A 55475-nucleotide genomic window follows, 5' to 3' on the forward strand; every position below is an offset into this window, starting at 1 on the left:
AGTAGCTTATATTAAAGAATCTTACGACGAACTTGTTCATAAAGTGTCGTGGCCTACGTATTCAGAACTAACTAACAGTGCGGTAGTTGTTTTATATGCTTCCCTGCTTATCGCATTGGTAGTGTTCGCGATGGACTTCTGTTTCCAGAATTTTATGGAAAAAATAATTTATCCACATTAAAGAGAGAGGAATTACGATGTCTGAGATTGAAAAGAAATGGTACGTTTTGCGTGCTATTAGCGGAAAAGAAGCTAAGGTGAAAGAGTATCTTGAAGCTGATATTAAAAACAGCGACCTTGGTGAATATGTGTCTCAGGTATTGATTCCTACCGAAAAGGTATATCAGGTTCGCAATGGTAAAAAAATTGTGAAAGAAAGAAGTTATCTTCCTGGTTACGTTTTGGTGGAGGCTGCTTTGGTTGGTGAGGTTTCTCACCATCTGAGAAATACTCCTAATGTGATAGGTTTCTTGGGAGGTTCGGATAAACCGGTTCCCCTCAGACAGTCGGAAGTGAATCGTATACTTGGTACAGTGGATGAACTGCAAGAAACGGGTGAAGACTTAAATGTTCCGTATATTGTAGGCGAAACTGTAAAGGTTACTTTTGGTCCTTTTAGCGGATTCAGTGGTATCATTGAAGAAGTCAATAGTGAAAAGAAGAAACTGAAGGTCATGGTAAAGATATTCGGGCGCAAGACACCGCTTGAATTAGGCTTTATGCAAGTGGAAAAGGAATAACGCAGAATTGTTACGCTGTAGTTGTCCTTCGTTTAATGTTATATATAAATTAATAAAAAAATGGCTAAAGAAGTTGCTGGACTAATCAAATTACAGATTAAAGGAGGCGCGGCAAACCCATCACCTCCCGTTGGACCTGCATTAGGTTCTAAGGGAATCAATATCATGGAGTTTTGCAAGCAATTCAACGCCAGAACCCAAGACAAAGCAGGTAAGATTTTACCTGTTATCATTACTTACTACGCAGATAAGTCTTTCGATTTTGTAATCAAGACTCCTCCCGTTGCCATTCAGTTGCTTGAAGTGGCTAAGGTAAAGAGTGGTTCTGCTGAGCCTAACCGTAAGAAAGTTGCCGAGATTACTTGGGAACAGGTCCGTACGATTGCTCAGGACAAAATGGTTGACTTGAACTGTTTTACTGTGGAAGCTGCCATGAGAATGGTTGCAGGTACAGCTAGAAGTATGGGTATCGCTGTAAAAGGGGAGTTCCCGGTTAATAATTAATAAACTTCAATTGTAATGGGTAAACTGACAAAAAATCAAAAGTTAGCTGCAGGAAAAATTGAAGCAGGGAAAGCATACTCACTGAAAGAAGCTGCATCTTTGGTAAAGGAAATCACTTTTACTAAGTTTGATGCTTCATTAGATATTGATGTACGTTTAGGTGTTGATCCACGTAAAGCAAACCAAATGGTGAGAGGTGTCGTTTCACTTCCTCACGGTACTGGAAAGCAAGTACGTGTGTTGGTGCTTTGTACACCGGATGCTGAAGCTGCTGCAAAAGAAGCTGGTGCTGACTATGTTGGTCTTGACGAATATATTGAAAAGATCAAAGGTGGATGGACTGATATTGATGTGATTATCACTATGCCATCTATCATGGGTAAAATTGGTGCACTCGGTCGTGTGCTCGGTCCTCGCGGATTGATGCCAAATCCGAAGAGTGGTACCGTAACTATGGATGTTGCTAAAGCTGTAAGAGAAGTAAAACAAGGCAAGATCGACTTCAAAGTTGATAAGAGCGGTATTGTTCATACTTCAATTGGTAAAGTTTCATTCACTGTAGAGCAGATTCGCGACAATGCAAAAGAATTCATCTCTACATTGAATAAGTTGAAACCGACTGCAGCCAAGGGTACATATATTAAGAGTATTTATCTTTCTAGTACAATGAGTGCGGGTATCAAAATTGACCCGAAATCAGTAGAGGAAATCTAATAAAACAGAGTAACAATGAGAAAGGAAGATAAAAATACGATTATTGAGCAGATTGCTGCTACAGTACAGGAATATGGTCACTTCTATTTGGTAGATACAACAGCTATGAACGCTGCTGCAACAAGTGAATTGAGAAGAGCTTGTTTCAAGGCTGACATCAAATTGATGGTAGTTAAGAATACACTGCTTCACAAAGCACTTGAAAGCATTGAAGGTGATTTTTCTCCTCTTTATGATTCTTTGAAAGGTACAACAGCTGTAATGTTTTGCAACGTTGCAAACGCACCTGCTAAACTGATTAAGGATAAATCTAAAGACGGTATTCCGGGACTGAAAGCTGCATACGCAGAAGAAAGCTTCTATGTTGGTGCTGACCAGTTGGATGCTCTCGTAGCTATTAAGAGTAAAAATGAAGTTATTGCCGATATCGTTGCTCTGTTGCAATCACCGGCTAAGAATGTTATTTCTGCTCTTCAATCAGGTGGCAACACCCTTCACGGAGTTCTCAAAACTCTTGGTGAAAGATAATTATAACACATTTTATTTAGTAAATTAAACATTAAAATCATACAAAAAATGGCAGATTTGAAAGCTTTTGCAGAACAATTAGTTAACTTGACAGTAAAAGAAGTTAATGAACTTGCAACTATCCTTAAAGAAGAATATGGTATTGAACCTGCTGCTGCAGCTGTAGCTGTTGCTGCTGGTCCTGCAGCTGGTGCTGCTGCCGCAGAAGAAAAATCTTCTTTCGACGTAGTATTGAAGAGCGCTGGTGCAGCTAAACTTCAGGTTGTTAAGGCCGTTAAAGAAGCTTGTGGTCTTGGCTTGAAAGAAGCTAAGGACATGGTAGACGGTGCTCCTAGTGTAGTAAAAGAAGGTTTGGCTAAAGACGAAGCAGAATCATTGAAGAAAACATTGGAAGAAGCTGGAGCTGAAGTTGAACTTAAATAACATTAGCCTGGTTATCAGGTAATTCGGTTAAGAATCCTTCACAAGAGGATTCTTAACCTTTTTGTGTATATATTTAAAATTAAGTTCTCCAAATTCATTGACAGATGTCTTCAAATACTGTAAATCAAAGAGTTAATTTTGCTTCGACTAAGAATCCGCTTGAATATCCGGATTTCCTGGAAGTACAATTGAAGTCATTCCAAGACTTTCTACAACTAGATACCCCACCTGAGAAGCGTAAAAAAGAGGGATTGTATAAAGTATTTGCCGAAAACTTCCCAATTGCCGACACAAGAAACAATTTTGTTCTTGAGTTTCTGGACTATTATATTGATCCGCCGCGCTATACCATTGATGATTGTATAGAGCGTGGGCTCACATATAGTGTTCCATTGAAAGCGAAACTCAAGCTTTACTGTACAGACCCCGATCATGAGGATTTCGATACAGTGATTCAAGATGTGTTCCTTGGTCCTATACCTTACATGACTGACAAGGCAACTTTTGTCATCAATGGTGCTGAGCGTGTCGTTGTGTCGCAGCTTCACCGTTCTCCAGGCGTATTCTTCGGTCAGAGTGTACATGCCAATGGTACAAAATTGTATTCGGCCCGTATCATCCCGTTTAAGGGGTCATGGATTGAGTTTGCTACCGACATCAACAACGTGATGTATGCTTATATTGATCGTAAGAAGAAATTGCCTGTTACTACGCTGTTAAGAGCTATCGGCTTTGAGAATGACAAGGACATTCTTGAGATCTTCAACTTGGCTGAAGATGTGAAGGTTAATAAGACTAATCTCAAGAAGGTAGTAGGTCGTAAATTGGCTGCGCGTGTCTTGAAAACCTGGATTGAAGATTTCGTTGATGAAGATACTGGTGAAGTTGTTTCTATCGAACGCAATGAAGTTATTATCGATCGTGAAACAGTAATAGAACCAGAGCATGTAGATGAAATAATTGACTCGGGCGTTCAGAACATCCTTATTCACAAGGAAGAGCCGAACCAGTCCGACTACTCTATTATATACAATACCCTTCAGAAAGACCCGAGTAACTCGGAAAAGGAAGCTGTGCTTTATATCTACCGTCAGTTGCGTAATGCAGATCCTGCTGATGATGCCAGTGCCCGTGAGGTTATCAATAATCTGTTCTTCTCTGAAAAACGGTATGACCTTGGTGATGTAGGTCGTTACAGAATCAACAAGAAGTTGAACCTGACGACAGACATGGACGTACGTGTCCTCACTAAAGAAGATATTATCGAGATCATTAAATATCTGATTGAGCTGATTAACTCAAAGGCAGATGTGGATGATATCGACCACTTGAGCAACCGTCGCGTACGTACTGTAGGCGAACAATTGTCCAATCAGTTCGCTGTTGGTCTGGCACGTATGTCACGCACGATCCGCGAGCGAATGAACGTTCGTGACAACGAGGTGTTTACTCCGATTGATCTGATCAATGCGAAGACTATTTCTTCTGTGATCAATTCATTCTTCGGAACTAACGCATTGTCGCAGTTCATGGACCAGACAAACCCGTTGGCTGAAATCACTCACAAACGTCGTATGTCTGCTCTTGGTCCTGGTGGTTTGTCTCGTGAACGTGCCGGATTTGAGGTTCGTGACGTTCACTATACACACTACGGACGCCTTTGCCCGATTGAGACACCAGAAGGCCCGAATATCGGTTTGATTTCGTCACTTTGTGTGTTTGCCAAGATCAATGACCTTGGTTTCATTGAGACTCCTTACCGTAAAGTAGATAATGGTAAAGTGGATCTTTCAGAGAACGGACTTGTTTACTTGACAGCTGAAGAAGAAGAAGCTAAGATCATCGCACAAGGTAATGCTCCGCTGAATGATGACGGAACATTTATCCGTAATAAGGTTAAGTCTCGTCAGGATGCCGATTATCCGGTTGTAGAACCTTCAGAAGTAGAGTTGATGGATGTTGCTCCTCAGCAGATTGCATCTATCGCTGCATCTTTGATTCCGTTCCTTGAACATGATGACGCTAACCGTGCGTTGATGGGATCGAACATGATGCGCCAGGCAGTCCCTTTGTTAAGAAGCGAAGCTCCAATTGTAGGTACAGGTATTGAACGCCAGCTGGTGCGTGATTCACGTACTCAGATTGCTGCCGAAGGTGATGGAGTGATTGATTTTGTAGATGCTACTACTATTCGTATTCTATACGATCGTACAGAAGATGAAGAATTTGTAAGTTTTGAGCCGGCATTAAAAGAATATAGAATACCGAAGTTCCGTAAAACGAACCAGAATATGACAATCGACCTTTGCCCAACTTGCAATAAAGGTGATCGTGTGACGAAAGGTCAGATTCTGACAGAAGGTTATTCTACCGAAAATGGAGAACTCGCTTTGGGTAAGAACCTGTTGGTTGCTTACATGCCTTGGAAAGGTTATAATTACGAGGATGCTATCGTGCTGAACGAACGTGTGGTTCGTGAAGACTTGCTGACTTCAGTGCACGTAGAAGAGTATTCACTCGAAGTTCGTGAAACCAAGCGAGGAATGGAAGAGTTGACTTCTGATATTCCTAACGTAAGTGAGGAAGCCACTAAGGATTTGGACGAGAATGGTATCGTACGTGTCGGTGCACGTATTCAGCCGGGGGATATATTGATCGGTAAGATCACACCGAAAGGTGAATCTGATCCTTCTCCGGAAGAAAAATTGCTTCGTGCCATCTTTGGTGATAAAGCCGGTGATGTGAAAGATGCTTCTTTGAAAGCATCTCCTTCTCTGAAGGGGGTAATTATTGATAAGAAATTGTTCTCACGTGTCATCAAGAACCGTAGCTCTAAGTTGGCTGATAAGGCATTGCTTCCGAAGATAGACGATGAATTTGAGTCTAAAGTAGCTGACTTGAAACGTATCTTGGTAAAGAAATTGATGGTATTGACAGAAGGAAAGGTATCTCAGGGCGTGAAAGATTACTTGGGAGCTGAAGTCATAGCTAAAGGCTCTAAGTTTAATGCTTCTGACTTCGATTCACTTGATTTCACAGCGATTCAGCTGAGCGACTGGACCAATGATGATCATGCGAATGGTATGATTCGTGACTTGATCCTGAACTTTATCAAGAAGTACAAAGAACTTGATGCTGAACTGAAGCGTAAAAAGTTCGCTATTACAATCGGTGATGAACTGCCTGCAGGTATCATTCAGATGGCGAAAGTATATATTGCTAAAAAACGTAAGATTGGTGTAGGTGATAAGATGGCCGGACGTCACGGTAATAAAGGTATTGTGTCACGTGTTGTTCGTCAAGAAGACATGCCGTTCCTTGAAGATGGAACTCCGGTAGACATTGTATTGAACCCGTTGGGTGTGCCTTCTCGTATGAATATCGGTCAGATTTTTGAGGCTGTTCTCGGACGTGCCGGAAAGAATTTGGGTGTGAAGTTCGCTACGCCGATTTTTGACGGTGCAACTTTGGATGACTTGAACGAGTGGACAGACAAAGCCGGTCTACCACGCTATTGCAAAACTTATCTTTGTGATGGTGGTACAGGCGAACGCTTTGACCAACCAGCAACCGTAGGTGTTACCTATATGTTGAAACTCGGTCACATGGTTGAAGACAAGATGCACGCACGTTCTATCGGACCATACTCATTGATTACTCAGCAACCTCTTGGTGGTAAAGCTCAGTTTGGTGGTCAGCGTTTCGGAGAGATGGAGGTTTGGGCACTCGAAGGTTTCGGTGCATCGCATATTCTCCAGGAGATTCTGACAATCAAGTCGGACGACGTTGTTGGACGTTCTAAGGCTTACGAGGCCATTGTAAAGGGCGAACCCATGCCACAGCCGGGTATTCCGGAATCTCTGAACGTGTTGTTGCACGAATTAAGAGGATTGGGCCTGAGCATCAATTTGGAATAATGAACTAATGTGCCAATATGCCAATGTATCGATCAAGGTACATTGGCTGTGGCATTTCATAATTAGCATATTTTCTTATTGGCACATTGGCATCAGCCAATCGGCACATTATTTAGTTAATTAGCATATTATATAATTATAAAAGTATGGCTTTTAGAAAAGAAAATAAGATCAAGAGCAATTTCTCGAAAATCTCTATCGGTTTGGCTTCTCCGGAAGAAATCCTTGAGAATTCGAGTGGTGAAGTATTAAAGCCTGAAACCATCAACTATCGTACATACAAACCTGAGCGTGACGGTTTGTTCTGCGAGCGTATCTTCGGCCCGATCAAAGACTACGAATGCCATTGCGGTAAATATAAACGCATCCGTTATAAAGGTATTGTCTGCGACCGTTGTGGTGTAGAAGTTACTGAAAAGAAAGTACGTCGCGAACGTATGGGACATATCCAGCTTGTCGTGCCTGTAGCTCACATCTGGTATTTCCGTTCGCTGCCTAATAAGATCGGTTATTTGTTGGGACTACCCACCAAGAAACTCGATTCTATCATTTACTACGAACGTTATGTTGTCATTCAGCCGGGTGTGAAAGCTGAAGACGGTATCGCCGAATTTGATCTGTTGTCAGAAGAAGAATACTTGGATATTCTTGATACTCTTCCTAAAGATAATCAGTATCTGGAAGATACAGACCCCAACAAGTTTATTGCTAAAATGGGAGCCGAAGCGATCTATGATCTGCTTGCCCGTCTCGATCTTGATGCATTATCCTATGAGTTGCGTCACCGTGCCGGAAATGATGCTTCGCAACAGCGTAAGAATGAGGCTTTGAAGCGTCTTCAGGTGGTAGAATCATTCCGTGCATCACGTGGACGTAATAAGCCGGAATGGATGATCGTACGTATTGTACCAGTAATTCCGCCCGAACTTCGTCCGTTGGTTCCGTTGGATGGGGGGCGTTTCGCTACATCCGATTTGAACGACCTTTATCGTCGTGTGATTATCCGTAACAATCGTTTGAAACGATTGATTGAAATTAAGGCTCCCGAAGTGATTCTCCGTAATGAGAAACGTATGCTTCAGGAATCTGTCGATTCACTGTTTGATAACTCACGTAAATCCAGTGCTGTTAAGACTGATGCCAACCGTCCGTTGAAATCTTTGTCCGACAGCCTGAAAGGTAAGCAAGGACGTTTCCGTCAAAACTTGCTGGGTAAGCGTGTTGACTATTCGGCCCGTTCGGTAATTGTTGTTGGTCCGGAGTTGAGAATGCACGAATGCGGTATCCCTAAATTGATGGCTGCTGAGTTATACAAGCCATTCATTATCCGTAAGTTGATTGAGCGTGGTATCGTAAAGACCGTGAAGTCTGCTAAGAAAATTGTGGATCGTAAGGAACCAGTGATCTGGGATATTCTTGAACATGTAATGAAGGGTCATCCGGTATTGTTGAACCGTGCTCCGACGCTTCACCGTCTCGGTATTCAGGCTTTCCAGCCTAAGATGATCGAAGGTAAAGCTATCCAATTGCACCCGTTGGCATGTACAGCGTTCAATGCCGACTTTGATGGTGACCAGATGGCTGTTCACTTGCCTTTGAGCAACGAGGCAGTACTTGAAGCACAAATGTTGATGCTGGCTTCTCACAATATTCTGAATCCTGCAAATGGTGCTCCTATTACCGTTCCTTCACAGGATATGGTGCTTGGTTTGTACTATATCACCAAACTCCGTAAAGGTGCAAAAGGTGAGGGACTCACATTCTATGGACCCGAAGAAGCGTTGATAGCTTACAATGAAGGCAAAGTAGATATTCACGCTCCGGTGAAGGTTATCGTAAAAGACCTTGACGAAAATGGAAATATCGTTGATGTAATGCGTGAGACTTCAGTAGGTCGTGTGATTGTGAACGAGATTGTTCCGCCTGAAGTCGGATACATCAATACTATTATTTCAAAGAAATCATTGCGTGACATTATTAGTGCTGTAATCAAAGCTTGTGGTGTTGCTCGGACTGCTGACTTCCTTGATGGAATTAAAAATTTAGGCTACAAGATGGCCTTTCAGGGTGGTCTGTCATTCAACTTGGGTGATATCATTATCCCGAAAGAGAAAGAGACACTCGTTCAGAGAGGTTATGAAGAGGTAGAGCAGGTGATCAGTAACTATAATATGGGTTTCATCACCAATAATGAACGTTACAACCAGGTAATTGATATCTGGACACATGTTAACTCTGAATTGTCTAACATTTTGATGAAAACTATTTCTTCAGATGATCAGGGTTTCAACTCTGTGTACATGATGCTTGATTCCGGTGCCCGTGGTTCTAAAGAGCAGATCCGTCAGCTCTCCGGTATGCGTGGTTTGATGGCAAAACCGCAGAAGGCTGGTGCTGAAGGTGGTCAGATCATCGAGAACCCTATCTTGTCTAACTTTAAAGAGGGACTTTCTGTGTTGGAGTACTTTATCTCTACTCACGGTGCCCGTAAAGGTTTGGCTGATACCGCTTTGAAGACTGCCGATGCGGGATACTTGACTCGTCGTCTGGTAGACGTTTCGCATGATGTGATTATTAATGAAGAAGACTGCGGTACGCTTCGCGGACTGGTTTGTACTGACCTCAAGAACAATGACGAAGTTATTGCTACTCTGTACGAACGTATCCTCGGTCGTGTATCCGTACACGATATTATTCATCCTCAGACCGGTGAATTACTGGTTGCTGGTGGTGAAGAAATTACAGAAGATATCGCCAAGAAGATTCAGGAATCTCCGATTGAAAGTGTCGAGATTCGTTCGGTATTGACTTGCGAATCGAAGAAGGGGGTTTGTGCGAAGTGCTACGGTCGTAATCTGGCTACGAACCATATGGTTCAGAAAGGTGAAGCTGTCGGTGTAATTGCTGCCCAGTCTATCGGTGAGCCCGGTACACAGTTGACGCTGCGTACATTCCATGCCGGTGGTACGGCTGCCAACATCGCAGCGAACGCAAGTATTGTAGCTAAAAATAATGCCCGTTTGGAATTTGAAGAGCTCCGTACGGTTGATATTGTGGACGAAACTGGTGAGGCTGCCAAAGTGGTAGTAGGTCGTTTGGCTGAGGTTCGTTTTATTGATGTCAATACAGGCATTGTACTTTCTACCCATAACGTTCCTTACGGTTCTACACTTTATGTAGCCGATGGTGAAGTGGTAGAAAAAGGTAAACTGATTGCGAAATGGGATCCATTCAACGCTGTTATCATAACCGAAGCTACTGGTAAGATTGAGTTTGAGGGTGTCATTGAAAATGTTACTTATAAGATTGAATCGGATGAAGCGACCGGACTTAGAGAAATTATTATTATTGAGTCTAAAGATAAGACTAAAGTTCCTTCGGCTCACATCCTGACCGAAGACGGTGATCTTATCCGTACATATAATTTACCTGTAGGTGGACACGTAGTGATCGAAAACGGCCAAAAGGTGAAAGCTGGTGAGGTAATCGTTAAGATTCCGCGTGCTGTGGGTAAGGCCGGTGATATTACCGGTGGTCTTCCCCGTGTTACTGAGTTGTTTGAAGCACGTAACCCGTCGAATCCCGCTGTCGTATCCGAAATTGATGGAGAGGTTACTATGGGTAAAGTGAAACGTGGTAATCGCGAAATCATCGTTACATCTAAGACTGGTGAAGTGAAGAAATACCTTGTTCCGCTGTCTAAGCAGATTCTGGTACAGGAGAATGACTACGTTCGTGCAGGTACTCCATTGTCCGATGGTGCTACGACTCCGGCTGATATTTTGGCTATTAAAGGTCCTACGGCTGTACAGGAATACATCGTGAATGAAGTTCAGGACGTATATCGTTTACAGGGTGTGAAGATCAATGATAAGCATTTTGAGATCATTGTTCGCCAGATGATGCGTAAAGTGACTATCGACGAACCGGGCGATACACGCTTCCTTGAACAGCAGGTAGTGGACAAACTCGAGTTTATGGAAGAGAATGACCGCATTTGGGGTAAGAAAGTGGTTGTAGATGCCGGAGATTCTGAAAACCTGAAAGCCGGTCAGATTGTCACAGCCCGCAAGTTGCGTGACGAAAACAGTATGCTGAAACGCCGTGACCTTAAACCGGTTGAAGTGCGTGATGCTGTTGCTGCAACTTCTACCCAGATTCTTCAGGGTATTACTCGTGCCGCATTGCAAACTTCAAGCTTCATGTCTGCCGCTTCTTTCCAGGAGACAACTAAGGTACTGAATGAGGCTGCTATCAATGGCAAGATAGATAAGTTGGAAGGTATGAAGGAGAATGTAATTTGCGGTCATCTGATTCCGGCCGGTACAGGTCTTCGCGAGTTTGATAAGATCATTGTAGGCTCTAAAGAAGAATATGATCGTATCCTGGCTAATAAGAAGACAGTGCTTGACTATAACGAAGTAGAATAATACAATTCAATTGACTATAGCTGAAAAAGAGCAATTGCCGTAAAGGTGATTGCTCTTTTTTTAGTTTATGTTACGTTACCGGATGAAGCGATTGGTCAATTTGCTTTTTGACATTAGCCAAACGATGACATAGCATGTCAGGAATACAATACAGGCCATACAGATAATTCGTACAGTATACGGCAGCAACTCTGTATCCAGTAAATCGTAAGCAACGAATACAAATACATAATGGCTCAGATAAATGCCGAATGCGAGTGATGCCATGTGTGATAACCTGTGGTTTGAAGGTACCTTTATCTTCTGTACGATTACAAAAACCGGGAAGGTCATCATGAATACGTTGATACCTGCAAAGTACCACACAATTTCCAGATAAGCATAATTTCCCGGAAAGTAATTTTGTGTGATGACATACCCATAAGATGTGATCAGGTATCCTGTCAGAAACATTGGGATGGTAATACTCAATAGTTTCTTCCAACTCCATTTCAGTGGATATTTTGTGAGATAATAAGCCAGCAGAAGATATCCGATAAAACCGGAGAAATAATAAAAGGTACCATAGTCATTCCAGTCACAGACTCCCCATAAACCTATGTTCCCGTAATTGCCCTGATAGCCTAGTGCTGGAGCGAACATTTTTACATACGGAGCAATCAGGCTGATTCCCCAAATGCCTAAGAATAATTTTAGTTCTTTCTTTGAAACTTTTTCCAGCCAACCGCTGATAATAGGCATTATCAAATATAACCCAATCAACATATAAAGATACCACAACGGGACTGTGTCAAAATTGAAATTGAATATAAATGTATATAGTTTGAACCATAAAGCTTCAAGACTGTGGTCTGGCATCGAGATCAGTGGATTTTGAGTATCGGGATTGATATAATTCAGATATATGAAATACAAAACAGGCAAGACCAGTGACCAGAAAATCATTGGAGGAATCAGGCGTCCTATCCTTTTCTTATAGAACGCTGCCATGTTGGTTTGTACGGGTAATAGCAATACCCCGGTCATCATAACAAAAATGGGAACACACGGGCGCATCAGGCTTCCTAAAAACACTCCTGTTAAGAACGATTCCCGATTGGCATCAAATTGGCCGATAAATGCATCGCAACTATGCGAAAAAATAACAAAGAAACAAGCGAGTACCCTTAACAGGTCAATCCAACCTATATTCTCTTTCTTTTTTAATTCCATGATATAATTGATTTAAATGTGTTAATGTGAAAAATGTACAATCTGTGATGCTGTTATTATTATTATTAAATTCATTCTATTACCTTTACTTTGTTCAGGGTGGGTAATGTGTTCCCCCCGATAGAAGCCGGTTTACTTTGGAGCGTCTTGGTTGAATGCGTCGGAAACCTTGTTTTTGTATTGTGTATACCGCTCACGGAATGATAATGGCAATCGCCTTTTATGTCTGCGATGAAATTTCTGATATATGTTCTGGTGAATGATTCCTCTCCACTCGGACGGTTCCATATTACTTTTATGGAATCCGATAATTATTCTGATAGAAATGGTATGAAATAATATATTTTTCCAAGTTGTTGCAAGCTTCTCACTTGGGCTGCTATAGTGTAGTTTTTCCGTGTTGAGTGTGATGTCTCCTTCATACGAAAAAGAAGTCGGGATCCTTTTTGCATTCACCGTCTGGTGAGATTGTGTGATGATTGCCCCTTCTGTGGACGAGGAGTAATTGGAATAGATTTCTTCCAGTAGTAACAGCTGTTTTTTAGTGAGCCGATAGAGTGTTCTAAGGAGTATGGGTAACAAGCAGATTCCTTCGTCCGATATTTTAAATTGCTTTTTTATACTGTAATTAATATTTTTCATAGCCCTTAAGATTTTCTTTTGGACAAAGATAATCTCTTTTACCAAGTATTACAATGCGTCTATTCGAAAAACAGATCAGATTTTACTGTTTTCAGCGTCCGGTTTATCAATAGTCGTTAATTCCTTCTTTATTTTCCGAACATTCCTGTACCTGCAGCGTTCCTATATCAAAACAATATAAATCAAGCATTATGAATTTTATCTGGTACATTTTGATAGGTATCCTTGCCGGTTATTTTGCCGGTAAGATAATGCGTGGAGGAGGATTCGGCCTTTTGGTCAATCTCTTATTAGGGATTATAGGCGGTGTGCTGGGTGGTTGGGTGTTTGCCCTTTTAGGACTGGCAGCAACCGGAATTATCGGTAGTCTGATTACTTCGGTTGTTGGCGCGATCTTATTTCTCTGGATAGCCTCCTTCTTCAGCCGCTCCCGGTGAGGGGAGTATTTTTCGCAATGAGACAGTATTGTTTATTGTGGTTATATAAAAATTAATAGTTTATGGGAAGTGGAAATGCAAAATTCCTGGTAGGACTTGGAATCGGTTCTGCCATCGGTGCGCTGGTTTATCATTTTTCGCGCACGGCGAAAGCTAAAAAACTGAAAAATGATGTGTTCAATGCTCTTCATGAAATAGAGGCTGATGCCGAACTGGCAGTAGTCGAAGCAAAAGACAAAGCTGTGAAGACTGGTGCCAAAGTAGCCGGAAAAGTAGCTGATAAAGCGACTGAGGTGAAAGAAAAATTGACACCTAACTCTTGATAGTGAACGGTAGATAATGAACGGTGAACGGTAAATTGGAATGCAGTAATTAATGCATTGAGTTTATCGTTCACTGCTTTTTGTTGATTTCCGCTTTGCGGAATCTATTTTAATATAACCTGAGATAATTTAAAATCCATTCTTGTTTTTTTCTTCAAATATCTGTTTTTTCCAGATATTGATTAAAAAAGGTTTTGGATTCAGATAAAAAAGTGTTTTCGTATGCCTTGCATTCTGTGGAAAAGAGTGCAAGGCATTTGTCTTTACTATAAAACATAATCTGTATCTTTGTAGCAGAAGAATTAGAATCAATCAATAATAAAAGATATGGAAAATCAAAATCCCGATAATCAATTACAAATAGAATTAAAAGAGGAAGTGGCTCAAGGAACCTATGCGAATCTGGCTATCATTACACATTCAAGTTCGGAATTTGTACTCGACTTTGTGCGCGTATTGCCCGGGTTGCCAAAAGCAGGAGTGCAGTCGCGCGTGATTCTTGCTCCCGAACATGCCAAACGTTTGCAAAGAGCGCTTGAAGAAAATATAGCTAAATATGAACGTGCATTCGGTCCTATCCGATTGCAGGAAGACGGAGTGGATACCCCTCCCATATTAGATATAAAAGGAGAAGCCTGAAAATAAAAAGGGTGTAGCCATCCGGTGCGATGGGTGTAGCCATTCGAGAGGGAGGGTGTAGCCATAATGTACGGATGGCTACACCTAAAAATCTTTCTGATGAAATGATTTTCCGGAAATAAGCTCTTAAAAATTAAAAAAAAGATGTAGTGCATTGATTATTCAAATATTATTCGTATTTTTGCAGCCCAAAATGTATAGTTACGAAATTAATATAACAATAATATAAATTAAAAAACAATTTAAAATGCCTACAATTCAGCAATTAGTAAGAAAAGGACGCGAAGTGCTGGTCGAGAAAAGTAAATCTCCGGCCTTGGATTCTTGTCCTCAAAGACGTGGCGTTTGCGTGAGAGTATATACTACTACTCCGAAAAAGCCGAACTCTGCAATGCGTAAAGTAGCTCGTGTGCGTTTGACTAACCAGAAAGAGGTGAACTCTTATATTCCGGGAGAAGGACACAACTTGCAGGAGCACTCAATCGTACTGGTTCGCGGTGGTCGTGTGAAAGACCTTCCGGGTGTACGTTACCACATCGTTCGCGGTACTCTTGATACAGCAGGTGTAGCCGGACGTACTCAGAGACGTTCAAAATACGGAGCTAAGCGTCCGAAACCGGGACAAGCAGCACCGGCTAAGAAGAAATAATCCGGAGTGATTCCGAATTCGATTTATTTTAATTAAAAGTAATAACTTTCGTTTTAGTTTGTTGGAATAAGCTATAAAGGTTGAGTAAATTCCCTGGAGGGGGAGTTGAAGATGTCAAGAAATAGACAACCAAGAACAAAAACATTATTTTTCGAACAAATGAGAAAAGCAAAACCAAAAAAACGCGTTATCCTTCCGGATCCCGTGTTCAATGACCAGAAGGTTTCTAAATTTGTAAACCATCTGATGTATGATGGAAAGAAGAACACTTCTTATGAAATCTTTTACGCTGCACTGGAAACAGTAAAAGCAAAACTTCCTAACGAAGAAAAAACAGCTCTTGAAATCTGGAAGAAAGCGTTAGATAACGTAACTCCTCAAGTTGAAGTAAAATCACGCCGTGTGGGTGGTGCAACTTTCCAGGTTCCTACCGAAATTCGTCCGGATCGTAAAGAATCAATCTCAATGAAGAACCTGATTCTGTTCGCTCGCAAGAGAGGCGGTAAATCTATGGCTGATAAATTGGCTGCTGAAATCATGGATGCATTCAATGAACAAGGCGGTGCTTTCAAACGTAAAGAAGATATGCACAGAATGGCTGAAGCTAACCGTGCATTTGCTCATTTCAGATTCTAATTACTATAAGAAATACCTATTTGATTAAAAACTTAAAGTAAAGGAAAAAGAAAATGGCAAAGAATGATTTACATTTGACTCGTAATATCGGTATCATGGCTCACATCGATGCCGGAAAGACAACAACTTCTGAACGTATCCTGTTCTACACCGGATTGACTCACAAAATCGGTGAGGTACACGATGGTGCTGCAACAATGGACTGGATGGAGCAAGAGCAGGAACGTGGTATTACTATCACTTCTGCCGCTACAACTACTCGTTGGAAGTATGCTGGTGATACTTATAAAATCAACCTGATTGACACTCCGGGACACGTGGACTTTACTGCTGAGGTAGAACGTTCACTGCGTATCCTTGATGGTGCTGTCGCTGCTTACTGTGCTGTAGGTGGTGTAGAGCCTCAGTCGGAAACTGTATGGCGTCAGGCTGACAAATATAACGTACCGCGTATCGCTTACGTTAACAAAATGGACCGTTCGGGTGCTGACTTTTTTGAAGTTGTTCGCCAGATGAAGGCTGTTTTGGGTGCAAATCCGTGTCCGGTTGTTATTCCTATCGGTGCAGAAGAAAACTTCAAAGGATTGGTTGATCTGATCAAAATGAAAGCTATCTACTGGCACGACGAAACAATGGGTGCTGACTATACTGTAGAAGAAATTCCTGCTAACCTCGTTGATGAAGCCAACGAATGGAGAGATAAAATGCTTGAAAAAGTAGCTGAATTTGATGATGCATTGATGGAAAAATACTTTGATGATCCTTCTACTATTACAGAAGAAGAAGTATTGAGAGCACTTCGCAATGCAACTGTTCAGATGGCTGTAGTTCCGATGTTGTGCGGTTCTTCATTCAAGAATAAGGGCGTACAGACTTTGCTTGACTATGTTTGTGCTTTCTTGCCTTCTCCGTTGGATACTGAAAACGTAATTGGTACAAACCCTGATACTGGTGCCGAGGAAGATCGTAAACCAAGTGAAGACGATAAAACTTCAGCTTTGGCATTCAAGATCGCTACTGACCCGTATGTAGGACGTTTGACTTTCTTCCGTGTATACTCTGGTAAGATTGAGGCAGGTTCTTATATCTACAACTCTCGTTCAGGTAAGAAAGAGCGTGTTTCTCGTCTGTTCCAGATGCACTCAAACAAACAGAACCCGGTAGAAGTGATTGGTGCCGGTGACATTGGTGCCGGTGTAGGTTTTAAGGATATTCACACTGGTGATACACTGTGTGACGAAACAGCTCCGATCGTTCTTGAGTCAATGGACTTCCCGGAACCGGTAATCGGTATTGCTGTGGAACCGAAAACTCAGAAGGATATGGACAAACTGTCTAACGGTTTGGCTAAACTGGCTGAAGAAGATCCGACATTCACAGTGAAAACTGACGAACAAACAGGTCAGACAGTTATTTCCGGTATGGGTGAGCTTCACTTGGATATCATTATCGACCGTCTGAAACGTGAATTCAAAGTAGAATGTAACCAGGGTAAACCTCAGGTTAACTACAAAGAAGCTATCACTAAGACAGTTAACTTGCGTGAGGTCTATAAGAAACAATCCGGTGGTCGTGGTAAGTTTGCTGATATTATTGTGAATATCGGCCCGGTTGATGAAGACTTTACTCAAGGTGGCCTGCAATTCGTTGATGAAGTGAAGGGTGGTAACATTCCTAAGGAATTCATTCCTTCAGTTCAGAAAGGTTTCCAGAGTGCAATGAAGAATGGTGTGTTGGCTGGCTATCCGCTGGATTCATTGAAAGTGACTTTGGTCGATGGTTCATTCCACCCGGTTGACTCAGACCAGTTGTCTTTCGAAATCTGTGCTATTCAGGCATATAAGAACGCTTGTGCTAAGGCAGGTCCTGTATTGATGGAACCTATCATGAAACTGGAAGTCGTTACTCCGGAAGAAAACATGGGTGACGTTATCGGTGACTTGAACAAACGCCGTGGCCAGGTTGAAGGTATGGAGTCAAGCCGTTCAGGAGCCCGTATCGTAAAAGCAATGGTTCCGTTGGCAGAAATGTTCGGTTACGTAACCGCGTTGCGTACTATCACTTCTGGTCGTGCCACTTCATCAATGGTATACTCTCATCACGCTCAGGTTTCTAACTCTATTGCTAAGGCAGTATTGGAAGAAGTGAAGGGACGTGCTGATTTACTCTAAAAAATATCTTAAGCAGCAGGCTAGCGAATGACTCTTAGCCTGCCGCTTTATCTTATTTATAAATTTATTAATTAAAAGAACTAATGAGTCAGAAAATTAGAATTAAACTGAAATCTTACGACCACAACTTGGTTGACAAATCAGCTGAGAAGATCGTTAGAACAGTGAAGGCTACCGGTGCTATTGTTAGCGGACCGATTCCCCTTCCGACGCACAAGCGTATCTTTACAGTGAACCGCTCTACTTTCGTTAACAAGAAATCAAGAGAGCAGTTTGAACTTTCTTCATTCAAGAGACTGATCGATATCTATAGCTCAACAGCTAAGACTGTAGATGCTCTGATGAAGTTAGAGTTGCCGAGTGGTGTAGAAGTAGAAATTAAAGTGTAGTATTTAAAAATTAGTGAAATGCCAGGATTATTAGGAAAAAAAATCGGAATGACATCCGTTTTCAGTGCCGATGGTAAGAATGTACCATGCACTGTTATCGAAGCAGGTCCTTGTGTTGTTACTCAGGTAAAGACCGTAGAGAAAGATGGCTATGCAGCCGTTCAGTTGGGTTTCCAGGACAAAAAGGAAAAACATACAACTAAACCGTTGATGGGTCACTTCAAAAAGGCTGGAGTAACACCGAAGAGACACTTGGCCGAGTTCAAGGAATTTGAAAACGAGTTAAATCTGGGTGATACTGTTACAGTAGAACTGTTCGACGGCGCAGACTATGTAGACGTTGTTGGTACTTCTAAAGGTAAAGGCTTCCAGGGTGTAGTTAAAAGACATGGCTTTGGTGGTGTAGGTCAATCTACTCACGGTCAGCACAACCGTGCCCGTAAACCGGGTTCTATCGGTGCTTGTTCGTATCCTGCAAAAGTGTTCAAAGGAATGCGCATGGGCGGACAAATGGGTGGCGACAGAGTTACTGTTCAAAACTTACAGGTATTAAAAGTAATCGCGGAACACAATCTTCTTTTGATCAAGGGTTCTGTACCGGGTTGCAAAGGTTCAATCGTATTAATTGAAAAATAATGGAAGTTAACGTATATAACATTAAAGGTGAAGACACTGGAAGAAAGGTTACGTTAAACGAATCTATCTTCGGAATTGAGCCCAATGACCACGCTATCTATCTGGACGTAAAGCAATTTATGGCTAACCAGCGTCAGGGTACTCACAAGTCAAAAGAGAGAAGCGAAATCAGCGGATCTACTCGTAAAATCGGTCGTCAGAAAGGTGGCGGCGGTGCTCGTCGTGGTGACATGAATTCACCGGTACTCGTAGGTGGTGGACGTGTATTTGGTCCTAAACCAAGAGACTACTACTTCAAGCTGAATAAAAAAGTTAAGACATTGGCTCGTAAGTCAGCTTTGTCGTATAAAGCTCAGGACAACGCAATCGTAGTGGTGGAAGACTTCAACTTTGAGGCTCCGAAGACTAAGGTTTTCGTTGAAATGACAAAAAATCTTAAAGTTTCTGACAAAAAGCTGCTTGTAGTTTTACCAGAAGCAAATAAAAATGTATATTTGTCAGCTCGTAACATCAAAGGTGCTAACGTTCAGACTATCTCAGGATTAAATACTTACAGAGTATTGAATGCTGGGGTTGTTGTGCTTACTGAAAGCTCTTTGAAGGCTATTGACAATATCTTAATCTAAAAAGGAGGCTTAAATAATGGGAATTATTATTAAACCGTTGGTGACAGAGAAAATGACTGCAATAACTGATAAGCTGAATCGTTTCGGCTTTATTGTACGTCCTGAAGCTAATAAACTGGAAATTAAGAGTGAAGTTGAAGCCCTTTATAATGTTACGGTAGTTGATGTGAATACTGTGAAGTATGCTGGCAAAAATAAGAGCCGTTATACAAAAGCAGGTATCATCAATGGTCGTACGAACGCTTTTAAGAAAGCCATCGTGACATTGAAAGAAGGAGATACTATTGATTTTTATAGCAATATTTAATAAAAATGGCAGTACGTAAATTTAAGCCCACAACACCGGGGCAAAGACATAAGATTATTGGTACTTTCGAGGAAATTACTGCATCAGTACCAGAAAAGTCGCTTGTATATGGTAAAAAATCATCTGGTGGTCGTAACAACGAAGGTAAGATGACAATGCGCTACTTAGGTGGCGGTCATAGAAAAGTGATCAGAATTGTCGATTTCAAGAGAAATAAAGACGGTGTTCCGGCAGTTGTAAAAACGATCGAATATGATCCGAACCGTTCGGCTCGTATCGCATTGTTGTTTTATGCTGATGGTGAAAAAAGATATATTATTGCTCCCAATGGATTGCAAGTTGGTGCGACTTTGATGTCGGGAGAGAACGCTGCGCCTGAGATTGGTAATGCGCTTCCGCTTCAGAATATCCCGGTCGGTACAGTAATTCACAACATTGAATTGCGTCCGGGTCAGGGTGCTGCTTTGGTTAGATCAGCAGGTAACTTCGCTCAGCTGACTTCAAGAGAAGGTAAGTATTGTGTAATCAAATTGCCTTCAGGTGAAGTAAGACAAATACTTAGCACTTGTAAAGCTACTATCGGTAGCGTTGGTAACTCAGATCATGGATTGGAAAGCTCAGGTAAGGCAGGTCGCTCTCGTTGGCAGGGCCGTCGTCCTCGCAACCGTGGTGTTGTTATGAACCCGGTTGATCACCCGATGGGTGGTGGTGAAGGACGTGCTTCCGGAGGTCACCCGAGATCTCGTAAGGGATTGTACGCTAAGGGACTTAAGACTAGAGCTCCGAAGAAACAATCGTCTAAGTACATTATTGAGAGAAGAAAAAAGTAATCTGATTAATTGAGTAAACTATGAGTCGTTCATTAAAAAAAGGTCCATATATTAACGTAAAACTCGAAAAGAAAGTGCTTGCCATGAATGAATCAGGCAAGAAAGTTGTCGTTAAGACTTGGTCCAGAGCTTCAATGATTTCGCCTGATTTTGTAGGCCATACAGTTGCAGTTCACAACGGAAATAAATTTATTCCTGTATATGTTACCGAAAATATGGTAGGTCACAAGTTGGGTGAATTCGCTCCAACTCGTACATTCAGAGGACACGCTGGTAACAAGAAAAAATAACAGGATTTATCTGAAATAATAAAGTAATAAATATAATGGGAGCAAGAAAAAAAATATCGGCTGAAAAGAGAAAAGAAGCCCTTAAAACCATGTATTTTGCTAAATTGCAAAATGTTCCTACTTCTCCTCGCAAAATGCGTCTCGTGGCTGACATGATTCGTGGGATGGAAGTGAACAGAGCACTTGGCGTTTTGAAGTTTTCTTCAAAAGAAGCAGCTGCAAGAGTGGAAAAATTGTTGCGCTCTGCAATTGCTAACTGGGAGCAGAAAAACGAACGTAAAGCTGAAAGTGGCGAATTATTCGTAACGAAGATTTTTGTTGATGGTGGTGCTACACTCAAAAGAATGAGACCGGCTCCGCAGGGAAGAGGATACAGAATTCGCAAACGTTCAAATCACGTAACATTGTTCGTTGGTTCTAAAAGTAATAACGAAGATCAAAATTAAGGTAGATGGGACAAAAAGTTAATCCAATAAGCAACCGTTTAGGAATTATCAGAGGATGGGATTCTAACTGGTATGGTGGAAATGATTACGGTGACTCTTTGCTGGAAGATAGCAAGATCCGTAAATATCTTAATGCAAGACTTGCGAAAGCAAGTGTATCAAGAATCGTAATTGAACGTACGCTGAAGCTCGTTACTATTACTGTTTGCACTGCTCGTCCGGGTATTATTATCGGTAAAGGTGGCCAGGAAGTTGATAAGTTGAAGGAAGAGTTGAAAAAGGTTACCGACAAAGATATTCAGATCAATATCTTTGAAGTGAAAAGACCGGAACTGGATGCTGTGATTGTTGCTAACAACATCGCTCGTCAGGTAGAAGGTAAAATTGCCTATCGCCGTGCCATTAAAATGGCTATCGCAAATACAATGCGTATGGGTGCGGAAGGTATCAAAATTCAGATTTCAGGACGTTTGAATGGAGCTGAAATGGCCCGTTCTGAAATGTATAAGGAAGGAAGAACTCCGTTACACACTTTCAGAGCAGATATCGACTATTGCCATGCTGAAGCATTGACAAAAGTAGGTCTTCTCGGTATTAAAGTTTGGATTTGTAGAGGTGAAGTTTTTGGTAAGAGAGAATTGGCTCCGAACTTTACACAAAGCAAAGAAAGTGGTCGTGGAAACAATGGTGGAAACAACGGCGGCGGAAAGAACTTCAAAAGAAAGAAAAATAATCGCTAAACGAATTTGAATTTTAGGAAACTATGTTACAACCGAAAAAGACAAAATTCAGAAGACAACAAAAGGGCCGGGCTAAAGGTAATGCACAAAGAGGCAACCAGCTCGCTTTTGGTTCTTTTGGTATTAAGGCTTTAGAAACTAAATGGATCACAGGCCGACAGATTGAAGCTGCTCGTATTGCAGTGACAAGATATATGCAACGTCAGGGACAGATTTGGATTCGTATTTTCCCGGATAAACCGATTACTAGAAAACCTGCTGATGTACGTATGGGTAAAGGTAAGGGTAGCCCCGAAGGATTCGTGGCTCCGGTTACACCAGGTAGAATTATTATTGAAGCTGAAGGAGTATCTTACGAGATCGCGAAAGAAGCATTGCGTTTAGCAGCTCAGAAACTTCCGATTACTACGAAGTTTGTCGTGAGACGTGATTATGATATTCAAAATCAAAATGCGTAAGGTTTATGAAAATTGCAGAAATTAAAGAAATGTCTACCAATGATTTGGTAGAAAGAGTAGAAGCAGAAGTGGTTAACTACAACCAAATGGTTATCAATCATTCTATTTCTCCTTTGGAAAATCCTGCGCAGATCAAACAATTACGCAGGACGATTGCGCGTATGAGAACAGAGTTACGCCAAAGAGAACTTAACAATAAATGATCAGCTTGATGGAAGCAAGAAATTTAAGAAAAGAAAGAACAGGGGTTGTGCTGAGCAATAAAATGGATAAAACCGTTACAGTTGCTGCTAAGTTCAAGGAAAAACACCCTATATATGGTAAGTTCGTTAGCAAAACGAAGAAGTACCATGCTCACGATGAAAAGAATGAATGCAATGTAGGTGATACTGTACGCATCATGGAAACTCGTCCTTTGAGCAAGACTAAAAGATGGAGATTAGTAGAAATAATTGAAAGAGCTAAGTAATTATGATACAAGTAGAATCCAGACTTACAGTATGTGACAACAGTGGAGCTAAAGAAGCCCTGTGTATCCGTGTTTTGGGTGGTACAGGTCGTCGTTATGCTTCAGTGGGGGATGTTATTGTCGTTTCTGTAAAGAGCGTTATCCCTTCAAGTGATGTTAAAAAGGGTGCAGTGTCAAAAGCTTTGATCGTACGTACTAAGAAAGAAATCCGTCGTCCCGATGGTTCTTATATACGTTTTGATGATAATGCTTGCGTGTTGTTGAATAATGCAGGTGAAATTAGAGGTAGTCGTATTTTCGGTCCTGTAGCAAGAGAACTTCGTGCTACAAACATGAAAGTTGTGTCACTTGCGCCTGAGGTACTTTAATTTTGTAAAAGATTTAAGTAATGAGTAAATTACATATTAAAAAAGGCGATACAGTTTACGTAAATGCTGGTGAAGACAAAGGTAAAACTGGTCGTGTATTGAAGGTTCTTGTTAAAGAAGGACGTGCAATAGTTGAAGGTATCAATATGGTATCTAAAAGCACAAAACCAAATGCAAAGAACCCGCAGGGTGGTATAGTTAAGCAGGAAGCTCCTATCCACATTTCAAACTTGAATCCGGTTGATCCAAAAACTGGTAAAGCAACGCGTGTTGGTAGAAAAGTAAGTTCTGAGGGAACTTTAGTGCGTTATTCTAAAAAATCAGGAGAGGAGATTAAGTAATGAGTAATACTGCAAGCCTTAAGAAAGAATATGCAGAGCGCATTGCTCCTGCATTGAAGTCACAATTCCAGTATTCTTCTACAATGCAGATACCCGTACTTAAGAAGATTGTTATCAATCAAGGTTTAGGTATGGCTGTTGCTGATAAGAAGATTATCGAAGTGGCAATCAACGAAATGACAGCTATCACCGGTCAGAAAGCCGTAGCTACTATTTCGCGTAAAGATATCGCTAACTTTAAGTTGCGTAAGAAAATGCCGATCGGAGTTATGGTAACTCTGCGTCGTGAAAGAATGTACGAATTCCTGGAAAAATTGGTTCGCGTGGCTTTGCCGCGTATCCGTGACTTCAAAGGTATTGAAACTAAGTTCGATGGTAAGGGTAACTATACCCTTGGTATTCAGGAACAAATCATTTTCCCTGAAATTAATATCGATAGTATTACCAGAATTCTCGGAATGAATATTACCTTTGTAACCTCTGCGCAAACAGATGAAGAAGGTTATGCCTTATTGAAAGAATTCGGTTTACCGTTTAAAAACGCTAAAAAAGACTGATAAATTATGGCAAAGGAATCAATGAAAGCACGCGAAGTAAAGCGTGCTAAATTAGTAGCCAAATATGCCGAAAAGAGAGCTGCCTTGAAGCAGATTGTGAGAACCGGAGATCCTGCTGAAGCTTTTGAAGCTGCACAGAAATTACAGGAGCTTCCTAAGAATTCTAATCCGATTCGTATGCACAATCGCTGCAAATTGACTGGTCGTCCTAAAGGATATATCCGTCAGTTCGGTGTTTCAAGAATCCAGTTCCGTGAGATGGCATCTAATGGGCTGATCCCAGGTGTAAAAAAAGCAAGCTGGTAAATATATTGTTTAAATATTGTCAGGGTAGTCCTGATTAATTTAATTATTTTTTATATGACTGATCCAATAGCAGATTATTTGACGAGGTTAAGGAACGCAATTAATGCAAAGCACAGAGTTGTAGAAGTTCCTGCTTCAAATTTGAAAAAAGAAATCACTAAGATTCTTTTTGAAAAAGGCTACATTCTTAATTACAAGTTTGTAGAAGATGGTCCTCAAGGAACTATTAAAGTTGCCTTGAAGTATGATTCTGTTAACAAAGTTAACGCAATCAAAAAACTTGAAAGAATATCTTCTCCGGGTATGCGTCAGTATACTGGTTACAAAGATATGCCGCGTGTTATTAATGGTTTGGGTATTGCTATAATATCTACTTCCAAAGGTGTAATGACAAACAAAGAAGCTGCAGAACTGAAAATCGGTGGTGAAGTATTGTGTTATGTATATTAATAGGAGGAAAAAGCAATGTCAAGAATAGGAAAATTACCCATTAGTATTCCCGCTGGAGTAACAGTTACTCTGAAAGATGATGTGGTTACTGTAAAAGGACCCAAAGGTGAACTTAGCCAGTATGTGAACCCGGCTATCAATGTTGCTATTGAAGATGGACACATCACTTTAACTGAAAACGAAAATGCAATGCTGGATAATCCCAAGCAGAAACATGCATTTCACGGTTTGTATCGTTCATTAGTACATAACATGGTTATTGGTGTTTCTGAAGGATATAAGAAAGAATTGGAGCTTGTTGGTGTTGGTTACCGTGCTTCTAATCAAGGAAATATCATTGAATTAGCATTAGGATACACACACAATATCTTTATACAGTTGCCTCCTGAAGTCAAAGTAGAGACAAAATCAGAAAGAAATAAGAATCCTCTTATTCTTTTAGAGTCTTGTGACAAACAATTGCTTGGTCAAGTTTGCTCTAAGATACGTTCTTTCCGTAAGCCCGAACCGTATAAAGGTAAAGGTATTAAGTTTGTTGGCGAGGAAATTCGCAGAAAGTCTGGTAAATCAGCCGGTGCTAAGTAATTTACGTAAATTTGTATTATTATGACAACAAAAATAGAAAGACGAATTAAGATCAAATATAGAGTACGCAATAAAGTGTCAGGTACTGCTGCACGTCCGCGTATGAGTGTATTTAGAAGTAACAAGCAAATCTATGTCCAGATTATCGACGATTTGTCGGGTAAGACATTGGCTGCTGCCTCTTCATTGGGTATGACTGAGAAGTTGCCTAAGAAAGAAGTTGCTGCTAAAGTGGGTGAGATGATAGCGAAAAAAGCTCAGGAAGCAGGTATTACGACTGTTGTTTTCGACCGTAATGGTTACTTGTATCATGGGAGAGTAAAAGAAGTAGCTGATGCTGCTCGTAACGGTGGACTTAAATTTTAATCATTATGGCAGGAGTTAATAATAGAGTTAAGATTACTAACGATATAGAACTGAAAGACAGATTAGTTGCTATTAATCGTGTTACTAAAGTAACCAAAGGTGGTAGAACTTTTAGTTTCTCTGCAATTGTAGTTGTAGGTAACGAAGAAGGTATTATTGGTTGGGGACTTGGTAAAGCTGGTGAAGTAACAGCAGCTATCGCTAAAGGTGTTGAATCGGCAAAGAAAAATCTGACAAGAGTACCTGTTCTGAAAGGTACTGTTCCTCACGAACAGTCAGCTAAGTTTGGTGGTGCTGAAGTATTTATCAAACCTGCTTCTCACGGTACTGGTGTCGTAGCCGGTGGTGCTATGCGTGCCGTATTGGAAAGTGTTGGTGTAACTGACGTTTTGGCTAAATCAAAAGGTTCTTCGAATCCGCATAATCTTGTAAAAGCTACTATCATGGCTTTAGGCGAGATGCGTGATGCAAGAATGATTGCTCAGAACAGAGGAATTAGTGTTGAAAAAGTATTTAGAGGATAAGGAGGGAGATATGTCAACTATAAAGATCAAACAAGTTAAAAGTAGAATTGGTGCTCCGGCTGATCAGAAAAGAACTCTTGATGCACTGGGACTTCGCAAATTGAACCGTGTGGTTGAACACGAAAGCACTCCTTCAATTCTTGGAATGGTAGATAAGGTTAAACACTTGGTTGCCATTGTTAAGTAATTATTTGTTGAATATAAAACGAATTACAATATGAACTTAAGTAATTTAAAACCTGCAGAAGGCTCTACTAAAACAAGAAAAAGAATTGGACGCGGTCCGGGTTCTGGTTTAGGAGGTACTTCTACAAGAGGTCATAAAGGTGCTAAATCAAGATCTGGATACTCTAAGAAAATCGGTTTTGAAGGTGGTCAGATGCCTCTTCAACGTCGAGTACCTAAATTTGGTTTTAAGAACATCAATAGAGTTGAATATAAAGCTATTAACTTAGAAACAATCCAGAAATTGGCTGAAGCTAAGAAGTTGGAAAAAGTAGGTGTTAATGACTTTATTGAGGCTGGATTCATTTCTTCAAGCCAGTTGGTTAAAGTATTAGGTAACGGAACTTTGACTGCTAAGCTGAGTATAGAAGCTCATGCATTCTCTAAGAGTGCTGTTGCTGCTATCGAGGCTGCTGGTGGAAATGTAGTAAAACTCTGATTCAATGAGAAAAGCTATTGAAACATTAAAGAATATATGGAAAATTGAGGATCTGAGACAACGGATCCTCATTACCATATTGTTTGTGGCGATTTACCGTTTCGGTTCGTATGTCGTGCTGCCTGGAATCAACCCGGGTATGCTGACGCAATTGCATCAACAAACAAGCGAGGGCCTTTTAGCCTTGTTAAACATGTTCTCAGGAGGAGCATTTTCTAATGCATCTATTTTCGCATTAGGAATTATGCCTTATATCTCTGCATCAATCGTTATCCAGTTGCTGGGAATCGCTGTGCCGTATTTTCAGAAACTTCAGCGAGAGGGAGAAAGTGGCAGAAGAAAGATGAATCAATATACTCGTTATCTGACGATTGCTATTTTGTTGGTTCAGGCCCCTTCTTATTTGCTCAATCTTAAAATGCAGGCTGGACCTTCCTTAAATGCTTCATTAGATTGGACTCTGTTCATGGTTACTTCTACCATTATTTTGGCAGCTGGAAGTATGTTTATCCTGTGGCTTGGTGAAAGAATCACAGATAAAGGTATTGGTAATGGTATTTCATTTATTATCTTGATTGGTATTATCGCTCGTCTTCCGCAGTCATTATTTCAGGAGTTGATTTCCCGTATGACCGACAAGACTGGTGGTTTGATCATGTTTTTATTTGAAATAGTATTCCTGCTGATCGTAATTGCCGGAGCTATTCTTTTGGTACAAGGTACAAGAAAAATTCCTGTACAGTATGCAAAGAGAATCGTTGGTAATAAACAGTATGGCGGTGCAAGACAGTACATTCCTTTGAAAGTGAATGCTGCCGGTGTAATGCCTATCATTTTTGCTCAGGCAATTATGTTTATTCCGATCACTTTCATTGGTTTTTCTAACACTAACAATGTAAGTGGTTTCGTTCATGCATTTACTGACCATACGAGTTTCTGGTATAATTTTGTTTTTGCAGTAATGATTATCTTATTTACGTACTTCTATACTGCGATTACCATTAACCCGACTCAAATGGCCGAGGATATGAAGAGAAATAATGGTTTCATTCCGGGAATTAAGCCGGGTAAGAAAACAGCTGAGTATATTGATGACATCATGTCGCGCATTACTTTGCCGGGTTCTTTCTTTTTGGCTTTCATTGCTATTATGCCTGCATTTGCCGGTATCTTTGGTGTGAAGGCTGAGTTTGCTCAATTCTTCGGTGGTACGTCTCTGTTAATTCTTGTAGGTGTTGTTTTGGATACACTGCAACAAGTCGAAAGTCATTTGTTGATGAGACATTATGATGGTTTGTTGAAGTCTGGTCGTATCAAAGGACGCACCGGTAGTAGTGTAGCTGCATATTAATTCTTTGAGTAGAAATGATATTTCTTAAAACTGAAGATGAAATAGAGCTGCTCCGTCAGAGTAACTTACTTGTTGGTAGAACATTGGCTGAAGTTGCCAAACTTGTGAAACCGGGAGTTACCACTAAAGAGCTGGATAAGGTAGCGGAAGAGTTTATCAGAGATCATGGTGCTGTTCCTACCTTTAAAGGTTTTCCTAATCAATATGGGGATCCGTTTCCAGCTTCATTATGCACATCGGTTAATGAAGAGGTCGTGCATGGAATTCCGAGAGATATCGTGTTGAAAGACGGTGATATTGTATCGGTTGACTGTGGTACCTACATGAATGGTTTCTGTGGTGATTCAGCATATACTTTTTGTGTTGGTGAAGTGGACGAAGAAGTTCGTCAGTTGTTGAAGGTAACTAAAGAGGCGTTGTATGTTGGCATTCAAAATGCCGTGCAGGGAAAAAGAATCGGTGATATCGGATATGCTATTCAGCAATATTGTGAATTCCATTCTTATGGTGTTGTGCGTGAATTTGTCGGTCATGGTATTGGTAAAGACATGCACGAAGACCCTCAGGTGCCGAATTATGGTAAAAGAGGATACGGAACACTTTTAAAGAAAGGTCTTTGCATTGCGATTGAACCGATGATCACGCAAGGTGACCGACAAGTGATTATGGAACGTGACGGATGGACAGTGAGAACGAGAGATCGGAAATGTGCCGCACACTTTGAACATACCATTGCGGTAGGTGTAGGCGAAGCTGATATTCTGTCATCATTTAAATTCATAGAAGAAGTTTTAGGAGATAAAGCGATATAATATATGGCAAAGCAATCTGCAATAGAACAAGATGGAGTTATAGTTGAAGCATTGTCTAATGCAATGTTTCGTGTTGAATTAGAAAATGGACATGAGATTACTGCTCATATTTCTGGTAAGATGAGAATGCATTACATTAAAATTTTACCGGGTGATAAGGTCAGAGTCGAAATGTCTCCTTACGACTTATCGAAAGGAAGAATTGTATTTAGATATAAATAAAATAAGATATGAAAGTAAGAGCATCATTAAAGAAACGTACGCCAGAATGTAAGATCGTTAGACGTAATGGCCGTTTGTATGTTATTAACAAGAAAAATCCTAAGTATAAACAACGTCAAGGATAATTTATTATTTTTGCAAAAAAAATAATTTAGTATATGGCTATAAGAATAGTTGGTGTAGATTTGCCTCAAAACAAGAGAGGTGAGATTGCGTTGACCTATGTATATGGAATAGGTCGTAGTAGTTCAGCAAAAATTTTAGATAAAGCTGGTGTAGACAAAGATCTGAAGGTGAAAGACTGGACAGATGATCAGGCTGCAAAGATTCGTGAGATCATCGGTGCAGAGTATAAGGTTGAAGGTGATCTTCGTTCTGAAGTACAATTGAACATTAAGCGATTAATGGATATTGGTTGCTACCGTGGTGTGCGTCACCGTATTGGTCTGCCTGTAAGAGGTCAGAGCACTAAGAACAATGCACGTACTCGTAAGGGTAGAAAGAAAACCGTTGCTAATAAGAAAAAAGCTACTAAATAATAATTGTTGATATGGCAAAAAAAACAGTCGCAGCTAAGAAGAGAAATGTTAAGGTAGATGCTAATGGACAATTGCATGTTCATTCATCTTTCAACAATATTATTGTTTCTCTTGCAAATAGTGAAGGGCAGATTATCTCTTGGTCGTCTGCAGGAAAGATGGGATTTAGAGGTTCTAAAAAGAATACTCCTTATGCAGCTCAGATGGCTGCCCAGGATTGTGCTAAAATTGCATTCGATCTTGGCCTGAGAAAGGTAAAAGCATATGTTAAAGGTCCGGGTAACGGTCGTGAGTCTGCTATCAGAACGATTCATGGTGCTGGTATTGAAGTTACAGAAATCATTGACGTAACTCCGCTTCCGCATAACGGTTGTCGTCCTCCGAAAAGACGTAGAGTTTAAGATTTACCTTTAATAAAAATGATACTTGATTTTGTTTTTGGATTGCATTAATTTCTTCTCTGTAATCGCGGCTGCAACAAATTGAGTTCATGAATAAACAATTAAATATTTAAAAAGAAATGGCTAGATATACTGGACCAAAATCAAGAATAGCCCGTAAATTCGGTGAAGGTATCTTTGGAGCTGATAAAGTTTTGTCGAAGAAAAACTATCCTCCCGGACAGCACGGAAATTCAAGAAAAAGAAAAACTTCTGAATATGGTATTCAGCTTCGTGAGAAACAGAAAGCTAAATATACTTATGGAGTATTAGAAAAACAATTCCGCAACTTGTTCGAAAAGGCAGCTACAGCTAAAGGTATTACCGGTGAGGTACTTCTCCAGATGCTTGAAGGCCGTCTTGATAACATCGTATTCCGTTTGGGTATTGCTCCTACACGTGCAGCTGCTCGTCAGTTGGTAAGCCACAGACATATTACAGTTGACGGACAGGTAGTAAACATTCCTTCATACGCAGTTAAACCGGGTCAGTTGATTGGCGTTCGTGAAAGATCTAAATCTTTAGAAGTAATTGCTAATTCTCTCGCTGGTTTCAATCACAGCAAATATGCTTGGTTGGAATGGGATGAAGCTTCAAAGGTGGGCAAATTGTTGCACATTCCTGAAAGAGCAGACATTCCTGAAAACATTAAAGAGCATTTGATTGTTGAATTGTATTCTAAATAATAATTAATTTCATGGCGATATTAGCATTTCAAAAACCTGATAAAGTATTAATGTTGGAAGCGGATGCCAAATTCGGTAAATTCGAATTTCGTCCCTTGGAACCCGGTTTCGGTATTACCGTTGGTAATGCTTTGCGCCGTATCCTCCTTTCTTCATTAGAAGGTTTTGCTATCACCACTATCCGTATAGAAGGTGTTGAGCACGAATTTTCTAGTGTTCCTGGAGTAAAAGAGGATGTTACCAACATTATCTTGAATCTGAAACAAGTGAGATTCAAGCAAGTAGTTGAAGAATTCGAGAGCGAAAAGGTGAGCATCACTATTGAGAATTCTAGTGAATTTAAAGCAGGTGACATAGGTAAGTATTTGACTGGATTTGAAGTGTTAAATCCGGAATTAGTTATTTGTCATTTAGATTCTAAAGCAACTATGCAGATTGACATTACAATTAACAAAGGTCGTGGATACGTCCCCGCAGATGAAAACCGCGAATATTGTACCGATGTTAATGTAATTCCAATCGATTCAATCTATACGCCGATACGTAACGTTAAGTACGCTGTAGAAAACTTCCGCGTTGAGCAGAAGACTGACTACGAGAAATTGGTACTTGAAATTACTACCGACGGTTCCATTCACCCGAAAGAAGCTCTGAAAGAAGCTGCTAAAATTCTGATTTATCACTTCATGTTATTCTCTGACGAAAAGATTACTCTTGAAAGTAATGACGTTGATGGTAACGAAGAGTTTGATGAAGAAGTATTGCATATGCGTCAGCTGTTGAAGACTAAGCTTGTCGATATGGATCTGTCAGTACGTGCCCTCAATTGTTTGAAGGCAGCTGATGTTGAAACATTGGGCGACTTGGTACAGTTCAACAAAACTGACTTGCTGAAATTCAGAAATTTCGGAAAGAAATCGCTTACCGAGCTTGATGATTTGCTGGAAAGTCTGAATCTGTCGTTTGGAACCGATATTTCTAAATATAAATTAGATAAAGAATAAAAAATGAGACATAATAAGAAATTCAATCATTTAGGTCGTACTGCTTCTCACAGAAGTGCTATGTTATCTAACATGGCTTGTTCTTTGATCAAGCACAAAAGAATCACTACGACTGTAGCAAAGGCAAAAGCTTTGAAGAAATTCGTTGAGCCTTTGATCACAAAGTCTAAAGAAGACACTACGAACTCTCGTCGTGTTGTATTTAGCAACTTGCAGGATAAACTCGCTGTAACAGAATTGTTCAAGGAAATCTCTGTGAAGATTGCTGACCGTCCGGGTGGTTACACTCGCATCATCAAGATTGGAAACCGCCTGGGTGACAACGCTGAAATGTGCTTCATCGAACTCGTTGACTACAACGAAAACATGGCTAAAGAAAAAGTTGCTAAGAAAGCTACTCGTACTCGTCGTTCAAAGAAAGCTACTGAAGCCGCTCCTGCTGCTGAAGCTACCGCTACTGAAGAACCGAAAGCTGAATCAGCAGAATAATTCAACAATTATTCTTATAGATATAAAAAAGGCTGCTCTGCAAAGAGTGGCCTTTTTTGTTGATTTTACTAAAGATACTTTAAAATGATTTGAAGATGAACAGTTTGACTGAATAATCTGTTATATTTGCAGGTAAATATGGCAAAGTTCATTAAGATTATATTGTTCATGTTGTTCGCTGTAGCGCTTCATTGTGTAGCCAACAACTATTTCGCAGGAGAACAGGCGGAACAAGATACTTATATGGCTATGTCAATGCTTAAAGGAGATACGCACGAAACTGTTAGCACTCCTCAGACTCTTTACTTTCCTGATGCCGAATTGGCCGGAGCAGGTATTCAGGTTCATCAAATTGCGATGTCGCGTATACAACGCATTCAAGCAGCCGAATATATTTTCTCTTTAAAAGGTCTTGTCCAAAGGCTGGCAGACCGTGATGCTGCCTTGTCTCAGCATTGGGGAAAACTCTATGATACCACTACTTCTTATTGTTGTCATCCAGTAAGCGAATACTATGTTTTCGCTCTAAGGCGCATTATCGTATAGGAGTTTAATTTATTAGTTCTATTATTATTTTATTTACTGTACCTGCTCCAATAGGTACGGTAGTATTTTCAGCTATTATCCACTAATAATTTAAACTTAGATATTATGACAACCCAAGCTATTGATGCAACTATTTTTGCATCTTCACACCCAGATATTGCAAAACGTACCAGTATTTCAGGACTTATCTTCTCTTGTGTCATGTTATTGGCGGGAGTGATCGCGTTTGTGTCTACCTTTGAAATGGAAGACCGTTCGTCTACTGTCAGTATGGGGCTTATGGTGCTCGGCACTGCCTTATTCCTGGTTGGAGTCTTCCGGCTGTTTTGGAAATCCAAAGAGATTGTTTATTTACCGACAGGTAGTGTCGCCAAAGAGCAGAGCATCTTTTTTGATCTGAAGCATCTGGATGAATTGACAGATATGGTGAAGTCGGGTGATTTCTCTTTGCAGTCCACAGCTAAAGGAGGTACCAGTGGAAATTTGCGTTTAGACGTAATGCTTTCTGAAGACAAGAAGTTTGCTGCTGTACAACTGTTCCAGTTTGTGCCCTATACTTATAACCCGATAACTTCCGTGCGTTATTTCACTAATGGTGAAGCAGCTTCCATCGCAGCTTTTTTGACTAAGATCAAAGGGCATTGATCCTTTAATTCAAGTTTCAATATATCATGGGGATTAGTCGTCGATGACGGCTATCCCCATTTTCTTCATCAGGAAACAAGCATTCATATTCTGTGCTACGCCGTCTCTGAGTTTGTATGAGAAAGTAAGTTCGTTGTTAGTGATGTCCGCTTCAAAACAATAGTTGTGGATGTCTTTAGGAAATAAATCGATAAGGGAACCGAGCAAGAGGTCGTGAGTGGCTATGATTCCATTTGCTTGCAGAGCCATAAACTGTTTGATCAATGCGAAAGATCCTTTTTGTTTGTCCATGGAATTCGTTCCCTTCAGAATCTCGTCGAGTATAATGAAAAGTTCTTCTCCCGAGTTTAGTTTATCAATAATAAGTTTCAGTCGTTTCAACTCTGCAAAGAAGTATGATTCATTTTCTGTCAAAGAGTCGGTTGTGCGTAGACTTGTGATAAGCTGTGCCGGATATAGCTTCATCTTTTCCGCCCAGACAGGGGCCCCTATACATGCCAGCAGATAGCTTACCCCTATGGTTCTCAGATAGGTGCTTTTTCCTGCCATATTTGCTCCTGTGATAATAACAAAGAAAGGTCGTTTTGCAATCTGAATATCATTGCGTACACATTTATCTCGATCCATCAACGGATGTCCCAGTGCTTCGGCCTCCATACAGAATGGTTTGGACGCGATTTCTGGAAATACATATCCGGGGTGATTGTAGGCGAAAGTGGCCAATGAGCAATAGGCGTCCATTTCTCCGATTGCTTCAAGCCAATGCGGGAGGTTGGCTGCGAAACTTTCTTTCCAGGTTTCTATCTTCATTACCTGACGCAATTCCCAGAAGAAGAGTCCGTTCAGGACAAATTGCATTAGCATATTATTCCGTTGGTCCAGGGCGTTCATCAGGGCAGTGAGACGTTTCACCGCTTGCGAAGCTGTTTGCTTTTCACCTCCCACCAGTCCTTTCACCCGTTTCAGTGCGCTGCTTTCCATCTCTTTTTCCTCGATTATATGAATCAGGTGTGCATAAGTTGTCAGTATCTGCATCTTTTTGCCGTATACGGACTGCATCTGGCTGACACCTTTTGAGAAAGAGGAGCTGAGCAGACCTATACCTGCGAAGACAATTCCCCACGTGGTGAACGAGATGACACCGGCTATAGCCAGTCCGAGGCAGACGGCATTGGCCAACGGAACAAGGATGGCTAAGGTCCGGAAATACCATTTTTTTCGGTAATATTCCGGGCTTGTTGCCCAGTTCCTGATCTCTTCTTCATCGGCCGTTTTGCCTTTATGCAGCAACCCGAGTATGCGGAAGTGCTGACGCATTTCCAATTCCGGAGCCAGTTCCTTTACAGCCTCCTGTCGTTTCTCTATTTCTGCTTTATTTTTCAAGTGTGTGTTCATCCATTCGGCCAGTCTTTTTTTGCCCGGTTGCGTAGCGGTACGGTTTATATACTGAAAGAGTGAATGCTCACCAAAAACATCCAGATCATAGGTATAAAGATGTGCCGGATCGATAAACTCCTTTCCGTTGTCGAAAGCAGACGTATCGTATGCAATGGCCTGCAGTTCTTGGCGGTTGATTTCTATCTTCTTTTCAAGATAATCTTTCTGGCGGAACAAACGGTTATGCAGTTTCACCAGCAGCAGGAAAGGGATGAAGGTAATTGCCGCGATGCCGCTGATCACCAGCCTGCCTTCACTCCAGAAGTAGATAATACCCGCAACTCCGGCTGCAAAAAGTATCAACCGTAGTGTACCGATACGATAGATGCGTCGTTTAACTTTTGCCAGTTGCGATTCCGATTCAAGGATGATTCGTTGATAAGTGTCTATGATGAGATTCAATTGTTCCATGTTCTCCTGTTGTTTGAATGCAAAAATAATATATTTAGTGTGAGTACGCCATTCTCTTGCCCGGAGCTTGTTTTTGTCAAGAGCAGATTTACTGATTATTAACGTAAGAGTCGGTTTCCGGTCTAATCTTCAGTGTTTTTCCTGTTCCTTCCGGAGAAGTTCACTTATCTACCCATGTTCTCTCCGGATGCTACCGGCATTGCGGTCCGTTGCTACCGGGAAGAAAGGGCGGAGAGCCTTGCTTTGAATGGAACAGAGCTGGTGTTTCACTTCTGAAGAGCCTTGCTTCAAGGTAGATAGAGCCTCTGTCCATGTTTCATATAAGTTTTTCAAGTCGGGTTTTGCAAGGCGACTCATAAAAAAAGGGAAGCAACGGCCTCCCTTTTTCATCCCTAATATAAATTGAACGTACTTTATGATTCTGTCAGTAAAGATACGACATTGCTAAGCAAAAGTCAAGTGTTTCTCTCCTTTTTCTTAAACTTTTCTTCTGAAAACTTGCTCCGGTTCGTTAAAAGGTGTACCTTTCCGCCGTGAAAATCTTTAATAGGATGCGTTTATGAAGAAATTGTGTTTCCTGCTGTTGATGAGTTGGCTGGTGATGGAAGTTACTGCGCAGAATGTCGTATATTCCAATCTGAAAGGGCTGCTCGCTTGTGAAGGAGATACGGTTACTTCGCTGAAAGTGGAAAAACGTACAAAGAATCATATTCTGATGACCGGTGGCGCTGACTATAAGATCAGTGTCGGGTCAGACGACTCCATGTGCAAATATCTGAAGTCCCGTTGTTATGCCGTACAGGCAGATACCTCCCTTTACATCAATTGTAAACGGTTGCGTTATAAAAAGTTTCGTTTCGGAGGTTGGTATGCTCCCGCCCTGCGTATAGGAGATCATATCTATTTTAGTGCCATACCCCTTGGCTCTGTGGCCGCAGGTAGCGATGCTACAATGGATGTAATGCTCGGTGGTAAATTTGGTGATGCCATTGCCGCTTCCGCTTTAATATCCAAACGGGTATATTATGAGATAGATCCTGAAACCAATAAGGTGGGATTTGTCGGGAAAGAGCGCATGGAGGAGTTGCTCGAGGGCCATCCGGACTGGAAGACTGCCTATCTGAATGAAAATAGCGAATCGGCCAAAGTCACCGATAGATATCTGCGTCTGTTGAAGGCAGAAGAGAAATAGCGGCCGTTAGCTATCCGGTTTCTTTTATTCTTCTAACCTTTTGTTAATAAACCTACCGAAATCTTTGTAGATTCCTTCCTTTTTTCTATATTGCGAAGAGTTATCAAATTGTAACGCTGACAGTTTGCAATCCTTAATTCCATTTATTATGAAAATGACTCTCAGCAATCAGTTGCCCGAATATCCGGCATTCGTAGAAGGTATTCGCCGGGCACCCGACCGTGGATATACCCTTTCTCCGGCGCAGACCGCCACGGCCTTGAAGAATGCATTACGTTATATCCCTGTAGACTTGCACGAAAAACTGGCTCCTGAGTTTCTGGAGGAGTTACGAACACGCGGACGTATTTATGGATACCGTTTTCGTCCGGCCGGTGATCTCAAGGCTAAACCCATTGACGAATACCGGGGGAACTGTATCGAGGGCAAAGCTTTTCAGGTGATGATTGACAATAATCTCTGTTTTGATATTGCTCTTTATCCCTACGAACTTGTTACTTATGGTGAGACCGGGCAGGTGTGTCAGAACTGGATGCAATATCGGCTGATAAAGCAATACCTTGAAGTGATGACCCGTGAACAGACCCTTGTCATTGAGTCCGGACATCCGTTGGGGCTTTTCCATTCCCGTCCGGATGCACCCCGTATTATCATTACCAACTCGATGATGGTAGGCATGTTCGACAATCAGCATGATTGGCACGAAGCAGCCCAGATGGGAGTTGCCAATTATGGGCAGATGACGGCCGGTGGATGGATGTATATCGGTCCGCAGGGCATCGTGCATGGTACATTCAATACATTGCTGAATGCCGGTCGGCTCAAGTTGGGTATTCCTCAAGATAAGGATCTGAGCGGACATTTGTTTGTTTCTTCCGGTTTGGGAGGTATGAGCGGTGCACAACCCAAGGCAGCCGAAATAGCCGGTGCTGTTTCAATTATAGCCGAAGTGGATCGTTCCCGCATCGAGACCCGCTACAATCAAGGATGGGTGGGGTATATCACTACTGATCTTCATGCAGCTTTCCGGATGGCATTGAGTGCTGCCGAACGGCACGAACCTTGTTCTGTGGCCTATCATGGTAATGTAGTTGACCTGCTTGAATATGCCGCTCAGGAAGATATTCCGATCGATCTTTTGTCCGATCAGACTTCTTGTCATGCCGTCTACGAAGGAGGGTATTGCCCCGCCGGAGTCACATTTGAAGACCGTACCCGGTTGTTGCACGAATCTCCTGAAACGTTCCGCCGATTGGTCAACGAATCCCTGCACCGTCATTTTGCGGTGATAAAGAAACTTGTTTCCCGTGGTACTTACTTTTTCGATTACGGTAACTCTTTTATGAAAGCCATCTATGATGCCGGGGTCAAAGAGATTTCACGGAATGGAGTGGATGAAAAAGACGGCTTCATCTGGCCGAGCTATGTGGAAGACATTATGGGGCCGGAACTTTTTGACTATGGATATGGTCCGTTTCGTTGGGTATGCCTGAGTGGTAAGCCCGAAGATCTTGCCAAGACTGACCGTGCTGCAATGGAGTGCATTGATGTGAAGCGTCGCGGACAAGATCTCGATAATTATAACTGGATAAAGGATGCCGGTAAGAATCAACTGGTGGTGGGCACACAAGCCCGTATTCTGTATCAGGATGCTGCCGGACGTTTAAAGATCGCCCTCCGGTTTAACGAAATGGTGCGTAACGGTGAAGTCGGTCCCATCATGCTGGGACGCGACCATCATGACGTGAGCGGGACAGACTCACCCTTCCGTGAAACTTCCAATATAAAAGACGGCAGCAACGTGATGGCCGATATGGCTGTGCAATGCTTTGCCGGAAATTGTGCCCGGGGCATGAGTCTGGTGGCACTGCATAATGGTGGAGGTGTGGGTATCGGCAAAGCTGTCAACGGCGGTTTCGGCATGGTATGTGACGGAAGTTCGAGGGTAGACGAGATTCTCCGTTCTTCTATGCTTTGGGATGTGATGGGAGGAGTAGCCCGCCGTTCGTGGGCACGCAATGAACATGCGATGGAAACCAGTGAGGCCTTCAACCTGTCGCATGGAGATACTTATCACATTACGATGCCCTATCTGGTGGATGAAGAGCTGATAAAGAGAATAATTATTTAGAAATGAATATAACTCACCACAGATTACACGGATTCTCACAGATTAATAATTTATTTTACTGAGAGTTAAATTGAAATATCTGTGTTAATCCGTGTAATCTGTGGTGAACCCAAAACCGTATAGTTATGAATTGGAATAAAATCGTGGAATGCGTTCCCAACTTCAGTGAAGGGCGTGATCTTAAAAAAATAGATCGTATTGTTGCTCCGTTTCGTGCCTGTGCAGGAGTAAAGTTGCTCGACTATAGCAATGATGAAGATCATAACCGGCTGGTGGTGACTCTTGTCGGTGACCCGGAAGCCTTGCGGGATGCCGTTATCGAAGCTATCGGTGTTGCGGTGGAACTGATAGATCTCAATCATCATCAGGGACAGCACCCCCGTATGGGAGCAGTCGATGTAGTGCCTTTCATCCCTATTAAAAACGTGACGATGGATGAAGCCGTCTCTCTTTCCCGCGAGGTGGGGGAGAAAGTAGCCGGACTCTATCATCTTCCCGTTTTTCTATATGAAAAGTCGGCGACCGCTCCCCACCGTGAAAATCTCGCTGCCGTGCGTAAAGGTGAGTTCGAAGGAATGGCCGAGAAAATCAAACTTCCCGAGTGGCAGCCGGATTTTGGTCCGGCAGACCGGCATCCTACGGCCGGTACAGTTGCTATTGGTGCCCGTATGCCTCTGGTAGCCTATAATATCAACCTGAGTACCGATAATCTTGAGATAGCGACCAAGATTGCCAGGAACATCCGTCACATCAACGGTGGTCTGCGTTATGTCAAGGCGATGGGAGTGGAACTGAAAGAGCGGAACATTACCCAAGTGTCCATCAATATGACCGATTACACCCGTACGGCCCTCTATCGTGCCTTTGAGCTGGTGCGTATCGAGGCTCGCCGTTATGGGGTGACTATTATTGGAAGCGAGATTGTGGGGCTTGTCCCGATGGAAGCACTGATCGATACCGCCTCTTATTATCTCGGTTTGGAGAATTTTTCTATGCAGCAGGTGCTCGAATCACGTATAATGGAATAAAGGACCATGAGCGAAAACTTAATCATATTTAATGCCAAAGTAGTAACTCCTCTCGGCTTTTCAGCCCGGAAAGGAAAGGAGATGGCGGAACTCCAAATCTTGGAGAATGCGACAGTCGAAGTTGTGGATGGCACCATCACTTACGTCGGTCCCAACCGGGGAGAAATACGTGACGGGTATTATCATCACTTCTGGCACTACAATGCCCGCGGAAAATGTCTGCTGCCCGGTTTTGTCGATTCACATACCCATTTTGTCTTTGGGGGTGAGCGTGCCGAAGAGTTTTCTTGGCGTCTTAAAGGAGAGAGCTATATGTCTATCATGCAGCGGGGCGGTGGCATTGCCAGTACAGTGGAAGCTACCCGGAAACTCTCTTTCATCTACCTGCGTTCCAGGGCAGAGGGACTTTTGAGGAAGATGACCTCCATGGGGATCACCACCGTTGAAGGTAAAAGCGGGTACGGACTGAACCGTGAAACGGAATTGCTGCAACTCAAAGTGATGCGTAGCCTGAATAATGATGAATGTACGCGCGTGGATATTGTGCCTACCTTCCTGGGAGCACATGCGCTGCCTTCCGAATACAAAGATCGTCCCGATGACTATATCGACTTCCTGATCCGTGAACTGCTTCCCGTTATTCAGCGGGATTCATTGGCCGAGTTTTGCGATGTGTTTTGTGAAGAGGGTGTCTTTTCCGTTGAACAGTCACGTCGTTTGCTGACAGCCGCCAGAGATTACGGGCTTTTACCGAAACTTCATGCCGACGAAATCGTTTCTTTGGGAGGGGCCGAACTGGCTGCTGAGTTAGGTGCCGTCTCTGCCGACCATTTGTTGCATGCTTCCGATGCAGGTATCGAAGCTATGGCCCGTAAGGGAGTGGTTGCCACGCTCCTTCCGCTCACTGCCTTCGCATTGAAGGAACCCTATGCCCGCGGACGGGATATGATCGATGCCGGATGTGCCGTGGCATTGGCTACAGATCTGAATCCGGGAAGTTGTTTCTCCGGCTCCATACCTCTGACGTTTGCTTTGGCTTGCATCCATATGCGGTTCACTGTAGAAGAGGCCATTACGGCTCTTACTCTGAATGGTGCGGCTGCCCTTAACCGTGCCGATTCCATTGGCAGCATCGAAGTAGGTAAAAAGGGCGATTTCGTAGTGCTCGATTCCGACGATTATAATATTCTACCTTATTATGTAGGGATGAATTGCGTAAATACGACTATCAAAGGCGGAGTGCTTTATCCGTCTGTCTGAAATATAAATCCTATAATACCAGAAGAACTATGTTAGCAGAATTAACCGTAAAAGAGTTTTTAGATAAAGTAGCCGGTAGCGATCCTGTACCCGGAGGTGGTAGTATAGCGGCTCTTAATGGTGCTGTGGCTTCGGCGCTGACTGCCATGGTAGCCGGACTGACCGTTGGAAAGAAAGGGTATGAGGAACATGAGGAGATGATGAAGCATATATCCCGCCTGAGCATTGGACAGCAGGAGCTTTTTGTAGAATACATCGATCGTGATTCCGAGGCGTATGATCGTGTTTTCGGTTGTTTTAAATTGCCTAAGACCACGGATGAAGAGAAAGCTGCCCGGAGCGCCGCTATTCAGGAAGCCACACGTTTTGCGGCACTCATCCCGATGCAGGTGGCACGCAATGCCTGCGAGTTGATGGAGATTATAGCCGATGTAGCCCGTCTGGGTAACCGGAATGCCATTACCGATGCCTGTGTAGCCATGATGGCTGCCCGTTCGGCGGTATTGGGGGCTTTGCTGAATGTCCGCATCAATCTGGCTTCGCTCAAAGACACAGCCTTTGTCGACGAATTGAAGCGGGAAGCCTGCCGTCTGGAGCAATTGGCCTGTACGCGGGAGAAAGAATTACTTGAAGTTGTCAACCAAGAACTGAATCAATGAATAATGTCTATTACGTAGGCTCCGGTGAACTGACTTTCGGAATCATCGAACGCATTATTAACGAAAATCTGAAACTGGAACTGGCTCCGGAAGCCCAAAAGCGCATTCGGAAATGCCGTGACTATCTCGACCGGAAAATAGCTGCTTCCACTGAACCGTTGTATGGTATCACTACCGGATTCGGTTCGTTGTGCAGTAAAAGCATATCACCCGATGAACTCAGCACCTTGCAGGAGAACCTTGTGAAAAGCCATGCTTGCAGTGTAGGCGAGGAGATTCGTCCGGTTATAGTCAAGTTGATGCTGTTGCTCAAGGCACATGCCCTGTCTTTGGGGCATAGCGGAGTGCAAGTCATCACTGTGCAGCGCATTCTCGATTTCTTCAATAATGACGTGATGCCCATTGTCTATGACCGTGGCTCCTTAGGAGCTTCGGGCGATTTGGCACCGCTGGCCAATCTTTTCTTGCCTTTGATCGGGGTGGGTGATGTATATTATAAAGGTAAGAAGCGTGAAGCCATCAGTGTGCTCGACGAGTTTGGCTGGGAGCCTGTAAGGCTGATGAGCAAAGAGGGGCTTGCCTTGCTGAATGGTACTCAGTTTATGAGTGCCAACGGAGTTTTTGCCTTGCTCAAAGCACAGCGGCTTTCAAAGAAAGCGGATATGATTGCCGCCCTTTCGCTTGAAGCTTTCGATGGGCGTATTGATCCCTTTATGGAATGTATTCAGCAGATCCGGCCCCATCCGGGACAGATTGAGACAGGAGAAATATTCCGCCGTTTGTTGCAGGGAAGCGAGCTGATAGCCCATCCCAAAAAGCATGTGCAGGATCCGTACTCTTTTCGTTGTATCCCCCAGGTACACGGGGCAACGAAAGATGCCATCCGGTATGTCTCCTCTGTGTTGCTGACCGAAATTAATTCGGTGACGGACAACCCCACTATTTTTCCGGACGAAGATCAGATTATATCCGGTGGAAATTTCCACGGACAGCCATTGGCCATCTCTTTCGATTTCCTTGCCATTGCGATGGCCGAATTGGGCAACATCTCTGAGCGGCGTGTGGCACAATTAATCATGGGGCTGCGTGGGCTACCGGAATTTTTGGTTGCCAATCCCGGACTTAATTCCGGCTTTATGATTCCCCAATATGCCGCCGCATCCATGGTCAGCCAGAACAAGATGTACTGCTATGCGGCTTCGAGCGATTCTATCGTTTCTTCCAACGGTCAGGAAGATCATGTCAGTATGGGAGCTAATGCCGCCACTAAACTTTTTCGGGTGATGGATAATCTGGAACACATTCTCGCCATCGAGTTGATGAATGCCGCACAAGGAATAGAGTTTCGACGTCCGGCAAAAACCTCACCTATACTTGAGCGATATCTGGCTGCATATCGTAAAGAAGTCCCGTTTGTGAAAGACGATATCGTGATGTACAAAGAAATTCATAAAACGGTCGCTTTCCTCAACCGGACAAGGTCTGAGTATTAAGTCCGTTTTCTACAAGCTGTCTATATCCCGCAGGCGATATAGATAGAGCACCCCTCTGAATGTCTGCCCTTCTCCCTGCACGGAAGAGGGGCGGGAGAGGGGTTTTCTTCTTCCCTATTCATCGGAATATATCTGTCGTTTATCGATTTTTCTCTTTCGGTGGGCGGGAATACCTTTCTGAAAGTATCTCTTAGCCTTATCTTTGCATCATTGTTTTCTGTTAACACTTGTTTCGATTTTCGTTTGGAAAGTTATAATATTTATCAAATATGTATGCATAATTAGGAAACTGATTTATCCCGTCGAGTTTTCTGCTTATCTTTGTTCAGTTTTTCGTTTCTATTAGGCGAAAACGCTGATAATCGATAGTCTAACAACAAAAGAACGGGTTAATGATTGAGAATGTGAAAGAGAACTCACAAAGAGGGGAACTAAGAGACAGAATTATTGAGACAGCTTCGGAAGCTTTTACTGCACATGGTATCAAAAGTATTACGATGGACGACATTGCTGCGTCCTTAAGTATATCGAAACGTACACTTTATGAGGTCTTTCAAGATAAAGAGAGCTTGCTGACCGAGTGTATTTTAAAGCGTCAGGAGGAGATGAATACCTTCTTGGCGGAAACTTTGGCTAACTCAAAAAATGTTCTTGAAGTTATACTTGTATGCTATCAGCGGAGCATTGAGACATTCCATCGAACGAACAAACGTTTTTTTGAGGACATAAAGAAATATCCGAAAGTTCACAGCTTGCTGAAGAATTACCGGGAAAGGGACTCGGACAGTACGATCGAGTTTTTTAAGATGGGCATTAAACAGGGGATATTCAGAGATGATGTAAACTTTGCTATTGTCAACTTGTTGGTTCACGAGCAGCTCGACCTGTTGATGAACACAGATATTTGCAATAAATATTCTTTCCTCGAGGTTTACGAGGCGATTATGTTTACCTACATCCGTGGCATTTCCACGGAGAAAGGAGCACGGGTATTGGAAGATTTCATAACGGAATATAGAAAACAAAGAATACACTAAGATAGGGAAGCACAAAGAAGTTCCCAGGATAAACAACTAAAATTATTGTATGAACAAAATGAAATGTTTCTTAAGCAAAAAGATGCTTTTAGCGGTGGCTGTACTGCTCTCGGTGGGTTATGTACAGGCACAGGAGGTTAAAGACACCTTGCAACTGACGCTTGACAAAGCACTGGAAATTGCGTTGAGTGAAAACCCCACAATGAAAGTGGCCGGCCAAGAGATTCAGCTGAAAAAAGAGGCTAAGAAGGAGGCATACGGAGGATTATTTCCGGAGATTTCGTTGACAGGTTCTTATTCGCGGACACTGAAAAAACAGACAATGGTGATGGACTTTGGCGGAGAGTCGCAGACCATCCAGGTAGGTTCGGACAACTCGTATAACGGAGGACTGAATGTGAGTCTGCCCGTTTTTGCTCCGGCACTTTACAAGAGTATTAATCTGACTAAATCGGATGTAGAACTGGCTGTTGAGAAGGCACGCTCGTCAAAACTCGATCTGGTGAATCAAGTGACCAAGGCGTATTATCAACTGCTATTGGCACAAGACAGCTACGAGGTGCTTCTGCAGAGCTATGCACAGGCAGAAGCTAACTATGAAGTGGTGAAAGCCAAATACGAGCAAGGTACGGTTAGCGAGTACGATAAGATTCGTGCCGATGTACAGGTGCGCAGCCTGAAACCTTCGGTTGTTTCCGCCCGTAACGGGGTGAATCTTGCCCGTTTGCAGTTGCAGGTGCTGATGGGGATGGATACCGATGTAGCTATTGCCGCTGACGGTAACCTGAAGGATTATGAAATGGTGATGTTCCGTCGCCAGATGGAAAGCAACCAGCTGAACCTGAACAATAACAGCGATTTGAAGCAATTGGATTTAAATGCCGATTTGTTGAAGAAGACGCTGGCTGTTCAGCGGACTAACTTTATGCCGACGCTGGCTGCATCTTTCAACTATTCGTATACATCACTGAATAATGACTTTAAGATGTCACACTATAAGTGGTTTCCATATTCTACTGTCGGTTTGAGTCTGAGTATTCCTTTGTTTAAGGCAAGTAACTTTACGAAGGTGAAGCAGACCAAGATTCAGATGCAGCAATTGACCGAGAACCGTACCAACGTACAGCGTCAGTTGACTATGCAGGCCACCAGCTATCTGGACAATATGGCCGCAAGCACTGAACAGGTGGTCAGCAATAAAGAAGGAATCGTACAAGCAGAAAAGGGACGTCTCATTGCCCAGAAACGTTATGAAGTGGGAAAAGGGACTATCCTTGAACTGAACGATTCGGAAGTGGCGCTCACACAGGCCCAGTTGACCTACAATCAGTCTATTTACGACTATCTGGTTGCAAAGGCTGATCTTGATCAGGTATTGGGAAGAGAAGAGGTAACAGAGTAACTAAACACACAACAATTAAAATTTGAATATGAAAAGATGTTTCCAATTAGTAGCCCTGCTCGCCGTTGTGCTATTGGGCTCGTGCACTGGAGGAAAAGACAAAGGTGCCGCTGAAAAAACAGAAGAAAAGCCAAAAGTAAAATTGGCTGATGTAACAGCGCGCCCGGTAGAACAGATACAGGAATACACGGCAACTGTAGAAGCTGAAGTGAAGAATAACATTGCGCCTTCATCACCGGTGCGTATTGATAAAATCTTTGTAGAGGTAGGCGATCATGTATCCAAAGGACAGAGACTGGTACAGATGGATGCTGCCAACCTGAAACAGACTAAACTGCAACTGGACAACCAGGAAGTGGAGTTCAAGCGTATTGACGAACTTTATAAAGTGGGTGGTGCTTCCAAATCGGAATGGGATGCTGCGAAGATGGCCTATGACGTAAAGAAAACGGCTTACCAGAATTTGCTGGAGAATACTTCTTTGCTGAGTCCTATCAGCGGTGTGGTGACTGCCCGCAATTACGATAGCGGTGATATGTACAGCGGAGGCAATCCGGTGCTGACTGTCGAGAAGATTACTCCGGTCAAACTTTTGATCAACGTATCAGAAATTTATTTTACCAAGGTGAAAAAAGGTGCTCCTGTCGATGTGAAACTGGATGTTTATGGCGATGAGGCTTTCGAAGGTAAAATCAGCCTGATTTATCCGACAATAGATCCGACTACCCGTACATTCCAGGTAGAGATTCAATTGCCTAATCAGAATCAAAAAGTACGTCCGGGAATGTTTGCCCGTGCCAGTCTGAACTTCGGTACGGAAGAGAACGTGGTGGTTCCCGATCTGGCGATTGTGAAACAAGCAGGTGCCGGTGACCGCTATGTGTATGTATACAAAGATGGAAAGGTGACATACAATAAGGTTGAACTGGGACGCCGCATGGGTGCTGAGTATGAGTTGAAGTCCGGTGTACCCAATAATTCTCAGGTAGTCATTGCCGGTCAAACCCGATTGATCAACGGCACTGAGGTAGAAGTAGAAAAATAATGAATCAATGTAACCGTATGCCGTGTGTTTCCTTATAACGTATGGGGCACCATTTACGGCATACCGGCACATTATCCACTTTTAATAATTAGGAAAAATGAGTTTATACGAAGGAGCGGTAAAAAAACCGATTATGACCTCCCTCTGCTTTCTTGCAGTGGTGATTTTTGGTCTCTTCTCTTTGTCCAAATTGCCTATCGACTTGTATCCGGATATCGATACGAATACGATCATGGTAATGACCGCCTATCCCGGAGCAAGTGCTTCGGATATAGAAAACAACGTGACTCGTCCGTTGGAGAATACGCTGAATGCTGTCAGCAACCTGAAGCATATCACTTCCCGTTCGTCCGAAAATATGTCTCTGATTACATTAGAGTTTGAATATGGTAACGATATCGATGTACTGACAAATGATGTACGCGACAAACTGGATATGGTCAGCTCTCAGCTGCCGGATGATGTGGAGAACCCCATCATCTTCAAGTTCAGTACCGACATGATTCCGATTGTACTGCTGTCGGTACAGGCTAATGAAAGCCAGTCGGCATTATATAAGATTCTGGACGACCGTGTTGTTAACCCGTTGGCACGTATCCCCGGTGTGGGTACGGTATCCATCAGTGGTGCGCCCCAACGTGAGATCCAGGTCTATTGTGACCCTAACAAACTGGAAGCCTATAATCTGACCATTGAAACAATCAGTTCGATTATTGGTGCCGAGAACAAAAATATCCCCGGTGGTAACTTCGATATCGGTAACGAGACTTATTCGCTGCGTGTTGAAGGAGAGTTTGACGATTCGCGCCAACTGGAAGATGTTGTAGTAGGTAGTTACAATGGGGCAAATATTTATTTGCGTGATGTGGCCCGGGTAGTCGATACGGTAGAAGAGCGCGCTCAGGAAACATATAATAATGGAGTGAAAGGTGCCATGATTGTCGTACAGAAGCAATCGGGAGCCAATTCCGTAGATATCTCCAAGAAAGTGGCCGAGGCCCTGCCTAAGTTGCAGAAGAATTTGCCGAGTGATGTGAAGCTGGGAGTGATTGTCGATACATCGGACAACATCCTCAACACCATCGACAGTTTGGCCGAGACCGTATTGTATGCCCTTTTATTCGTTGTCATCGTAGTGTTCCTTTTCCTGGGACGTTGGCGTGCGACATTGATTATATGTATCACTATTCCGCTTTCGCTGATTGCCTCGTTTATTTACCTGGCCGTCACCGGAAATACGATTAACATCATCTCACTTTCGTCCCTTTCTATTGCCATCGGTATGGTGGTGGACGATGCGATTGTGGTACTTGAAAATGTGACGACCCACATCGAACGTGGTTCCGATCCGAAACAGGCTGCGGTGCACGGAACCAATGAGGTGGCTATCTCCGTTATTGCTTCCACACTGACCATGATTGCGGTGTTCTTCCCGTTGACGATGGTAAGTGGTATGTCCGGAGTGATGTTTAAGCAGTTGGGATGGATGATGTGTGCCATCATGTTTATCTCTACTGTGGCTGCTTTGTCATTGACCCCGATGCTCTGTTCGCAGTTGTTGCGTTTACAGAAGAAGCAATCGAAGACCTTCAAGCTTCTTTTCGGCCCTATCGAGAAAGGACTGGATGCTTTGGATACAGGTTATGCCCATATGTTGAACTGGGCAGTTCGGCATCGTCCGATTGTTATCTTCGGTTGTATCGTGTTCTTTGTCGTCAGCCTGTTCTGTGCCAAGAGCATCGGTACTGAATTCTTCCCGGCGCAGGATAATGCCCGTATCGCAGTTCAGCTGGAGTTACCTATCGGAACACGCAAAGAGCTGGCACAAGAGATTTCGGAGAAACTGACTAACCAATGGCTGAACAAATATAAAGGTGTAATGACTGTATGTAACTATACGGTAGGACAGGCCGACTCAGACAATACCTGGGCCTCTATGCAGGATAACGGTTCGCACATTATATCGTTCAACATCAGTCTGGTCGATCCGGGTGATCGTGATATCAGCCTTGAACAAGTCTGTGACGAAATGCGTGAAGATCTGAAGAAATATCCGGAGTTCAGCAAAGCGCAGGTCATCCTGGGTGGTAGTAACACAGGTATGTCTGCTCAGGCAAGTGCCGACTTTGAGGTATATGGTTATAGTATGGAGGAAACCGATAGCGTAGCTGCACGTCTGAAACGTGAGTTGCTCAATGTGAAAGGTGTGTCGGAAGTCAACATCAGCCGTAGTGACTATCAGCCCGAATATCAGGTAGATTTCGATCGTGAGAAACTGGCTTTGCACGGATTGAATCTGGCAACCGCCGGTAATTATTTGCGTAACCGTATCAATGGTGCCATTGCCTCTAAATACCGTGAGGATGGAGACGAATATGACATTAAAGTGCGTTATGCGCCGGAACACCGTACAAGTATTGAAAGCATCGAGAATATCCTTATTTATAACAGTCGTGGAGAAGCCGTACGCGTAAAAGAGCTTGGAAAGGTTGTCGAACGTTTTGCGCCACCTACCATCGAGCGTAAAGACCGTGAACGTATTGTGACCGTATCGGCGGTTATCTCCGGCGAAGCATTGGGTAACGTGGTGAATGCGGGTAACGCCATTATCGATAAGATGGATATTCCGTCGGATGTAACAATTCAGGTAGCCGGTTCATACGAAGACCAGCAAGATTCGTTCCGTGACTTGGGTACACTTGCTATCCTTATTGTCGTACTGGTATTTATTGTAATGGCAGCGCAGTTCGAATCATTGACTTATCCGTTTATCATTATGTTCTCATTGCCGTTTGCTTTCAGTGGGGTATTGATGGCCCTTTTCTTCACAAAGAGCACACTGAGTGTGATGAGTTTGTTGGGGGCCATCATGTTGATCGGTATCGTTGTAAAGAATGGTATTGTGCTTATCGACTACATCACCCTTTGCCGTGAGCGTGGATTGGCAGTGCTTAACTCCGTTGTAACAGCCGGCAAGAGCCGTCTTCGCCCGGTATTGATGACCACTGCTACTACTGTCCTCGGTATGATTCCGATGGCAATCGGTGGTGGACAGGGTTCGGAGATGTGGAGTCCGATGGCGATTGCCGTAATTGGCGGTTTGACGGTTTCTACCATTCTGACCTTGATTCTCATCCCTACTTTATACTGTGTGTTTGCCGGTACAGGTATCAAGCATCAGCGTAAAGTGTTGAGACGCAAACGTGAGCTGGAAGCTTACTTTGAAGAGCATAAAGATGAAATGATTAAGAAATAATAAAGAAGAAATCAAGATATGAAATCAGTATTAATCACATTCGATCAGGCTTATTTCGAACGTATCATTGCTTTGCTGGACCGTTTGAGTTGCCGTGGTTTCACCTATTTGGAACGGGTGCAGGGACGTGGCTCGAAGACAGGCGATCCCCACTTCGGCAGCCATGCCTGGCCCAGTATGTGTTCGGCCATCATCACGGTGGTGGACGACAAGAAGGTTGACCCGTTGCTGGATGCATTGCATAAGATGGACATGCAGACAGAGCAGCTTGGCCTGAGAGCTTTTGTCACCAACGTGGAGCGGAGCATTTAACGCCTGCCGACAGATAACATCAGAGGAGAATCTCATTAATTTAATGTAGATTCTCCTCTCTTTTTATGGGTTTTATCTATCTTTGCAACTTCTTATTAAATTAAGAGCGTGCATGAAAAATTATTTGAAATATTCGTTGTGGCTGACATTGATTGTCTTGTTTGCATTGATCGGAATGCACTGGCTGCCGGCTATAACGATCGACGGACATACAATGAGACGGGTAGATTTGCTGAGTGATGTCCGTATGCCTGAACCTGATAAAGATGAAGCGGAAGCAGACAGCCTGCCTCCGGTCCCGGTAGTGAAACCTGCATTTGTAGATACGTGTCGCAGTGGGATGACCTGTATCGAAGATTATAGTGACTCTACGATGCGGGGAATGACTCCTTTTTATCGTGCCTTGGACGAGATTCAATCGAAAGGCCGGTTGGTGCGGATAGCGGTATTTGGCGATTCTTTTATTGAGGCAGATATTTTCACTGCCGATCTTCGTGAGATGTTGCAGAAACGTTTCGGTGGGTGTGGTGTCGGTTTTGTTACCATTACTTCGATGACCAGTGGATACCGTCCGACGGTACGTCATTCTTTTGGCGGATGGTCCAGTCATGCGGTGACCGATAGCGTTTATTTCGACAAAAAGAAGCAAGGAGTTTCCGGACACTACTTCGTTCCTCGTGAAGGGGCTTATGTCGAACTCCGGGGACAGAATAAATATGCTTCTCTGCTCGATACTTGCCAGACAGCTTCCATCTTTTTCTATAACAAAGGCGAAGTCAGCCTTTCCGTTCGTGTCAACCGTGGTGAGACTGATACACGGGAATTCCCTTCTACCGGAAGTTTGCAGCAGATGAAGGTAAACGGTCGCATCGGCTCGGTGCGCTGGGATATCAATCAGGCAGATTCTACTTTATTTTATGGATTGGCAATGGATGGTACACAAGGGATTATTGTCGACAATTTCTCGTTGCGCGGCAGTTCGGGACTTTCGCTTCGCAGCATTCCGTCAAAGATGTTGCAAGAGTTTAATGCCCAGCGTCCCTACGACTTGATTATTCTGGAATATGGTCTGAATGTTGCGACCGAGCGGGGACGGAACTACGATCCTTATAAGAAAGGCCTTCTTACGGCCATAAACCACTTGAAAGAGTGTTTTCCACAATCCGGTTTTTTGTTGCTGAGTGTGGGTGACCGCGATTATAAGACCGATACCGGCGAATTACGCACGATGCCCGGTGTGAAAAACCTGATTCGCTATCAGCAAAGCATAGCAGCGGAAAGCGGAATTGCTTTCTGGAACATGTTTGAGGCTATGGGAGGTGACGGAAGTATGGCAGGGTTGGTACATGCCAAGCCTTCTTTGGCTAATTATGATTATACACACATCAACTTCCGGGGTGGACGTCACCTGGCAGGACTACTATACGAAACATTGATTTATGGAAAAGAACAGTATGAAAGGAGAAAGGCCTATGAGGCTGAATAAACGGTTGGGGGTGTTACTCCTTTTGTTTTCCGGAATTTTTTCGGTTCAGGCACAAGATCTTTTGCCTGCCTGCCCGCGGATGGACAAGGGTACGAAAGCCTGCAAGCCGATGCGTGAACCGGGGGCGCTGGGAGATACTGTTTCTGTGAAAGTTACTTTTCCCATAGCCTTCAGAGGAGTGGGGAGAAATGAAATCATAGACAGCCTGGGAGTGTTGACTCCCATACTTGAGCGTTTACGGCTGGTGCAAAACGGAAGTTCGGAGGATACCGTACGTATTGTTCATATTGGTGACAGCCACATACGCGGACACATCTTTCCCCGTACTACCGGTGCCCGGCTGACAGAAACATTTGGAGCGGTGTCCTATACGGATATGGGAGTCAATGGAGCTACTTGCCTGACGTTTACTCATCCTGACCGTATTGCGGCTATTGCAGCCTTGAAACCCGAGCTGTTGGTTCTTTCGTTTGGAACGAATGAAAGTCATAACCGGAAGTACAATTCGAATGTGCATTACCGGCAGATGGAGGAACTGCTCGGATTGTTGCGCGACAGTTTGCCAAATGTACCTATCTTGCTGACTACTCCTCCGGGATCTTACGAGAGTTTCCGTCAACGTCGCCGGTGTCGTACTTATGCTGTCAATCCCCGTACGGTAACAGCAGTGAACACAATCCATGATTTTGCCCGCCGCCACAAGTTGGTGGTGTGGGATATGTACAATATCGTAGGCGGAAGCCTGCGTGCCTGCAAAAACTGGATAGATGCGGGACTGATGCGTCCGGATCATGTGCACTATCTTCCCGAAGGCTATACACTTCAGGGAGAATTATTATATGAAGCCATTATTAAAGCCTATAATGAGTATGTTTCCCATTGATATCGATTTTAGCCGCCTGTTGGAGGCCTTTAAATACAATCCGGATGCTCCGATGATATTCAGCAGTGGAATTTTCCTTTGGCTCTTCGCTGCGTTCATGGTAATCTATACACTGTTGCAGCACCGCAACACAGCGCGTATTTTATTTGTCGCTCTTTTCTCTTATTATTTTTATTATAAGAGTAGTGGTACTTATTTCTTCCTGCTCGCCATTGTCACCGTTACCGATTTTGTGATAGCCTGGCTGATGGATCGGACCGATGTCCGCTGGAAGCGTAAACTATGGGTAATACTTAGTGTATCGGTCAATTTAGGATTGCTCTGCTACTTCAAATACACTAATTTTCTTGGTGGTGTCATTGCTTCGCTGATGGGGGGAGAGTTCACCGCACTCGATATCTTTTTGCCTGTCGGCATCTCTTTCTTCACCTTCCAGTCGTTAAGTTATACTATCGATGTTTACCGGAGAGAGATCAAGCCCCTTACCAGTTTACTGGACTATGCCTTTTATGTTTCTTTCTTTCCTCAGTTGGTGGCAGGCCCTATCGTGCGGGCACGCGATTTTATTCCGCAAATTCGTAAACCATTGTATGTGTCACAAGAGATGTTCGGTAGAGGCATTTTCCTGATTGTCGCCGGATTGTTCAAAAAAGCGGTTATTTCCGATTATATCAGTGTCAACTTTGTGGAGCGTATTTTTGACAATCCTACGCTTTATTCGGGAGTTGAGAATCTGATGGGACTTTATGGTTATGCCTTGCAGATTTATTGTGATTTTTCAGGATACAGTGATATGGCAATCGGTATCGCCCTTTTGCTTGGTTTTCATTTCAATCTGAATTTTAATTCTCCGTATAAGTCAGCCTCGATCACCGAGTTCTGGAGGCGTTGGCACATTTCGTTGTCGAGTTGGTTGCGCGATTATCTTTATATCTCCTTGGGGGGTAACCGACATGGAAAGTTCCGTCAGTATCTCAATCTGATTATTACCATGTTTCTCGGTGGATTGTGGCACGGGGCTTCCTGGAATTTTGTATTGTGGGGCACTTTTCATGGTGTGGCACTTGCTCTACACAAAGCGTGGATGTCTATCGCCGGAAGGAAAAAAGGGGAGACCAGTCACGGCATTCGGCGGGTATTGGGTGTCATTATTACCTTCCACTTTGTTTGTTTCTGCTGGATTTTCTTCCGTAACGCCGATTTTCATAATTCAATGGATATGTTGAACCAGATTTTTACGGCTTTTCGTCCCCAGCTTTTTCCGCAACTGATTGAGGGATATTGGCGGGTATTTGCACTGATGGTAGTCGGGTTTCTGCTTCATTTTGCTCCGGATAGTTGGGAAAATGCTGTTTGTCGTGGAGTTATCAAACTCCCTTTCCTTGGCAAGGCCCTTGTGATGGTGGCTATGATCTATCTGGTTATCCAAATGAAGAGTAGTGAAATTCAGCCGTTCATCTACTTCCAGTTCTGATACATTCTGTACCGGTTGGGGCAAGGGAGAGAAAAAGAAACCGGAAACCTCCTCACGGAGCTTTCCGGTGCAACACTAAAAGTACCGGGCAGGCAGAGAACTAGGTAAAACTCCTGCCTGTGTGTTCCGGTATATTTTCCCTAACCGATGCCGAGTGTTTTTCGTGCTTCGGCCTGTTGCTTTTCGTTTAGTTTGTTTTGATAGGCTTTATATAAATACTTTCCTACAGGGCTGCTGGCGTGTTTCACAATCTGTTCCAACACAAATCCCGCAAAAGCTTCTTTAATTTCTTTTATCTCTTTCCCGGTGAAATCCCGGTCTTTGAACCGGTCGATGGCTACCAAGGTCTGCATCATCTCCTCGTTCAGTCCGGTGCCTTCCACCAGTACGATGTCTCCTACTTTTGTGTTGATCTCTCCCGGTTCCAGAACTATGGGTAGAGTGATGGGGAACCGGTCGCTGTCAGTTTCCTGAATAAAGAGTTCCCTCACTTCAGGAGCATTTATTTTTCCACTGAACACAAAGCGTCCTTCACTCACCGTAGTGCTGTCATATCTCACTGTGCCTTTGACAGCATCTTGCAGATAGATGGTTCTGCCTTCCAGTTTCTCGTTGGTCACTATTCCTCTGAGGTGGTAAGTCCCTTCTTGGGGTGCATGGTTGCAGGCTCCCATTATGAGGACTATCAACAAAATTCCTGTGAGTTCTCTTTTCATCTTCTTCTTATCTATCCTATGGTTTAGAAAAAATCACCCCATACATACCCGAAGGTAGAACGGGGTGATCTTTCGTAGTATTCTGGACTTATTTAAAATCTAAATCCTATTTTCAGGTTGGGCAGAGCAAACAAGTTGATGTTGTGATGTCCTACCTTATAGAGGGGTGTTCCTTTCGGGATAATCTGAATCATGTCGTAGC

Annotated in this window: 66 protein-coding genes (2 of these 66 cut by a window edge); 60 read left to right on the top strand and 6 right to left on the bottom strand. The window is 42.9% G+C overall.

From position 1 onward, the window contains the following. The 8 genes from secE to rpoC all read left to right on the top strand — a co-directional run. Positions 1 to 181 carry the 3' portion of a preprotein translocase subunit SecE gene (gene secE, locus FDF36_RS18120; protein WP_005782157.1) on the top strand. The gene continues 11 nt to the left of window position 1, outside the view, so only the last 181 of its 192 coding nucleotides appear in the window; its start codon lies off the left edge, out of view; it ends in the stop codon at positions 179 to 181. Between the two features lie 16 nt (positions 182 to 197). Beyond that, complete coding sequence (gene nusG / locus FDF36_RS18125; RefSeq protein ID WP_005782159.1) at positions 198 to 740, top strand: transcription termination/antitermination protein NusG; 543 nt, start codon at positions 198 to 200, stop codon at positions 738 to 740. Positions 741 to 800: 60 nt separating this feature from the next. Beyond that, a complete protein-coding gene (gene rplK, locus FDF36_RS18130; RefSeq protein ID WP_005791514.1) occupies positions 801 to 1244 on the top strand; it encodes a 50S ribosomal protein L11 in 444 nt (147 codons plus the stop codon). Positions 1245 to 1259: 15 nt separating this feature from the next. Further along, positions 1260 to 1958 (top strand): 50S ribosomal protein L1, encoded by a 699-nt coding sequence (gene rplA, locus FDF36_RS18135; RefSeq protein WP_220392302.1) that lies wholly within the window; start codon positions 1260 to 1262, stop codon positions 1956 to 1958. A gap of 15 nt (positions 1959 to 1973) precedes the next feature. Beyond that, entirely contained in the window at positions 1974 to 2486 is a 513-nt protein-coding gene (gene rplJ, locus FDF36_RS18140; RefSeq protein WP_005791518.1) for a 50S ribosomal protein L10, read from the top strand. A gap of 48 nt (positions 2487 to 2534) precedes the next feature. Next, positions 2535 to 2909 carry a 50S ribosomal protein L7/L12 gene (gene rplL, locus FDF36_RS18145; protein ID WP_005782165.1) on the top strand — a complete coding sequence of 125 codons (375 nt, stop codon included), beginning with the start codon at positions 2535 to 2537 and terminating at the stop codon, positions 2907 to 2909. Between the two features lie 104 nt (positions 2910 to 3013). Further along, complete coding sequence (rpoB, locus tag FDF36_RS18150) at positions 3014 to 6826, top strand: DNA-directed RNA polymerase subunit beta (protein WP_220392303.1); 3813 nt, start codon at positions 3014 to 3016, stop codon at positions 6824 to 6826. Positions 6827 to 6972: 146 nt separating this feature from the next. Next, a complete protein-coding gene (rpoC, locus tag FDF36_RS18155; RefSeq protein ID WP_005804126.1) occupies positions 6973 to 11256 on the top strand; it encodes a DNA-directed RNA polymerase subunit beta' in 4284 nt (1427 codons plus the stop codon). A gap of 75 nt (positions 11257 to 11331) precedes the next feature. On the opposite strand, the gene FDF36_RS18160 is transcribed toward rpoC, so the two are convergent. Further along, positions 11332 to 12468 (bottom strand): acyltransferase, encoded by a 1137-nt coding sequence (locus tag FDF36_RS18160; protein WP_220392304.1) that lies wholly within the window; start codon positions 12466 to 12468, stop codon positions 11332 to 11334. 132 nt (positions 12469 to 12600) lie between these two features. Further along, positions 12601 to 13110 (bottom strand): hypothetical protein, encoded by a 510-nt coding sequence (locus FDF36_RS18165; protein WP_220392305.1) that lies wholly within the window; start codon positions 13108 to 13110, stop codon positions 12601 to 12603. Between the two features lie 191 nt (positions 13111 to 13301). On the opposite strand from FDF36_RS18165, the gene FDF36_RS18170 reads away from it, so the two are divergent. The 38 genes from FDF36_RS18170 to FDF36_RS18355 all read left to right on the top strand — a co-directional run bounded on the left by FDF36_RS18170 (position 13302) and on the right by FDF36_RS18355 (position 34051). Further along, positions 13302 to 13547 carry a GlsB/YeaQ/YmgE family stress response membrane protein gene (locus FDF36_RS18170; protein WP_005791529.1) on the top strand — a complete coding sequence of 82 codons (246 nt, stop codon included), beginning with the start codon at positions 13302 to 13304 and terminating at the stop codon, positions 13545 to 13547. Positions 13548 to 13609: 62 nt separating this feature from the next. After that, positions 13610 to 13870: a YtxH domain-containing protein gene (locus FDF36_RS18175; RefSeq protein WP_220392306.1), complete on the top strand. Its 261-nt coding sequence runs from the start codon at positions 13610 to 13612 to the stop codon at positions 13868 to 13870. Between the two features lie 327 nt (positions 13871 to 14197). Further along, positions 14198 to 14509, top strand: coding sequence for a DUF3467 domain-containing protein (locus tag FDF36_RS18180; protein ID WP_005791533.1), 312 nt, complete (start codon positions 14198 to 14200; stop codon positions 14507 to 14509). A gap of 247 nt (positions 14510 to 14756) precedes the next feature. Further along, complete coding sequence (rpsL, locus tag FDF36_RS18185) at positions 14757 to 15158, top strand: 30S ribosomal protein S12 (protein ID WP_005675419.1); 402 nt, start codon at positions 14757 to 14759, stop codon at positions 15156 to 15158. Between the two features lie 159 nt (positions 15159 to 15317). After that, a complete protein-coding gene (gene rpsG, locus FDF36_RS18190) occupies positions 15318 to 15794 on the top strand; it encodes a 30S ribosomal protein S7 (RefSeq protein WP_005791536.1) in 477 nt (158 codons plus the stop codon). A gap of 53 nt (positions 15795 to 15847) precedes the next feature. Beyond that, complete coding sequence (fusA, locus tag FDF36_RS18195; protein WP_220392307.1) at positions 15848 to 17965, top strand: elongation factor G; 2118 nt, start codon at positions 15848 to 15850, stop codon at positions 17963 to 17965. An 83-nt stretch (positions 17966 to 18048) separates the two neighbouring features. After that, the gene (gene rpsJ / locus FDF36_RS18200; RefSeq protein ID WP_005782187.1) at positions 18049 to 18354 is read left to right on the top strand and encodes a 30S ribosomal protein S10; all 306 of its coding nucleotides are present in this window, start codon (positions 18049 to 18051) and stop codon (positions 18352 to 18354) included. A gap of 18 nt (positions 18355 to 18372) precedes the next feature. Beyond that, positions 18373 to 18990, top strand: a complete 618-nt coding sequence (gene rplC / locus FDF36_RS18205; protein WP_005782189.1) for a 50S ribosomal protein L3 — start codon at positions 18373 to 18375, stop codon at positions 18988 to 18990. Continuing rightward, entirely contained in the window at positions 18990 to 19616 is a 627-nt protein-coding gene (gene rplD / locus FDF36_RS18210; RefSeq protein ID WP_220392308.1) for a 50S ribosomal protein L4, read from the top strand. The genes rplC and rplD overlap by 1 nt, the downstream gene beginning before the upstream one ends. A 16-nt stretch (positions 19617 to 19632) precedes the next feature. Then, positions 19633 to 19923 (top strand): 50S ribosomal protein L23, encoded by a 291-nt coding sequence (gene rplW / locus FDF36_RS18215; protein WP_005791542.1) that lies wholly within the window; start codon positions 19633 to 19635, stop codon positions 19921 to 19923. 5 nt (positions 19924 to 19928) lie between these two features. Continuing rightward, positions 19929 to 20753, top strand: coding sequence for a 50S ribosomal protein L2 (rplB, locus tag FDF36_RS18220; protein WP_005791545.1), 825 nt, complete (start codon positions 19929 to 19931; stop codon positions 20751 to 20753). A 20-nt stretch (positions 20754 to 20773) separates the two neighbouring features. Continuing rightward, complete coding sequence (gene rpsS / locus FDF36_RS18225) at positions 20774 to 21043, top strand: 30S ribosomal protein S19 (protein ID WP_005782197.1); 270 nt, start codon at positions 20774 to 20776, stop codon at positions 21041 to 21043. A 35-nt stretch (positions 21044 to 21078) separates the two neighbouring features. Further along, positions 21079 to 21489, top strand: coding sequence for a 50S ribosomal protein L22 (gene rplV, locus FDF36_RS18230; RefSeq protein WP_004291236.1), 411 nt, complete (start codon positions 21079 to 21081; stop codon positions 21487 to 21489). Positions 21490 to 21494: 5 nt separating this feature from the next. Further along, positions 21495 to 22229: a 30S ribosomal protein S3 gene (gene rpsC / locus FDF36_RS18235; RefSeq protein ID WP_005782201.1), complete on the top strand. Its 735-nt coding sequence runs from the start codon at positions 21495 to 21497 to the stop codon at positions 22227 to 22229. A 23-nt stretch (positions 22230 to 22252) separates the two neighbouring features. Then, the gene (rplP, locus tag FDF36_RS18240; protein ID WP_005791549.1) at positions 22253 to 22687 is read left to right on the top strand and encodes a 50S ribosomal protein L16; all 435 of its coding nucleotides are present in this window, start codon (positions 22253 to 22255) and stop codon (positions 22685 to 22687) included. A 5-nt stretch (positions 22688 to 22692) separates the two neighbouring features. Then, positions 22693 to 22890: a 50S ribosomal protein L29 gene (gene rpmC / locus FDF36_RS18245; RefSeq protein ID WP_005782204.1), complete on the top strand. Its 198-nt coding sequence runs from the start codon at positions 22693 to 22695 to the stop codon at positions 22888 to 22890. After that, positions 22887 to 23156 (top strand): 30S ribosomal protein S17, encoded by a 270-nt coding sequence (gene rpsQ, locus FDF36_RS18250; protein WP_005782206.1) that lies wholly within the window; start codon positions 22887 to 22889, stop codon positions 23154 to 23156. The genes rpmC and rpsQ overlap by 4 nt, the downstream gene beginning before the upstream one ends. A 2-nt stretch (positions 23157 to 23158) precedes the next feature. Then, positions 23159 to 23524, top strand: a complete 366-nt coding sequence (rplN, locus tag FDF36_RS18255; protein ID WP_004296340.1) for a 50S ribosomal protein L14 — start codon at positions 23159 to 23161, stop codon at positions 23522 to 23524. 20 nt (positions 23525 to 23544) lie between these two features. Then, entirely contained in the window at positions 23545 to 23865 is a 321-nt protein-coding gene (gene rplX / locus FDF36_RS18260; protein ID WP_005791554.1) for a 50S ribosomal protein L24, read from the top strand. Continuing rightward, positions 23865 to 24422, top strand: coding sequence for a 50S ribosomal protein L5 (rplE, locus tag FDF36_RS18265; protein ID WP_005791556.1), 558 nt, complete (start codon positions 23865 to 23867; stop codon positions 24420 to 24422). Before rplX ends, rplE begins: the two co-directional genes overlap by 1 nt. 6 nt (positions 24423 to 24428) lie before the next feature. Then, on the top strand, positions 24429 to 24728 hold the full coding sequence (rpsN, locus tag FDF36_RS18270; protein ID WP_005782211.1) for a 30S ribosomal protein S14: 300 nt from the start codon (positions 24429 to 24431) through the stop codon (positions 24726 to 24728). A gap of 54 nt (positions 24729 to 24782) precedes the next feature. Beyond that, the gene (rpsH, locus tag FDF36_RS18275) at positions 24783 to 25178 is read left to right on the top strand and encodes a 30S ribosomal protein S8 (RefSeq protein WP_005782213.1); all 396 of its coding nucleotides are present in this window, start codon (positions 24783 to 24785) and stop codon (positions 25176 to 25178) included. Between the two features lie 15 nt (positions 25179 to 25193). After that, on the top strand, positions 25194 to 25763 hold the full coding sequence (gene rplF, locus FDF36_RS18280; RefSeq protein ID WP_005822127.1) for a 50S ribosomal protein L6: 570 nt from the start codon (positions 25194 to 25196) through the stop codon (positions 25761 to 25763). Between the two features lie 21 nt (positions 25764 to 25784). Then, positions 25785 to 26129: a 50S ribosomal protein L18 gene (rplR, locus tag FDF36_RS18285; RefSeq protein WP_005782216.1), complete on the top strand. Its 345-nt coding sequence runs from the start codon at positions 25785 to 25787 to the stop codon at positions 26127 to 26129. A gap of 5 nt (positions 26130 to 26134) precedes the next feature. Next, the gene (rpsE, locus tag FDF36_RS18290) at positions 26135 to 26653 is read left to right on the top strand and encodes a 30S ribosomal protein S5 (RefSeq protein ID WP_005791564.1); all 519 of its coding nucleotides are present in this window, start codon (positions 26135 to 26137) and stop codon (positions 26651 to 26653) included. 10 nt (positions 26654 to 26663) lie between these two features. After that, positions 26664 to 26840 (top strand): 50S ribosomal protein L30, encoded by a 177-nt coding sequence (gene rpmD, locus FDF36_RS18295; RefSeq protein WP_004296332.1) that lies wholly within the window; start codon positions 26664 to 26666, stop codon positions 26838 to 26840. Between the two features lie 30 nt (positions 26841 to 26870). Then, positions 26871 to 27317, top strand: a complete 447-nt coding sequence (gene rplO, locus FDF36_RS18300; RefSeq protein WP_005822125.1) for a 50S ribosomal protein L15 — start codon at positions 26871 to 26873, stop codon at positions 27315 to 27317. A gap of 4 nt (positions 27318 to 27321) precedes the next feature. Further along, positions 27322 to 28668 (top strand): preprotein translocase subunit SecY, encoded by a 1347-nt coding sequence (gene secY, locus FDF36_RS18305; protein WP_005782223.1) that lies wholly within the window; start codon positions 27322 to 27324, stop codon positions 28666 to 28668. Positions 28669 to 28682: 14 nt separating this feature from the next. Further along, positions 28683 to 29480, top strand: a complete 798-nt coding sequence (gene map / locus FDF36_RS18310) for a type I methionyl aminopeptidase (RefSeq protein ID WP_220392309.1) — start codon at positions 28683 to 28685, stop codon at positions 29478 to 29480. 3 nt (positions 29481 to 29483) lie between these two features. Continuing rightward, on the top strand, positions 29484 to 29702 hold the full coding sequence (infA, locus tag FDF36_RS18315) for a translation initiation factor IF-1 (protein ID WP_002558052.1): 219 nt from the start codon (positions 29484 to 29486) through the stop codon (positions 29700 to 29702). Between the two features lie 8 nt (positions 29703 to 29710). After that, positions 29711 to 29827 (top strand): type B 50S ribosomal protein L36, encoded by a 117-nt coding sequence (gene ykgO / locus FDF36_RS18320; protein ID WP_002558051.1) that lies wholly within the window; start codon positions 29711 to 29713, stop codon positions 29825 to 29827. Between the two features lie 33 nt (positions 29828 to 29860). After that, complete coding sequence (rpsM, locus tag FDF36_RS18325; RefSeq protein ID WP_002558050.1) at positions 29861 to 30241, top strand: 30S ribosomal protein S13; 381 nt, start codon at positions 29861 to 29863, stop codon at positions 30239 to 30241. An 11-nt stretch (positions 30242 to 30252) separates the two neighbouring features. Next, on the top strand, positions 30253 to 30642 hold the full coding sequence (gene rpsK, locus FDF36_RS18330; protein ID WP_004296327.1) for a 30S ribosomal protein S11: 390 nt from the start codon (positions 30253 to 30255) through the stop codon (positions 30640 to 30642). Between the two features lie 119 nt (positions 30643 to 30761). Beyond that, on the top strand, positions 30762 to 31367 hold the full coding sequence (rpsD, locus tag FDF36_RS18335) for a 30S ribosomal protein S4 (protein WP_220392310.1): 606 nt from the start codon (positions 30762 to 30764) through the stop codon (positions 31365 to 31367). A gap of 11 nt (positions 31368 to 31378) precedes the next feature. Beyond that, positions 31379 to 32371, top strand: coding sequence for a DNA-directed RNA polymerase subunit alpha (locus tag FDF36_RS18340; protein ID WP_005782229.1), 993 nt, complete (start codon positions 31379 to 31381; stop codon positions 32369 to 32371). Between the two features lie 3 nt (positions 32372 to 32374). Beyond that, positions 32375 to 32860, top strand: coding sequence for a 50S ribosomal protein L17 (gene rplQ, locus FDF36_RS18345; RefSeq protein ID WP_220392311.1), 486 nt, complete (start codon positions 32375 to 32377; stop codon positions 32858 to 32860). Between the two features lie 138 nt (positions 32861 to 32998). Further along, positions 32999 to 33406, top strand: a complete 408-nt coding sequence (locus FDF36_RS18350; RefSeq protein ID WP_220392312.1) for a hypothetical protein — start codon at positions 32999 to 33001, stop codon at positions 33404 to 33406. 105 nt (positions 33407 to 33511) lie between these two features. Further along, the gene (locus FDF36_RS18355; RefSeq protein WP_005782234.1) at positions 33512 to 34051 is read left to right on the top strand and encodes a hypothetical protein; all 540 of its coding nucleotides are present in this window, start codon (positions 33512 to 33514) and stop codon (positions 34049 to 34051) included. Between the two features lie 33 nt (positions 34052 to 34084). Here the strand turns inward: FDF36_RS18355 and FDF36_RS18360 are convergent, their stop codons facing one another. Together FDF36_RS18360 and FDF36_RS18365 are read right to left on the bottom strand one after the other, a co-directional pair. Next, positions 34085 to 35899 carry a MutS family DNA mismatch repair protein gene (locus FDF36_RS18360; protein WP_220392313.1) on the bottom strand — a complete coding sequence of 605 codons (1815 nt, stop codon included), beginning with the start codon at positions 35897 to 35899 and terminating at the stop codon, positions 34085 to 34087. A gap of 168 nt (positions 35900 to 36067) precedes the next feature. Beyond that, the gene (locus tag FDF36_RS18365) at positions 36068 to 36289 is read right to left on the bottom strand and encodes a hypothetical protein (RefSeq protein ID WP_220392314.1); all 222 of its coding nucleotides are present in this window, start codon (positions 36287 to 36289) and stop codon (positions 36068 to 36070) included. A 169-nt stretch (positions 36290 to 36458) separates the two neighbouring features. Here FDF36_RS18365 and FDF36_RS18370 point away from each other — a divergent pair, with 169 nt between their 5' ends. The 14 genes from FDF36_RS18370 to FDF36_RS18435 all read left to right on the top strand — a co-directional run bounded on the left by FDF36_RS18370 (position 36459) and on the right by FDF36_RS18435 (position 54557). Continuing rightward, a complete protein-coding gene (locus FDF36_RS18370) occupies positions 36459 to 37091 on the top strand; it encodes a DUF6563 family protein (RefSeq protein ID WP_220392315.1) in 633 nt (210 codons plus the stop codon). Between the two features lie 148 nt (positions 37092 to 37239). Further along, the gene (locus FDF36_RS18375) at positions 37240 to 39222 is read left to right on the top strand and encodes a urocanate hydratase (protein WP_005782239.1); all 1983 of its coding nucleotides are present in this window, start codon (positions 37240 to 37242) and stop codon (positions 39220 to 39222) included. A gap of 125 nt (positions 39223 to 39347) precedes the next feature. After that, the gene (ftcD, locus tag FDF36_RS18380) at positions 39348 to 40250 is read left to right on the top strand and encodes a glutamate formimidoyltransferase (RefSeq protein WP_220392316.1); all 903 of its coding nucleotides are present in this window, start codon (positions 39348 to 39350) and stop codon (positions 40248 to 40250) included. 6 nt (positions 40251 to 40256) lie between these two features. After that, positions 40257 to 41510: an imidazolonepropionase gene (gene hutI, locus FDF36_RS18385; RefSeq protein WP_005782242.1), complete on the top strand. Its 1254-nt coding sequence runs from the start codon at positions 40257 to 40259 to the stop codon at positions 41508 to 41510. A gap of 29 nt (positions 41511 to 41539) precedes the next feature. Next, on the top strand, positions 41540 to 42169 hold the full coding sequence (locus FDF36_RS18390) for a cyclodeaminase/cyclohydrolase family protein (protein WP_220392317.1): 630 nt from the start codon (positions 41540 to 41542) through the stop codon (positions 42167 to 42169). Further along, positions 42166 to 43662 (top strand): histidine ammonia-lyase, encoded by a 1497-nt coding sequence (gene hutH / locus FDF36_RS18395; RefSeq protein WP_065739416.1) that lies wholly within the window; start codon positions 42166 to 42168, stop codon positions 43660 to 43662. Before FDF36_RS18390 ends, hutH begins: the two co-directional genes overlap by 4 nt. A gap of 392 nt (positions 43663 to 44054) precedes the next feature. Further along, positions 44055 to 44699 carry a TetR/AcrR family transcriptional regulator gene (locus FDF36_RS18400; RefSeq protein WP_005782249.1) on the top strand — a complete coding sequence of 215 codons (645 nt, stop codon included), beginning with the start codon at positions 44055 to 44057 and terminating at the stop codon, positions 44697 to 44699. A gap of 49 nt (positions 44700 to 44748) precedes the next feature. Beyond that, positions 44749 to 46101: a TolC family protein gene (locus FDF36_RS18405; protein WP_032531561.1), complete on the top strand. Its 1353-nt coding sequence runs from the start codon at positions 44749 to 44751 to the stop codon at positions 46099 to 46101. Positions 46102 to 46129: 28 nt separating this feature from the next. Next, positions 46130 to 47146 (top strand): efflux RND transporter periplasmic adaptor subunit, encoded by a 1017-nt coding sequence (locus FDF36_RS18410; RefSeq protein WP_220392318.1) that lies wholly within the window; start codon positions 46130 to 46132, stop codon positions 47144 to 47146. Positions 47147 to 47243: 97 nt separating this feature from the next. Next, positions 47244 to 50402 carry an efflux RND transporter permease subunit gene (locus tag FDF36_RS18415; RefSeq protein ID WP_005782257.1) on the top strand — a complete coding sequence of 1053 codons (3159 nt, stop codon included), beginning with the start codon at positions 47244 to 47246 and terminating at the stop codon, positions 50400 to 50402. 18 nt (positions 50403 to 50420) lie between these two features. Beyond that, entirely contained in the window at positions 50421 to 50714 is a 294-nt protein-coding gene (locus FDF36_RS18420; RefSeq protein ID WP_005782259.1) for a PG0541 family transporter-associated protein, read from the top strand. A gap of 112 nt (positions 50715 to 50826) precedes the next feature. Next, a complete protein-coding gene (locus FDF36_RS18425) occupies positions 50827 to 52200 on the top strand; it encodes an SGNH/GDSL hydrolase family protein (protein ID WP_032531560.1) in 1374 nt (457 codons plus the stop codon). Then, a complete protein-coding gene (locus FDF36_RS18430) occupies positions 52187 to 53083 on the top strand; it encodes an SGNH/GDSL hydrolase family protein (protein WP_220392326.1) in 897 nt (298 codons plus the stop codon). The genes FDF36_RS18425 and FDF36_RS18430 overlap by 14 nt, the downstream gene beginning before the upstream one ends. Further along, the gene (locus FDF36_RS18435) at positions 53070 to 54557 is read left to right on the top strand and encodes an MBOAT family O-acyltransferase (RefSeq protein ID WP_005822100.1); all 1488 of its coding nucleotides are present in this window, start codon (positions 53070 to 53072) and stop codon (positions 54555 to 54557) included. Before FDF36_RS18430 ends, FDF36_RS18435 begins: the two co-directional genes overlap by 14 nt. Before the next feature lie 140 nt (positions 54558 to 54697). Here the strand turns inward: FDF36_RS18435 and FDF36_RS18440 are convergent, their stop codons facing one another. Further along, positions 54698 to 55273 (bottom strand): DUF4369 domain-containing protein, encoded by a 576-nt coding sequence (locus FDF36_RS18440; protein ID WP_220392319.1) that lies wholly within the window; start codon positions 55271 to 55273, stop codon positions 54698 to 54700. Positions 55274 to 55365: 92 nt separating this feature from the next. Continuing rightward, positions 55366 to 55475 carry the end of a BT1926 family outer membrane beta-barrel protein gene (locus tag FDF36_RS18445; protein ID WP_220392320.1) on the bottom strand. The gene runs 853 nt beyond the window's last position, so the window shows 110 of its 963 coding nt (coding positions 854–963); the start codon falls outside the window, past its right edge; it ends in the stop codon at positions 55366 to 55368.

It is taken from the genome of Bacteroides fragilis (assembly GCF_019583405.1).
GTDB lineage: Bacteria > Bacteroidota > Bacteroidia > Bacteroidales > Bacteroidaceae > Bacteroides > Bacteroides fragilis_B.

What these genes read in the sequence shown, in the direction of transcription:
- fusA (WP_220392307.1), top strand. Translation starts at nt 15,848, where the DNA reads ATGGCAAAGAATGATTTACATTTGACTCGTAATATCGGTATCATGGCT.
- FDF36_RS18435 (WP_005822100.1), top strand. Translation starts at nt 53,070, where the DNA reads ATGTTTCCCATTGATATCGATTTTAGCCGCCTGTTGGAGGCCTTTAAA.
- rplP (WP_005791549.1), top strand. Translation starts at nt 22,253, where the DNA reads ATGTTACAACCGAAAAAGACAAAATTCAGAAGACAACAAAAGGGCCGG.
- rpsD (WP_220392310.1), top strand. Translation starts at nt 30,762, where the DNA reads ATGGCTAGATATACTGGACCAAAATCAAGAATAGCCCGTAAATTCGGT.
- rpsK (WP_004296327.1), top strand. Translation starts at nt 30,253, where the DNA reads ATGGCAAAAAAAACAGTCGCAGCTAAGAAGAGAAATGTTAAGGTAGAT.
- FDF36_RS18365 (WP_220392314.1), bottom strand. Translation starts at nt 36,289, where the DNA reads ATGAAAAAGGGAGGCCGTTGCTTCCCTTTTTTTATGAGTCGCCTTGCA.
- rplQ (WP_220392311.1), top strand. Translation starts at nt 32,375, where the DNA reads ATGAGACATAATAAGAAATTCAATCATTTAGGTCGTACTGCTTCTCAC.
- rpsE (WP_005791564.1), top strand. Translation starts at nt 26,135, where the DNA reads ATGGCAGGAGTTAATAATAGAGTTAAGATTACTAACGATATAGAACTG.
- rpsC (WP_005782201.1), top strand. Translation starts at nt 21,495, where the DNA reads ATGGGACAAAAAGTTAATCCAATAAGCAACCGTTTAGGAATTATCAGA.
- rplN (WP_004296340.1), top strand. Translation starts at nt 23,159, where the DNA reads ATGATACAAGTAGAATCCAGACTTACAGTATGTGACAACAGTGGAGCT.
- rplV (WP_004291236.1), top strand. Translation starts at nt 21,079, where the DNA reads ATGGGAGCAAGAAAAAAAATATCGGCTGAAAAGAGAAAAGAAGCCCTT.
- FDF36_RS18405 (WP_032531561.1), top strand. Translation starts at nt 44,749, where the DNA reads ATGAACAAAATGAAATGTTTCTTAAGCAAAAAGATGCTTTTAGCGGTG.
- rplO (WP_005822125.1), top strand. Translation starts at nt 26,871, where the DNA reads ATGAACTTAAGTAATTTAAAACCTGCAGAAGGCTCTACTAAAACAAGA.
- rpsQ (WP_005782206.1), top strand. Translation starts at nt 22,887, where the DNA reads ATGATCAGCTTGATGGAAGCAAGAAATTTAAGAAAAGAAAGAACAGGG.
- FDF36_RS18370 (WP_220392315.1), top strand. Translation starts at nt 36,459, where the DNA reads ATGAAGAAATTGTGTTTCCTGCTGTTGATGAGTTGGCTGGTGATGGAA.
- nusG (WP_005782159.1), top strand. Translation starts at nt 198, where the DNA reads ATGTCTGAGATTGAAAAGAAATGGTACGTTTTGCGTGCTATTAGCGGA.
- FDF36_RS18340 (WP_005782229.1), top strand. Translation starts at nt 31,379, where the DNA reads ATGGCGATATTAGCATTTCAAAAACCTGATAAAGTATTAATGTTGGAA.
- rpsM (WP_002558050.1), top strand. Translation starts at nt 29,861, where the DNA reads ATGGCTATAAGAATAGTTGGTGTAGATTTGCCTCAAAACAAGAGAGGT.
- FDF36_RS18425 (WP_032531560.1), top strand. Translation starts at nt 50,827, where the DNA reads ATGAAAAATTATTTGAAATATTCGTTGTGGCTGACATTGATTGTCTTG.
- FDF36_RS18415 (WP_005782257.1), top strand. Translation starts at nt 47,244, where the DNA reads ATGAGTTTATACGAAGGAGCGGTAAAAAAACCGATTATGACCTCCCTC.
- rplA (WP_220392302.1), top strand. Translation starts at nt 1,260, where the DNA reads ATGGGTAAACTGACAAAAAATCAAAAGTTAGCTGCAGGAAAAATTGAA.
- rpsJ (WP_005782187.1), top strand. Translation starts at nt 18,049, where the DNA reads ATGAGTCAGAAAATTAGAATTAAACTGAAATCTTACGACCACAACTTG.
- rpsN (WP_005782211.1), top strand. Translation starts at nt 24,429, where the DNA reads ATGGCAAAGGAATCAATGAAAGCACGCGAAGTAAAGCGTGCTAAATTA.
- infA (WP_002558052.1), top strand. Translation starts at nt 29,484, where the DNA reads ATGGCAAAGCAATCTGCAATAGAACAAGATGGAGTTATAGTTGAAGCA.
- rplJ (WP_005791518.1), top strand. Translation starts at nt 1,974, where the DNA reads ATGAGAAAGGAAGATAAAAATACGATTATTGAGCAGATTGCTGCTACA.
- rplL (WP_005782165.1), top strand. Translation starts at nt 2,535, where the DNA reads ATGGCAGATTTGAAAGCTTTTGCAGAACAATTAGTTAACTTGACAGTA.
- rplF (WP_005822127.1), top strand. Translation starts at nt 25,194, where the DNA reads ATGTCAAGAATAGGAAAATTACCCATTAGTATTCCCGCTGGAGTAACA.
- rplK (WP_005791514.1), top strand. Translation starts at nt 801, where the DNA reads ATGGCTAAAGAAGTTGCTGGACTAATCAAATTACAGATTAAAGGAGGC.
- rplC (WP_005782189.1), top strand. Translation starts at nt 18,373, where the DNA reads ATGCCAGGATTATTAGGAAAAAAAATCGGAATGACATCCGTTTTCAGT.
- ftcD (WP_220392316.1), top strand. Translation starts at nt 39,348, where the DNA reads ATGAATTGGAATAAAATCGTGGAATGCGTTCCCAACTTCAGTGAAGGG.
- FDF36_RS18350 (WP_220392312.1), top strand. Translation starts at nt 32,999, where the DNA reads ATGGCAAAGTTCATTAAGATTATATTGTTCATGTTGTTCGCTGTAGCG.
- rplW (WP_005791542.1), top strand. Translation starts at nt 19,633, where the DNA reads ATGGGAATTATTATTAAACCGTTGGTGACAGAGAAAATGACTGCAATA.
- rplX (WP_005791554.1), top strand. Translation starts at nt 23,545, where the DNA reads ATGAGTAAATTACATATTAAAAAAGGCGATACAGTTTACGTAAATGCT.
- FDF36_RS18400 (WP_005782249.1), top strand. Translation starts at nt 44,055, where the DNA reads ATGATTGAGAATGTGAAAGAGAACTCACAAAGAGGGGAACTAAGAGAC.
- FDF36_RS18375 (WP_005782239.1), top strand. Translation starts at nt 37,240, where the DNA reads ATGAAAATGACTCTCAGCAATCAGTTGCCCGAATATCCGGCATTCGTA.
- FDF36_RS18355 (WP_005782234.1), top strand. Translation starts at nt 33,512, where the DNA reads ATGACAACCCAAGCTATTGATGCAACTATTTTTGCATCTTCACACCCA.
- rplB (WP_005791545.1), top strand. Translation starts at nt 19,929, where the DNA reads ATGGCAGTACGTAAATTTAAGCCCACAACACCGGGGCAAAGACATAAG.
- FDF36_RS18420 (WP_005782259.1), top strand. Translation starts at nt 50,421, where the DNA reads ATGAAATCAGTATTAATCACATTCGATCAGGCTTATTTCGAACGTATC.
- map (WP_220392309.1), top strand. Translation starts at nt 28,683, where the DNA reads ATGATATTTCTTAAAACTGAAGATGAAATAGAGCTGCTCCGTCAGAGT.
- FDF36_RS18410 (WP_220392318.1), top strand. Translation starts at nt 46,130, where the DNA reads ATGAAAAGATGTTTCCAATTAGTAGCCCTGCTCGCCGTTGTGCTATTG.
- ykgO (WP_002558051.1), top strand. Translation starts at nt 29,711, where the DNA reads ATGAAAGTAAGAGCATCATTAAAGAAACGTACGCCAGAATGTAAGATC.
- rpmD (WP_004296332.1), top strand. Translation starts at nt 26,664, where the DNA reads ATGTCAACTATAAAGATCAAACAAGTTAAAAGTAGAATTGGTGCTCCG.
- secY (WP_005782223.1), top strand. Translation starts at nt 27,322, where the DNA reads ATGAGAAAAGCTATTGAAACATTAAAGAATATATGGAAAATTGAGGAT.
- rpsL (WP_005675419.1), top strand. Translation starts at nt 14,757, where the DNA reads ATGCCTACAATTCAGCAATTAGTAAGAAAAGGACGCGAAGTGCTGGTC.
- FDF36_RS18175 (WP_220392306.1), top strand. Translation starts at nt 13,610, where the DNA reads ATGGGAAGTGGAAATGCAAAATTCCTGGTAGGACTTGGAATCGGTTCT.
- rpsH (WP_005782213.1), top strand. Translation starts at nt 24,783, where the DNA reads ATGACTGATCCAATAGCAGATTATTTGACGAGGTTAAGGAACGCAATT.
- rpmC (WP_005782204.1), top strand. Translation starts at nt 22,693, where the DNA reads ATGAAAATTGCAGAAATTAAAGAAATGTCTACCAATGATTTGGTAGAA.
- rplR (WP_005782216.1), top strand. Translation starts at nt 25,785, where the DNA reads ATGACAACAAAAATAGAAAGACGAATTAAGATCAAATATAGAGTACGC.
- FDF36_RS18390 (WP_220392317.1), top strand. Translation starts at nt 41,540, where the DNA reads ATGTTAGCAGAATTAACCGTAAAAGAGTTTTTAGATAAAGTAGCCGGT.
- hutI (WP_005782242.1), top strand. Translation starts at nt 40,257, where the DNA reads ATGAGCGAAAACTTAATCATATTTAATGCCAAAGTAGTAACTCCTCTC.
- FDF36_RS18170 (WP_005791529.1), top strand. Translation starts at nt 13,302, where the DNA reads ATGAATTTTATCTGGTACATTTTGATAGGTATCCTTGCCGGTTATTTT.
- FDF36_RS18165 (WP_220392305.1), bottom strand. Translation starts at nt 13,110, where the DNA reads ATGAAAAATATTAATTACAGTATAAAAAAGCAATTTAAAATATCGGAC.
- rpoC (WP_005804126.1), top strand. Translation starts at nt 6,973, where the DNA reads ATGGCTTTTAGAAAAGAAAATAAGATCAAGAGCAATTTCTCGAAAATC.
- rplE (WP_005791556.1), top strand. Translation starts at nt 23,865, where the DNA reads ATGAGTAATACTGCAAGCCTTAAGAAAGAATATGCAGAGCGCATTGCT.
- FDF36_RS18440 (WP_220392319.1), bottom strand. Translation starts at nt 55,273, where the DNA reads ATGAAAAGAGAACTCACAGGAATTTTGTTGATAGTCCTCATAATGGGA.
- FDF36_RS18180 (WP_005791533.1), top strand. Translation starts at nt 14,198, where the DNA reads ATGGAAAATCAAAATCCCGATAATCAATTACAAATAGAATTAAAAGAG.
- FDF36_RS18360 (WP_220392313.1), bottom strand. Translation starts at nt 35,899, where the DNA reads ATGGAACAATTGAATCTCATCATAGACACTTATCAACGAATCATCCTT.
- rplD (WP_220392308.1), top strand. Translation starts at nt 18,990, where the DNA reads ATGGAAGTTAACGTATATAACATTAAAGGTGAAGACACTGGAAGAAAG.
- rpsG (WP_005791536.1), top strand. Translation starts at nt 15,318, where the DNA reads ATGAGAAAAGCAAAACCAAAAAAACGCGTTATCCTTCCGGATCCCGTG.
- rpoB (WP_220392303.1), top strand. Translation starts at nt 3,014, where the DNA reads ATGTCTTCAAATACTGTAAATCAAAGAGTTAATTTTGCTTCGACTAAG.
- rpsS (WP_005782197.1), top strand. Translation starts at nt 20,774, where the DNA reads ATGAGTCGTTCATTAAAAAAAGGTCCATATATTAACGTAAAACTCGAA.
- FDF36_RS18430 (WP_220392326.1), top strand. Translation starts at nt 52,187, where the DNA reads ATGAGGCTGAATAAACGGTTGGGGGTGTTACTCCTTTTGTTTTCCGGA.
- hutH (WP_065739416.1), top strand. Translation starts at nt 42,166, where the DNA reads ATGAATAATGTCTATTACGTAGGCTCCGGTGAACTGACTTTCGGAATC.
- FDF36_RS18160 (WP_220392304.1), bottom strand. Translation starts at nt 12,468, where the DNA reads ATGGAATTAAAAAAGAAAGAGAATATAGGTTGGATTGACCTGTTAAGG.